This window comes from Arthrobacter tecti (genome assembly GCF_054511355.1).
In genome coordinates, this window is record NZ_JBTNCT010000023.1 from 1 (window position 1) to 53,995 (window position 53,995).

The 53,995-nt window shown below is 63.7% G+C and carries 54 protein-coding genes and 1 pseudogene; 28 read left to right on the forward strand and 27 right to left on the reverse strand.

Features of this window, described 5'->3' with window-relative positions; genetic code table 11:
• The first annotated feature begins 120 nt into the window (after positions 1–120).
• Positions 121–660, forward strand: coding sequence for a MarR family winged helix-turn-helix transcriptional regulator (locus ACX80C_RS17555; RefSeq protein WP_459327749.1), 540 nt, complete (start codon positions 121–123; stop codon positions 658–660).
• Here the strand turns inward: ACX80C_RS17555 and ACX80C_RS17560 are convergent.
• The gene (locus tag ACX80C_RS17560) at positions 638–1,279 is read right to left on the reverse strand and encodes a TrmH family RNA methyltransferase (protein ID WP_459327750.1); all 642 of its coding nucleotides are present in this window, start codon (positions 1,277–1,279) and stop codon (positions 638–640) included. The genes ACX80C_RS17555 and ACX80C_RS17560 overlap by 23 nt on opposite strands.
• A 61-nt stretch (positions 1,280–1,340) precedes the next feature.
• Here ACX80C_RS17560 and ACX80C_RS17565 point away from each other — a divergent pair, with 61 nt between their 5' ends.
• Positions 1,341–2,120 carry an HAD-IIA family hydrolase gene (locus ACX80C_RS17565; RefSeq protein ID WP_459327751.1) on the forward strand — a complete coding sequence of 260 codons (780 nt, stop codon included), beginning with the start codon at positions 1,341–1,343 and terminating at the stop codon, positions 2,118–2,120.
• Positions 2,120–2,836: a tyrosine-protein phosphatase gene (locus ACX80C_RS17570; RefSeq protein ID WP_459327752.1), complete on the forward strand. Its 717-nt coding sequence runs from the start codon at positions 2,120–2,122 to the stop codon at positions 2,834–2,836. The genes ACX80C_RS17565 and ACX80C_RS17570 overlap by 1 nt, the downstream gene beginning before the upstream one ends.
• Here the strand turns inward: ACX80C_RS17570 and ACX80C_RS17575 are convergent.
• From ACX80C_RS17575 to pyrE, 3 genes are read right to left on the reverse strand one after another with little or no spacing between them, the layout of a single operon-like run.
• A complete protein-coding gene (locus ACX80C_RS17575; protein ID WP_459327753.1) occupies positions 2,833–3,477 on the reverse strand; it encodes a UdgX family uracil-DNA binding protein in 645 nt (214 codons plus the stop codon). The two genes, ACX80C_RS17570 and ACX80C_RS17575, sit on opposite strands and share 4 nt — an antisense overlap.
• Positions 3,478–3,507: 30 nt before the next feature.
• Positions 3,508–4,503, reverse strand: a complete 996-nt coding sequence (locus ACX80C_RS17580; protein ID WP_459327754.1) for a thioesterase domain-containing protein — start codon at positions 4,501–4,503, stop codon at positions 3,508–3,510.
• Positions 4,503–5,066: an orotate phosphoribosyltransferase gene (gene pyrE, locus ACX80C_RS17585; RefSeq protein ID WP_459327755.1), complete on the reverse strand. Its 564-nt coding sequence runs from the start codon at positions 5,064–5,066 to the stop codon at positions 4,503–4,505. The genes ACX80C_RS17580 and pyrE overlap by 1 nt, the downstream gene beginning before the upstream one ends.
• A 335-nt stretch (positions 5,067–5,401) precedes the next feature.
• On the opposite strand from pyrE, the gene ACX80C_RS17590 reads away from it, so the two are divergent.
• Positions 5,402–6,229 (forward strand): type IV toxin-antitoxin system AbiEi family antitoxin domain-containing protein, encoded by an 828-nt coding sequence (locus tag ACX80C_RS17590; RefSeq protein WP_459327756.1) that lies wholly within the window; start codon positions 5,402–5,404, stop codon positions 6,227–6,229.
• 152 nt (positions 6,230–6,381) lie between these two features.
• On the opposite strand, the gene ACX80C_RS17595 is transcribed toward ACX80C_RS17590, so the two are convergent.
• Positions 6,382–7,581, reverse strand: a complete 1,200-nt coding sequence (locus ACX80C_RS17595; protein ID WP_459327801.1) for an ROK family transcriptional regulator — start codon at positions 7,579–7,581, stop codon at positions 6,382–6,384.
• A 131-nt stretch (positions 7,582–7,712) separates the two neighbouring features.
• Here ACX80C_RS17595 and ACX80C_RS17600 point away from each other — a divergent pair, with 131 nt between their 5' ends.
• The 9 genes from ACX80C_RS17600 to ACX80C_RS17640 all read left to right on the forward strand — a co-directional run bounded on the left by ACX80C_RS17600 (position 7,713) and on the right by ACX80C_RS17640 (position 17,295).
• Positions 7,713–9,218: a sugar ABC transporter ATP-binding protein gene (locus tag ACX80C_RS17600; RefSeq protein ID WP_459327757.1), complete on the forward strand. Its 1,506-nt coding sequence runs from the start codon at positions 7,713–7,715 to the stop codon at positions 9,216–9,218.
• Positions 9,215–10,228, forward strand: coding sequence for an ABC transporter permease (locus ACX80C_RS17605; protein WP_459327758.1), 1,014 nt, complete (start codon positions 9,215–9,217; stop codon positions 10,226–10,228). Before ACX80C_RS17600 ends, ACX80C_RS17605 begins: the two co-directional genes overlap by 4 nt.
• A complete protein-coding gene (locus ACX80C_RS17610) occupies positions 10,225–11,334 on the forward strand; it encodes an ABC transporter permease (protein WP_459327759.1) in 1,110 nt (369 codons plus the stop codon). The genes ACX80C_RS17605 and ACX80C_RS17610 overlap by 4 nt, the downstream gene beginning before the upstream one ends.
• Complete coding sequence (locus tag ACX80C_RS17615) at positions 11,334–12,563, forward strand: substrate-binding domain-containing protein (protein ID WP_459327802.1); 1,230 nt, start codon at positions 11,334–11,336, stop codon at positions 12,561–12,563. The genes ACX80C_RS17610 and ACX80C_RS17615 overlap by 1 nt, the downstream gene beginning before the upstream one ends.
• A 113-nt stretch (positions 12,564–12,676) precedes the next feature.
• Positions 12,677–13,555, forward strand: a complete 879-nt coding sequence (locus ACX80C_RS17620) for a sugar phosphate isomerase/epimerase family protein (RefSeq protein ID WP_459327760.1) — start codon at positions 12,677–12,679, stop codon at positions 13,553–13,555.
• Positions 13,552–14,721, forward strand: a complete 1,170-nt coding sequence (locus ACX80C_RS17625) for a Gfo/Idh/MocA family protein (protein ID WP_459327761.1) — start codon at positions 13,552–13,554, stop codon at positions 14,719–14,721. Before ACX80C_RS17620 ends, ACX80C_RS17625 begins: the two co-directional genes overlap by 4 nt.
• 48 nt (positions 14,722–14,769) lie before the next feature.
• Positions 14,770–15,768 (forward strand): sugar phosphate isomerase/epimerase family protein, encoded by a 999-nt coding sequence (locus ACX80C_RS17630; RefSeq protein ID WP_459327762.1) that lies wholly within the window; start codon positions 14,770–14,772, stop codon positions 15,766–15,768.
• Between the two features lie 28 nt (positions 15,769–15,796).
• The gene (gene nadE / locus ACX80C_RS17635; RefSeq protein ID WP_459327763.1) at positions 15,797–16,618 is read left to right on the forward strand and encodes an ammonia-dependent NAD(+) synthetase; all 822 of its coding nucleotides are present in this window, start codon (positions 15,797–15,799) and stop codon (positions 16,616–16,618) included.
• Positions 16,609–17,295 carry a GrpB family protein gene (locus ACX80C_RS17640; protein ID WP_459327764.1) on the forward strand — a complete coding sequence of 229 codons (687 nt, stop codon included), beginning with the start codon at positions 16,609–16,611 and terminating at the stop codon, positions 17,293–17,295. Before nadE ends, ACX80C_RS17640 begins: the two co-directional genes overlap by 10 nt.
• Positions 17,296–17,306: 11 nt before the next feature.
• Here ACX80C_RS17640 and ACX80C_RS17645 read toward each other — a convergent pair whose 3' ends face one another.
• On the reverse strand, positions 17,307–18,731 hold the full coding sequence (locus ACX80C_RS17645; RefSeq protein WP_459327765.1) for a sensor histidine kinase: 1,425 nt from the start codon (positions 18,729–18,731) through the stop codon (positions 17,307–17,309).
• Between the two features lie 83 nt (positions 18,732–18,814).
• On the opposite strand from ACX80C_RS17645, the gene ACX80C_RS17650 reads away from it, so the two are divergent.
• The 3 genes from ACX80C_RS17650 to ACX80C_RS17660 are packed head-to-tail and all read left to right on the forward strand — an operon-like array spanning position 18,815 to position 21,755.
• Positions 18,815–19,615: an exodeoxyribonuclease III gene (locus ACX80C_RS17650; protein ID WP_459327766.1), complete on the forward strand. Its 801-nt coding sequence runs from the start codon at positions 18,815–18,817 to the stop codon at positions 19,613–19,615.
• Between the two features lie 3 nt (positions 19,616–19,618).
• The gene (locus ACX80C_RS17655; RefSeq protein WP_459327767.1) at positions 19,619–20,467 is read left to right on the forward strand and encodes a hypothetical protein; all 849 of its coding nucleotides are present in this window, start codon (positions 19,619–19,621) and stop codon (positions 20,465–20,467) included.
• A 4-nt stretch (positions 20,468–20,471) separates the two neighbouring features.
• Positions 20,472–21,755 (forward strand): MFS transporter, encoded by a 1,284-nt coding sequence (locus tag ACX80C_RS17660; protein ID WP_459327768.1) that lies wholly within the window; start codon positions 20,472–20,474, stop codon positions 21,753–21,755.
• A gap of 6 nt (positions 21,756–21,761) precedes the next feature.
• On the opposite strand, the gene ACX80C_RS17665 is transcribed toward ACX80C_RS17660, so the two are convergent.
• From ACX80C_RS17665 to ACX80C_RS17685, 5 genes are all read right to left on the reverse strand, one after another.
• Positions 21,762–22,490: an alanine--tRNA ligase-related protein gene (locus ACX80C_RS17665; RefSeq protein ID WP_459327769.1), complete on the reverse strand. Its 729-nt coding sequence runs from the start codon at positions 22,488–22,490 to the stop codon at positions 21,762–21,764.
• Positions 22,491–22,901: 411 nt separating this feature from the next.
• Positions 22,902–23,945, reverse strand: coding sequence for a LacI family DNA-binding transcriptional regulator (locus ACX80C_RS17670; RefSeq protein WP_459327770.1), 1,044 nt, complete (start codon positions 23,943–23,945; stop codon positions 22,902–22,904).
• Between the two features lie 17 nt (positions 23,946–23,962).
• Positions 23,963–24,916, reverse strand: a complete 954-nt coding sequence (locus ACX80C_RS17675) for a carbohydrate ABC transporter permease (protein ID WP_459327771.1) — start codon at positions 24,914–24,916, stop codon at positions 23,963–23,965.
• Positions 24,913–25,878, reverse strand: a complete 966-nt coding sequence (locus tag ACX80C_RS17680; protein ID WP_459327772.1) for a carbohydrate ABC transporter permease — start codon at positions 25,876–25,878, stop codon at positions 24,913–24,915. The genes ACX80C_RS17675 and ACX80C_RS17680 overlap by 4 nt, the downstream gene beginning before the upstream one ends.
• Before the next feature lie 125 nt (positions 25,879–26,003).
• Positions 26,004–27,347, reverse strand: a complete 1,344-nt coding sequence (locus ACX80C_RS17685) for an ABC transporter substrate-binding protein (protein WP_459327773.1) — start codon at positions 27,345–27,347, stop codon at positions 26,004–26,006.
• A gap of 162 nt (positions 27,348–27,509) precedes the next feature.
• On the opposite strand from ACX80C_RS17685, the gene ACX80C_RS17690 reads away from it, so the two are divergent.
• From ACX80C_RS17690 to ACX80C_RS17700, 3 genes are all read left to right on the forward strand, one after another.
• Entirely contained in the window at positions 27,510–29,252 is a 1,743-nt protein-coding gene (locus ACX80C_RS17690; RefSeq protein WP_459327774.1) for a glycoside hydrolase family 13 protein, read from the forward strand.
• Positions 29,253–29,529: 277 nt separating this feature from the next.
• Entirely contained in the window at positions 29,530–32,706 is a 3,177-nt protein-coding gene (locus ACX80C_RS17695; protein ID WP_459327775.1) for a glycosyl hydrolase family 95 catalytic domain-containing protein, read from the forward strand.
• A 147-nt stretch (positions 32,707–32,853) separates the two neighbouring features.
• On the forward strand, positions 32,854–33,546 hold the full coding sequence (locus tag ACX80C_RS17700) for a FadR/GntR family transcriptional regulator (protein ID WP_459327776.1): 693 nt from the start codon (positions 32,854–32,856) through the stop codon (positions 33,544–33,546).
• A 216-nt stretch (positions 33,547–33,762) separates the two neighbouring features.
• On the opposite strand, the gene ACX80C_RS17705 is transcribed toward ACX80C_RS17700, so the two are convergent.
• From ACX80C_RS17705 to ACX80C_RS17730, 6 genes are read right to left on the reverse strand one after another with little or no spacing between them, the layout of a single operon-like run.
• Complete coding sequence (locus ACX80C_RS17705; RefSeq protein WP_459327777.1) at positions 33,763–34,743, reverse strand: substrate-binding domain-containing protein; 981 nt, start codon at positions 34,741–34,743, stop codon at positions 33,763–33,765.
• Positions 34,744–34,784: 41 nt separating this feature from the next.
• A complete protein-coding gene (locus ACX80C_RS17710) occupies positions 34,785–35,822 on the reverse strand; it encodes an ABC transporter permease (protein WP_459327778.1) in 1,038 nt (345 codons plus the stop codon).
• Positions 35,819–37,378: a sugar ABC transporter ATP-binding protein gene (locus ACX80C_RS17715; protein ID WP_459327779.1), complete on the reverse strand. Its 1,560-nt coding sequence runs from the start codon at positions 37,376–37,378 to the stop codon at positions 35,819–35,821. The genes ACX80C_RS17710 and ACX80C_RS17715 overlap by 4 nt, the downstream gene beginning before the upstream one ends.
• Complete coding sequence (locus tag ACX80C_RS17720) at positions 37,375–38,229, reverse strand: amidohydrolase family protein (protein ID WP_459327780.1); 855 nt, start codon at positions 38,227–38,229, stop codon at positions 37,375–37,377. The genes ACX80C_RS17715 and ACX80C_RS17720 overlap by 4 nt, the downstream gene beginning before the upstream one ends.
• Positions 38,226–39,203, reverse strand: coding sequence for an aldo/keto reductase (locus ACX80C_RS17725; RefSeq protein WP_459327781.1), 978 nt, complete (start codon positions 39,201–39,203; stop codon positions 38,226–38,228). Before ACX80C_RS17725 ends, ACX80C_RS17720 begins: the two co-directional genes overlap by 4 nt.
• Positions 39,204–39,205: 2 nt before the next feature.
• A complete protein-coding gene (locus tag ACX80C_RS17730) occupies positions 39,206–40,525 on the reverse strand; it encodes an L-fuconate dehydratase (protein ID WP_459327782.1) in 1,320 nt (439 codons plus the stop codon).
• Between the two features lie 158 nt (positions 40,526–40,683).
• Here ACX80C_RS17730 and ACX80C_RS17735 point away from each other — a divergent pair, with 158 nt between their 5' ends.
• The 4 genes from ACX80C_RS17735 to ACX80C_RS17750 all read left to right on the forward strand — a co-directional run bounded on the left by ACX80C_RS17735 (position 40,684) and on the right by ACX80C_RS17750 (position 43,378).
• Entirely contained in the window at positions 40,684–41,541 is an 858-nt protein-coding gene (locus tag ACX80C_RS17735) for a fumarylacetoacetate hydrolase family protein (RefSeq protein ID WP_459327783.1), read from the forward strand.
• Positions 41,538–42,290, forward strand: coding sequence for an SDR family NAD(P)-dependent oxidoreductase (locus ACX80C_RS17740; RefSeq protein ID WP_459327784.1), 753 nt, complete (start codon positions 41,538–41,540; stop codon positions 42,288–42,290). Before ACX80C_RS17735 ends, ACX80C_RS17740 begins: the two co-directional genes overlap by 4 nt.
• Before the next feature lie 154 nt (positions 42,291–42,444).
• On the forward strand, positions 42,445–42,684 hold the full coding sequence (locus ACX80C_RS17745; RefSeq protein WP_459327785.1) for a hypothetical protein: 240 nt from the start codon (positions 42,445–42,447) through the stop codon (positions 42,682–42,684).
• 64 nt (positions 42,685–42,748) lie between these two features.
• Complete coding sequence (locus ACX80C_RS17750; protein ID WP_459327786.1) at positions 42,749–43,378, forward strand: polysaccharide deacetylase family protein; 630 nt, start codon at positions 42,749–42,751, stop codon at positions 43,376–43,378.
• A gap of 87 nt (positions 43,379–43,465) precedes the next feature.
• Here the strand turns inward: ACX80C_RS17750 and ACX80C_RS17755 are convergent, their stop codons facing one another.
• From ACX80C_RS17755 to ACX80C_RS17785, 7 genes are all read right to left on the reverse strand, one after another.
• Positions 43,466–44,515, reverse strand: a complete 1,050-nt coding sequence (locus ACX80C_RS17755) for an alpha/beta fold hydrolase (protein WP_459327787.1) — start codon at positions 44,513–44,515, stop codon at positions 43,466–43,468.
• Positions 44,516–44,582: 67 nt separating this feature from the next.
• Complete coding sequence (locus ACX80C_RS17760; protein WP_459327788.1) at positions 44,583–45,191, reverse strand: hypothetical protein; 609 nt, start codon at positions 45,189–45,191, stop codon at positions 44,583–44,585.
• Positions 45,188–45,775 (reverse strand): DUF6286 domain-containing protein, encoded by a 588-nt coding sequence (locus tag ACX80C_RS17765; RefSeq protein ID WP_459327789.1) that lies wholly within the window; start codon positions 45,773–45,775, stop codon positions 45,188–45,190. Before ACX80C_RS17765 ends, ACX80C_RS17760 begins: the two co-directional genes overlap by 4 nt.
• Positions 45,772–46,146 carry a hypothetical protein gene (locus ACX80C_RS17770; protein WP_459327790.1) on the reverse strand — a complete coding sequence of 125 codons (375 nt, stop codon included), beginning with the start codon at positions 46,144–46,146 and terminating at the stop codon, positions 45,772–45,774. Before ACX80C_RS17770 ends, ACX80C_RS17765 begins: the two co-directional genes overlap by 4 nt.
• Entirely contained in the window at positions 46,143–46,334 is a 192-nt protein-coding gene (locus tag ACX80C_RS17775; RefSeq protein WP_459327791.1) for a DUF2273 domain-containing protein, read from the reverse strand. The genes ACX80C_RS17770 and ACX80C_RS17775 overlap by 4 nt, the downstream gene beginning before the upstream one ends.
• 9 nt (positions 46,335–46,343) lie before the next feature.
• The gene (locus tag ACX80C_RS17780; RefSeq protein WP_459327792.1) at positions 46,344–46,847 is read right to left on the reverse strand and encodes an Asp23/Gls24 family envelope stress response protein; all 504 of its coding nucleotides are present in this window, start codon (positions 46,845–46,847) and stop codon (positions 46,344–46,346) included.
• 69 nt (positions 46,848–46,916) lie between these two features.
• Complete coding sequence (locus ACX80C_RS17785) at positions 46,917–47,408, reverse strand: hypothetical protein (RefSeq protein WP_459327793.1); 492 nt, start codon at positions 47,406–47,408, stop codon at positions 46,917–46,919.
• A gap of 193 nt (positions 47,409–47,601) precedes the next feature.
• Here ACX80C_RS17785 and ACX80C_RS17790 point away from each other — a divergent pair, with 193 nt between their 5' ends.
• A complete protein-coding gene (locus tag ACX80C_RS17790; RefSeq protein ID WP_459327794.1) occupies positions 47,602–47,952 on the forward strand; it encodes a DUF4190 domain-containing protein in 351 nt (116 codons plus the stop codon).
• Between the two features lie 460 nt (positions 47,953–48,412).
• Here the strand turns inward: ACX80C_RS17790 and ACX80C_RS17795 are convergent, their stop codons facing one another.
• Positions 48,413–49,213 (reverse strand): EAL domain-containing protein, encoded by an 801-nt coding sequence (locus ACX80C_RS17795; RefSeq protein WP_459327795.1) that lies wholly within the window; start codon positions 49,211–49,213, stop codon positions 48,413–48,415.
• Positions 49,214–49,354: 141 nt separating this feature from the next.
• Here ACX80C_RS17795 and ACX80C_RS17800 point away from each other — a divergent pair, with 141 nt between their 5' ends.
• The gene (locus ACX80C_RS17800) at positions 49,355–49,711 is read left to right on the forward strand and encodes a SpoIIAA family protein (protein ID WP_459327796.1); all 357 of its coding nucleotides are present in this window, start codon (positions 49,355–49,357) and stop codon (positions 49,709–49,711) included.
• A gap of 301 nt (positions 49,712–50,012) precedes the next feature.
• On the opposite strand, the gene ACX80C_RS17805 is transcribed toward ACX80C_RS17800, so the two are convergent.
• Entirely contained in the window at positions 50,013–50,483 is a 471-nt protein-coding gene (locus ACX80C_RS17805; RefSeq protein ID WP_459327797.1) for a hypothetical protein, read from the reverse strand.
• 73 nt (positions 50,484–50,556) lie between these two features.
• On the opposite strand from ACX80C_RS17805, the gene ACX80C_RS17810 reads away from it, so the two are divergent.
• From ACX80C_RS17810 to ACX80C_RS17820, 3 genes are all read left to right on the forward strand, one after another.
• Positions 50,557–51,288 carry a GAF and ANTAR domain-containing protein gene (locus tag ACX80C_RS17810; protein ID WP_459327798.1) on the forward strand — a complete coding sequence of 244 codons (732 nt, stop codon included), beginning with the start codon at positions 50,557–50,559 and terminating at the stop codon, positions 51,286–51,288.
• A 78-nt stretch (positions 51,289–51,366) separates the two neighbouring features.
• Complete coding sequence (locus tag ACX80C_RS17815) at positions 51,367–52,647, forward strand: DUF2254 domain-containing protein (protein ID WP_459327799.1); 1,281 nt, start codon at positions 51,367–51,369, stop codon at positions 52,645–52,647.
• Between the two features lie 69 nt (positions 52,648–52,716).
• Complete coding sequence (locus tag ACX80C_RS17820; protein WP_459327800.1) at positions 52,717–53,496, forward strand: GAF and ANTAR domain-containing protein; 780 nt, start codon at positions 52,717–52,719, stop codon at positions 53,494–53,496.
• Between the two features lie 153 nt (positions 53,497–53,649).
• Here the strand turns inward: ACX80C_RS17820 and ACX80C_RS17825 are convergent.
• Positions 53,650–53,995 (reverse strand): annotated as a pseudogene (locus ACX80C_RS17825) (flavoprotein); the annotation flags it as partial.

A 53,995-nucleotide genomic window follows, 5' to 3' on the forward strand; every position in this document is an offset into this window, starting at 1 on the left:
TGAACACCATCGACCATCACATCCGCGGCTACATCGACAACGCCCGCCTGCCAAAGGCCGCCTGAAAACTCAAGACCAGTCTCAAAGTTTCAACCCCCAAGGAGCGCTAGAGTTGCGCGCATGAGCATCTCGGCGCCCCCGCCTTTGAACCACGCCTCGGGGTACTGGTACGAGGGCGGCGTCGGAGCGGTGGGCGTGCTGAACGCCCTGCGCGACTACCGTGCGGCTGAAGCAGCCATGCGTCGCAGAACCCGCTCTTCCATGGGCATGGGAGAGACTGATCTCTTGGCGTTGCGGTACCTGCTGGAAGCGCAAAAAACCGGTCGCCAGGTAAGCCCCAAGGAGCTCTCCATCCGGTTGGGGATCTCCTCCGCCTCGACCACCACCTTGATTGACCGCCTCGCGAAAACCGGGCATGTGGTCCGAAAGCCGCATCCGAAGGACAGGCGGGCGCTCATTCTGGAGGCAACGCCCAACTCGGACTGTGAGTTGCGCGCAACACTCGGCGAAATGCACAAGCGCATGAAGGATGTCGCGGATTCCCTCTCGGAGGAGGAGGCCGCCGTCGTCGTCGGCTTTCTGTCCAGCATGCGCGAGGCCGTGGACAGGATCGATACCCACCAGCCGGAACAGGACGCTAACGAACCGCCGGTTGGTTGAACACGTGGCGGCGAATCCAGCCGTGCATTGCAATCGCCGCTGCCGCTGACGCGTTGATGGAGCGCGTGGACCCGAACTGGGCGATGGACAGGGTGGCATCGGCCGCTGCATGGACCTCCGGCGTAAGGCCCGGCCCCTCCTGGCCGAAGACGAGTACGCACTTCCGCGGCAGCTCGTAGGTTTCAAGCGGCACGGAATCGGGAAAGTTGTCGATTCCGACGACGGCGAGGCCCTCCCCTTCGGCCCACGCAACGAATTCCTCGACCGTGGCATGGTGCCGCACGTGCTGGTAGCGGTCGGTTACCATCGCGCCCCGCCGGTTCCACCGCCGTCGTCCGATGATGTGGACCTCACGGGCGAGGAAGGCGTTGGCCGTGCGCACTACTGAGCCGATGTTGAGGTCGTGTTGCCAGTTCTCGATGGCCACATGGAATTCATGGCGCTTGGAGTCGAGGTCAGCAACGATGGCCTCGTGCGTCCAGTAGCGGTACTCGTCCACAACGTTGCGGGTGTCACCGTTGGCGAGAAGTTCCGGGTCCCAGTGCAGGCCCGTTGGCCACTCGCCCTTCCACGGGCCCACTCCCACGGTTCCCGGAGCGTTTTCCACCGCTTCTTTCACCCCCCAAGCCTAAGGTGAAAGACTTGCCTTGGATTTCCACCTGATCTTCAGAAAGAAGCGTATGCGCGAGAACGAACACATCGAGTGCTGGTTGACGGATATGGACGGCGTTCTGGTGCACGAGAACCAGGCGATTCCCGGAGCTGCCGAGCTGATCGACCGCTGGGTTGCCACCTCGAGGCGATTCCTCGTGCTCACCAACAACTCCATCTTCACGCCCCGGGACCTCGCCGCGCGTTTGAAGGCATCGGGACTGGAAGTGCCCGAGGAGAACCTGTGGACCTCCGCGCTGGCCACCGCGCAGTTCCTCCGCGACCAGATGCCCGGGGGCCGTGCGTACGTCATCGGCGAGGCCGGACTGACGACGGCGCTCCATGAAGCCGGTTTTGTCCTCACCGACCAGAAGCCCGACTACGTGGTCCTCGGCGAAACCCGCACGTACTCCTTCGAAGCCATCACCAAGGCCATCCGCCTGATCCTGGACGGCGCACGCTTCATCGCCACCAACCCCGATGTGACGGGTCCCTCCAAGGAAGGGCCGCTTCCGGCGACCGGGTCCATCGCGGCGCTCATCACTGCGGCAACCAACCGGGAACCGTACGTGGTGGGCAAGCCGAACCCCATGATGTTCCGTTCCGCGATGAACCAGATTGACGCGCACTCGGAGACCACCGCCATGGTGGGCGACCGCATGGACACCGACATCATCGCCGGCATGGAGGCCGGACTGCACACGGTCCTGGTCCTCACCGGGATCACCCAGCGGGCAGATGTGAATGCCTACCCCTTCCGGCCCGCGCAGATCGTCGATTCGGTCCAAGACCTGATTGAGCAAGTCTGATGGCCGGCATTTTGAACCTGCGGGACATCGCGGAAGTTACCGCCGCCAGCCCTCACGCGCCGGCCCGTGGCAAGGTCTACCGGTCCAGCCAGCCCTTCGGATGGGACGCCGAAGCCACCATGGACTTCCTCGGTCAGCAGGGCATCGAGACGATCGTAGACCTACGGAGCGAACGCGAAGCGGGCATGGTGCCCTGGCAGGTAGCTCACGATGCCGGGATCGACGTGATCGCCGCGCCGCTGGACGATGCCGACCCCGTGGCCACCATGTCGCTTCAGACGGCGGAGGATTTAGGCAACTTCTACCTCAGCTGGCTTTCCGCCCGGTCGGACGCCATTCTCAACGCGCTGCAGCCCATCATCGACGGCCGGACAACCCTCGTGCACTGCGCCGCCGGCAAGGACCGTACCGGGGTGATCACCGCCGTCGTACTGCTTGTGGCCGGCGTCGAGGATGAATTGATCATTGAGGACTACGCCCACACCACCGGCGCCCTGCCGCAGATCCTGCCCGCGCTGGCTGAGCTGTGGGCGGGTCAGCTTCCTGCGCATGACGTGCCGAAGGACCTGCCGGTCATCATGACCGCGCCGGGCGAGGCGATGGCGACGTTCCTGGGCGGCGTGCGGCGGGATTTCGGTTCGATCGAGGACTACCTGCTGGGTGTGGGAATGAGCGAGGAACACCTCTCCGCGCTGCGCTCCGGCTTGCGCACCTAACCCTTCGCGGCGTCGCGCGCTACTTCGAGGTCCGCAACGAGCTGTGCAAACGCCGGCTCGCGGTCGGCTGCGTCGCGAAGCCGCAGCAGCGCCGAGGGATGCGTGGTCAGGAGCACTCCTTTCGCTGCCAGCTCGGCCGGGTCCGGCATGAGCTTCCCGCGTTCGGCGCCCACCCGCACCGGTCGGCCCAGGACAGCCCGCCCTGCCGTCGCGCCCAGGCAGACGACGACGGCGGGACGCACCGCCTGCAACTCAGCCTCCAACCAGGGCCGGCAGGCGGTGATGTGCCCCACGTCGGGTGTCTTGTGGATCCGGGCCTTCCCGCGGCGTTCGAACCGGAAGTGCTTCACGGCGTTGGTGAGGTAGACCGACTTCGTCTCAATGGAGGCGGCGGTCAATGCTTCGGCGAGCAGGCGTCCGGCGGGGCCCACGAAGGGACGGCCGCGCTGGTCCTCCTGGTCGCCGGGCTGCTCGCCAACGAGCATGAGGCGCGCGCTTTTCGGACCGGCGGAGAACACCACCTGGGTTGCATCCGCATAGAGTTCGCATCCGCGGCACTCCGGCGCCGCGTCAGCCAGTGCCGTCAGGGACTTGCTGTCAGGCACCCAACCTTCGGCGCCCGGACGTTCCTCGTCAACCATGCTGAACACTCTAGGCAGCTTCGACCGCCGTTAGAAGTAGCTCTTTCTTGAACCCCCAACGGGAAGGGGCAGGAATTCCCGCTGCAGCTCCCGCACAACCTCCTGGTAAATGCGCGGGTTCCACTGGGGGCTGGCGTGCGGAGGCAGGGCGCCTTCGGTGATCAGGTCCGCGGAGACCATGTTCTCCGGAAAGGCACCGGCCCATCCGGGGCGCGCCATTGAATAGTCGACGGTGCCGTCATTCGGGTTTCCGATGAACGCGAGCTCCGTATTACCGAGATTGAACCGGGCCACGTTGAAGTGGAAGATATAGGATGCCTGCGACTGGATCAGCACGCTCGACGGCGCCAGCGGCGAGAGCTGCGCGAGGGTCTGGTCGACAATTTGGGACCAGGTCCGCTCGTCCTTGTTGACAATGCGCTCTGCGAGTTCATACGTGCCCCGCAGTACCGACGGCACACGGTAACCGGCCTCATAAAGGTAGACAACGCCGTCGAACATGGCCTGGTCCACCACGTCGAAGCGATCGTGAGGACTTGAGTCGAGGAGGACGAACCGCACGTCCACCCCCACTTCGCGCAGCCGGGACGCCACCTCCACAGCCACCATCCCACCGAAGCTGTGGCCATAGAAATACAGTGTGGTGATCTGTTGGGTGCGGATGTACCGGCGTAGCGAGCCAACGATGCTCGCGATGTCGAGGCCCCGGTTCGAATACCCCATTACAGACATTCCGCCGCGCCGGCTCAGCACCGGCCGCAGCGAGTTCATGATCCAGACGCCCTCCTCCCAGCTGGTCTTGTAACCGGGGAAGAGGAACCAGCGGGCGTGAGGGAAGTTGGCGGCGGCGTACTCATCCTCGACCGGGATGATGGTGAATTCCTCGCGGGCTTCCTGGATCTGCCGCGTGACATAGAGATCCGTCGCGAGCGCCAACCCCAGGGCAGAGCCCGTGAGGAACCGCCGGCGCGACATCCCCTTCAGCCCATGCGCGTAGTTGAGCAGCCGCTTCGGATCGTTGGTCATTACTCCAGGCCGAGCTCGTCCTTGCCGAACGCGAACAGGTACGGCACACCCGCTTCGGCCTCGATGCGCTCCTTCGAACCCGTATCGCGATCCACGATCACAGCCACAGCCTGGACGTTGGCACCGGCCTTTCGGACACCCTCCACCGCCGTTAGCGCGGATCCGCCCGTGGTGGAGGTGTCTTCGAGTACGACGACGTTGCGTCCCGCCACCTCCGGGCCCTCCACCTGCCGGCCCATGCCGTAGGTCTTTTGTGCCTTGCGGACCACGAAGGCGTCGATGTTCCTGTTGTCGCGGCCTGCCGCATGCATGACGGCGGTGCCCACCGGATCCGCGCCCATTGTGAGCCCGCCTGCGCTCTGGAAGCTGATGCCGGCGTCGTCGAGCATTGCAAGCATCACCTGGCCCACCAGTGCGGAAGCCTCATGGTGCAGGGTGACGCGCCGGAGGTCGATGTAGTAGTCCGCTTCCTTGCCGCTGGAGAGAGTGACCCTCCCCCGCACCACCGCCAGTTCCAGGATGAGTTCTTTCAGGCGGGCGCGGGCAGCGGCAATGTCGGTCATGCGAACCAGTTTAGTGGTGGCTTGGTTGCGAGGTGTGACGGTCCGGGGCGTGACTGTCCGGACATCCTGGCTCGCGGCGTGCGCGCCCTGTTCCAGATGTCGCGGCTTTGCGTCCCGGATGCCGTGATGTGACGGCATGTCGCCGTCCGACTCGCTCCTGTTGACTCCAAAGCCGCGCGATTGGCATACCCCAACCGGCGGGGAGCGGAATTTGCGGCACAAGCGGAACCCATTTTGCAGCGACTCATCCTCCACAAAGGGTTGATAGTACCCAGTTGTCCACAGATTCCGGACCTACGGCCAAGCGCCGGATGCGAATCGACTGGACTAGGGTGATGGATCCAGTCGCTCTGCTGCGTAGTGCCGGTTCTGTTGCCCGGACAGCCCAACTGCTCGAACGAGGCCTGACCAGGAGGACGCTCGCCGCTGCCGTTCAAACGGGTGAGATACAGCAGGTACAGCGCGGCATCTTCGCGCTACCCGATGCCCCGCCGGAATTCGTCGCCGCGCTCACTACCAATTCGCTGGTCACCTGCGCGTCTGCCGCCCGACACTACGGTCTCTGGCTCCTGCACGAACCCACCGCTCATCACCTCGCCTGTCCGGGCGGCAGATGTGCTCCCCACCTCAACCACCACCGACGGCGGAGTGTTCCGGTGCACTCACGCCTGCCGGTCGTGGGGCTCGTGGATGTTCTGATTCACGCTCTTCACTGCCTACCGCCGGTGGAGGCGGCAGTTGTGGTGGAGAGTTCACTGCGCCGCGGCGACACCGTTCGCGCCTTCCTCCTCGACAGGTTGCAGGGAAACCGGAACGGGCAGGCACGTGCCGCGCTTGAGCTGGTCAGCGGATGCGCAGAATCGGCCATTGAAGTGGTGGCGCGGGTCATGTTCCGAGGTGCGGGCTACTTTGTGGAGACCCAAGTGCGCATCGACGGCGTGGGGCGGGTGGACTTCGTACTGGAGGGTTTCCTTGTGGTTGAGGTGGACGGCGATGAATTCCATTCGACCCGGGAGGCGCGCAACCGGGACCGCCGGAGGAACAACGAACTGATCGCGCGGGGCTACCTGTACCTCCGCTTCGGTTATGGCGACGTCATGTTCCGCCGCGATGACGTCCTGGAGCAGGTGTGGACTGTGCTCTCCGGGCGGGTTGTCCGCTGAACCGAAAGTCCGGGCCGTTCCAACCCTCGCGGGTTTGAGTTGGGGAGCCGCCATTTTCCCGGCGTGTTGGGCTCCGACACCCCTTCCCGCACCGCAAAGCCGCGAACAAAGGAACGACGACGACGAGACGCGCCGCCGCTTGCCGTCCCCGGCTACCCCGTCTGCAGGCTCGCCGCTTCGATCGCCTCGGGCGAGAGCACGTGCGAGATCGCCATCGACGCCGCACCCATTACACCCGCTCGCTCACCGGCAACCGACGGCACAATCCGCAGGTGCTCGGTAGCCAGCGGCAGCGACCGCCGGTACACCACCTCCCGGATGCCGGCCAGCAGATGCTCACCGGCCTGCGCCAGCGAACCCCCGATCACCACGACGGACGGGTTGATGAGGTTCACGCAGGTAGCCAGCACATCTCCGATATCCCTGCCTGCCTGCCGGATGACCTGGATCGCAGTCGCGTCGCCGGAGCGAACCAGCTCGATCACATCGCGGCTTGTCACCAGCGAGCCGCCGGTCAGCTCGTTCAACGCCGCTGCGAGGGCCGGCCCGCCCGCAAGTGCTTCCAGGCAACCGGTGTTCCCGCACCGGCACAATACCTCGCCGCCGCGTGGAACGCGCACGTGCCCAAGGTCGCCCGCCGTGCCCTGCGCACCACGCTGCAGCTTCCCGCCGGAGATGATGCCGGCGCCAATGCCGGTGGCCACTTTGATGAACATGAGGTCAGCAACCTCTGCCCAGCTGCCGGTCTGTTCACCCAGTGCCATGATGTTCACGTCATTGTCGACGAGCACCGGTACTGCGAAGCTGCGTTGCACGAAATGCGGCACGTCGAAGCGGTCCCAGCCGGGCATGATCGGCGGATTGATGGGCATTCCGGTCTCGTGTTCAACCGGACCCGGCAACCCGATGCCGATTGCAGCCAACTCGCCCACGTCCCGCTTGCCCTTTTTCAGGAGCGAGCCGATGGCCTGGCCCAGCCAGCCGAGAACCGCCTCCGGCCCATCGGAGACGTTGATCTCGGCGCGCTCGCTCTCGATTTCCTGCCCTGAGAGATCCGTCAGGACAACGACGGCGTGGGTAGCACCGATGTCGGCACCGATCACCACCCGCGCACCGGGGTTGAGGGCGAACAACGACGGCGGCCGTCCGCCGGTCGACGCAGCACCCCCATAGGGCGCGATGAGCCCCGTCCGCATCAGCCAGTCCACACGCGAGGTAACTGTGGAGCGCGCCAGTCCTGTCAGCAACGCCAGTTCGGCGCGCGTGCGGGGTTGACCGTCGCGCAGAAGCTGAAACACCTCGCTGGCGCCTGGCGCGGGCACTCCGGAGGCCCGCTGGACTATCGATTCCATCACTGATTTGGCCACCCTTTCAGTAAATCACGCAGCACTTCCGTTCGCCATGTGTGTAACTATTTGATATCGAGCAGAATACTTTTGACTGAAGGTCGACAAAAGTTTGCGATCTGTGTCACAGTGAGAGCGTGGATAAAGAAGTCAACCAACCTGTTCTCAGAGTCACCGGGCTCACCAAAGCGTTCTTCGGTGTGCAGGTTCTCAAGGACGCGCATCTGGAATTGCACGCCGGCGAGGTGCACGGTCTGGTCGGGGAGAACGGCGCCGGTAAGTCAACGCTGATGAAACTGCTCGCCGGCGTCTACCAGCGGGACGCCGGAACCATTGAGATCAACGGCGAAGAGGTGGATTTCCACCACCCCACACAGGCGCAGAAGGCCGGTCTTTCAACCGTCTTCCAGGAGTTCAATCTCCTCCCTGACCGCACCGTCGCCGAGAACATCTACCTCGGTCGGGAACCTCGCAGGGGCCCGCTTGTGGATCGCAAGGCAATGCAGTCCAACACCGCACAACTGCTGGCACAGCTGGGAATCACCAGCATTGACCCCTCGGCCGAAGTGCGCTCCCTCTCCGTGGCCCAGCAGCAGATCGTGGAGATCGCGAAGGCGGTCAGCTATGACGCGCGGATCATCTCCATGGATGAGCCGACGGCAGCACTCGCCGGCCCGGAAGTCGATCTGCTGTACGCGATCATCCGCCGCCTGAAAGAGCGCGGTACCGCCATCCTGTATGTCTCGCACCGGTTGAAGGAGATCTTCGATCTGTGTGACACCATCACGGTCCTTAAGGACGGCGAGATTGTGGGTACCCAACCGGCGTCGAGCATGGATGACGCCGCACTGGTGCGCATGATGGTGGGCCGCCCCATCTCGGCGTTCTTCCCGGAGAAGCTGCCGGGCACGGAGCGTGGGAAGGCATTACTCACAATCGACGACGGCGGCAACCACCAGCTTGATTCCATCGACCTTTCGCTTCATGCCGGTGAGATTATCGGCGTTGCGGGACTGCAGGGCTCTGGACGCACTGAACTCGTGGAAGCGATCTTCGGCGCCCAACCCTTCACCCGCGGACGTATGGAGCTGGACGGTTCGCCGTATGAAGTCTCCAGTCCGCGGCAGGCCATCCGCCGCCGCGTCGCTCTCATCACCGAGGACAGGAAATCCCAGGGACTGAGCCTCAACCAGTCGATCCTGGACAACGCGCTCGGGGTAATCCGGTCAGTTTTCCCGGGCCGTACGTCAACCGCTAAATCCGGCGTCCCCGGAGTCTTCTCCTCCCTGGAAGTGGTTGCGCGCGACCTCGACCAGGAAGTCCAGTACCTCTCCGGCGGCAACCAGCAAAAGGTCGTCCTGGCCAAATGGCTCGCGATCGACCCGCAGGTTGTCCTGCTGGATGAGCCAACCCGCGGCATCGACGTCGGCGCCAAGGTAGCCGTCTACAACCTGATGCGTTCCCTCGCAGCGGAAGGAAAGGCCATTCTGATGGTTTCGAGTGAACTTCCCGAGGTGCTCGGGATGTCGGACCGCGTCGTCGTCATGCGCGACGGCCGTGTTGCCGGCGAAGTTTTCCCCCAGAGCAGCGAGGAACAGGTCCTGCAACTCGCAACCGGGGCCCGGACGGAGGCCCTCTCATGAAGCGTCTGACCTCAACGCACGTCGTCTACGCAGTGGTACTCGTGACTATCATCGCCGGCGCCATCCTGGTGGGTGCCGCCGGACGCAGCTTCTTCAGCACCGGCAATATCTCCGCCATTCTCACGGGCACCAGCGTGCTGGGGTTCATCGCCATCGGCCAGACACTGGTGATTCTCGTGGGAAGCCTCGACCTTTCGGTGCCCTATGTGGTCAGCCTGAGCAGCCTGGTCTCCGCAGGGATCATGGCCAACCAGGCGGCAAACATTCTGCCGGGCGTACTCCTGGCGTTGCTCGTCGCGGCGGCTATTGGGCTGGTCAATGGGCTGATTGTTTCCGGGCTGAAGGTGCACGGCTTCATTGCCACGCTCGGTGTGGGACTGATAGTCAGCGGCTACCTCGCAACCAACTACAAGGGCAGCTCCGGACAGGCTCCCATCGAGTTCCGGCTGATCGGTGCCACCGGGATCGGGCCCGTGCCCATCTCCACGCTCATCATGCTGGTGTGCGCCGCCGTCGTGCTGCTCATGCTCACCCGGACCCGACTGGGACACCACATCTACGCTGTTGGCGGCGACATGTCTGTAGCCCGCATGTCCGGTATCCAGACCCGCACCCCGATCATCGCAGCTCACGTCATCTGTTCGGTCATGGCCGGCCTCGCCGGTTTGCTCCTCGCGTCGCGGCTCGGTGTCGGCAGCCCGACCATCGGCAGCCAGGGCGGCTATGATCTGCTCTCCATCGCCGCCGTCGTACTCGGCGGAACCCTGCTCGCCGGCGGCAAGGGATCCCTGGTGGGAACCCTCGGCGGCGTACTGATCTTCGCGATGATCGACAACATTATGAGTGTCATGCAGATCAACCCGTTCCTCAAGGACGTGGTCCGCGGCATCGTGATCGTCGCAGCGGTTGCCATCTACGCCCGCCGGAAATCCTCCAGCAGGACTGACAGATTCCCCAGCACCCCGCGCCCTGAGTCCAAGAGCGCCGCCAGGCAGGAGGTTGCCGCATGAGCACCGCAACCACATCCCGAAACAAGGCCCTTGAGCAGAACCGGTCAACGCGAGGGGAGCGAATTCTCCGTGCGTTGCGGACGCCGAGCGGCGCCGTCTTCGTCCTGCTCGTTGTCCTGCTGATCGCCGTCATCGCGGTCAACCCGTCCTTCGGGGAGCCCGGATCGCTGATCCGCTTCATCGGACGCACCGCCCCGATCGCGATCGCGGCGATCGGACAGTACTTCGTGATTGTCTGCGGCGAATTCGATCTCTCGATGGGCTCGCTGGTGACCGCGCAGGTGATCATCGCCGGCAACCTGATCGGCGAGAATGACAGTCTGGCCATCCCGGTGCTGCTCCTCATGCTGGTCTTCGGCGCATTCGTCGGCCTCGTGAACGGGTTGCTCACCACCCTCCTGAAGGTGCCGAGCTTCATCGTCACGCTCGGCATGATGCTCGCCCTCCTCGGCCTGGTGCTCTATTGGACCGGCGGAGCGGCAACCGGCAACCCTGCCGACAGCTTCCGGCAGATCGGTCGCGGCGGCATCGAGGGCATTCCAGTGCTGGAGGTCCTTCCCTACCCCGTCATCATCCTGGTGGTACTGGGAGCCGGCGCCTTCTGGCTCATGCGCCGCCCGTACGGACGCACCCTCATTGCGGTCGGCGATAACGCCGAAGCGGCCGCGCTGACCGGCGCACCCGTCTGGTGGGTGCGGACACGCGCGTTCATGCTCTCCTCACTCGCAGCGACGGTGGCCGGTGTGATCCTGGTGGGCTACGCCGGTGTTCACCCGTCGGTTGGGCGCGGCTACGAGTTCACGGCGATCACCGCCGTCGTACTGGGCGGCGTATTACTCGGTGGCGGTCGCGGCTGGGTCCTGTCAGCAGCAGCCGGCGCATTTGCCCTGGAAATGCTCTTCACCCTGCTGAACTTCGTCGGCGTCCAGTCAACCTGGCGGGACACGGTGCAGGGCCTGATCATCATTCTCGCCGTAGCCGCGGGAGCGCAGACCTGGCAGCGCCGCAGGCGCGGTCGGAGCAAAACCACCCATGAACCGCAACACCAGCTAGCAGAAACAGATGCACCAAAGCCCGCCGTGGGCACCAATGAGGGAGGAAAATGATGCGTCGAAGCATCCCAATGAAGGTCACCGTGGTGGCAGCAACAGCGCTGCTCGCCCTGACCGCCTGCACCACCGATTCATCCATCGAGAATCCGCCGTCCGCGGACGCCGGTGGAGACGGCGCAGCCACGCCGGCGGGAGAAAGCAGCGACGAGTGGTTCGTCCAGGAGGTCTACGACGAGCAGTTCGAGCAGCGCTCGGCAACCTTCGAGGGCGACGCGGAAACACCGTGGCTGCAGTACATCGATGGCGAGATGACCGATACTTCGGAGTTCGCCGTGGACGGTCCGCAGAAGGTCTGCTTCGCCAACGCCTCCATCTCGAACCCGTGGCGCCAGACCGGCTGGATCACCATGAATGAACAGCTCAAGGTGCTGCAGGAGTCCGGCGTCATCTCCGAAATGGAGACCCGCGACGCGCAAGATGACGACAACACGCAGATCGCTGACATCGACTACTTCATCGCTGAAGGCAACTGCGATGCCTTCGTCATCTCGCCTAACTCGACGGCGGCCATGACTCCCGCGGTTGAGCGTGCGTGTGAAACCGGGAAGCCCGTTGTCGTCTTCGACCGCGGTGTGGACACTGATTGCGCCACCACGTTCATCCACCCGATCGGCGGCTTCGCCTGGGGCATCGACAGCGCGAACTTCCTGGTGGAGAACCTGGAAGAAGGCAACAAGGTTGTAGCCCTGAGAATTCTTCCCGGCGTGGACGTCCTCGAGCAGCGCTGGGCAGCGGCCGAGAAGATCTTCGAGGAGAACGGAATCGAAGCGGTGGATTACTTCACCGGCGCCGACCCCACCGAAATCAAGAAGATCATCTCCGATGAGCTTGCCACCGGCGACGTCCACGGTGTGTGGATGGACGCGGGCGACGGCGCAGTTGCAGCAATCGAGGCGTTCGAGGACGCCGGTGTGGACTACCCGGTCATGACAGGTGAGGACGAGATGAGCTTCCTGCGCAAGTGGGAAGAGACGGGCCTGAACGGACTGGCTCCGGTCTACTCGAACTTCCAGTGGCGCACCCCGCTGCTGGCGCTCGAGAAGATCTTCGCCGGGGAGGAGATTCCGGCTGAGTGGGTCCTGCCGCAGGAGCCGATCACCGAGGACCAGCGTGCTGATTTCCTCGCAGCGAACGAGGGTATGCCCGACGGCCACTACGCCAAGTTCGGCGGCGAAGACCTCCCGGGTTACCCGGACGTCTGGCAGGAACGCATCATCCCGTAACCGATCCAACCGCACACAAGCCATCGAGTCAGTAGAAATAACGCGCATTCGGGCGAAAACCCAGTTATTTCTACTGACTCGATGAGCACGCCTCACTCAAAGGAACAAACAGCATGCATCGCTCGATCGGCGTCAACACCTGGGTCTGGGCATCCCCACTCACGGACGCAAACCTGCCGGACCTGCTCCGGCGGATCGCGGACCTGGGTTTCGACGCCGTCGAGCTGCCCCTGGAGAACATCGGGGACTTTTCAGCGGCAACAGTTCGGGATGTCCTGACCTATACCGGGTTGAAGCCCTATGTGGTCGGGGCCATGGCTCCAGGTCGTGATCTGGTGCGAGCAGACCCTGCGACCATCGCGGAGACGCAGCGTTATCTGAGCGCCTGCATCGAGTTGGCGCACGACGTCGGTGCTCTCGCCGTCTGCGGTCCGTTCTACTCCTCCACCGGCCGGGTGTGGCGGATGAGCGAAACCGAACGGCAGGAAGCCTACGCCGAACTACGCCGCAACCTGGCTCCCCTCGCCGCGGAAGCGCTGGGCGCCGGCGTCGTACTGGGTATTGAACCGCTCAACCGGTACGAGACCTCCCTCATCAACACCACAGCCCAGGCGTTGGAAGCGCTTGAGCCGCTGCTGGGCCACGGCGTAGGGCTGGCCCTGGACACCTACCACCTGGGTATCGAGGAGCGGTCCTCGGCGCTGGCGATTGAAGCGGCCGGCGAGCACCTGGTCCACCTGCAGGTCTGCGGAAACGACCGCGGCGCCCCCGGCGGCGACCAGACCGACTGGGACGGCATCTTCGACGCCCTGGACCGCATCGGGTACACGGGCGCGCTCAATATCGAGAGTTTCACCGCACTCAACGCCAGCATTGCGACAGCCGCTTCGATCTGGCGGCCACTGGCCGAGACGCAGGACCAACTTGCGGAGGACGGCCTGGCCTTCCTCCGCATCATGCAGAACAGCACCATCAAGGAGATGCAGATATGACGACGACGGCGCCGGCCCCCTCTGCCCCGGACGTTGTGCGGGCGGGCCCTCTCGGCGTGGCGGTGCTCGGTTACTCGTTCATGGGCAAGGCCCACTCGAATGCGTGGCGCAACGTCAACGCCTTCCATCCGTCCCCGCAGGTTGCGCAGAAAGTGCTTGTCGGACGCGACGCCGGGCACGTCAAAGAGGCGGCCGAGCAGTACGGCTGGGAGGAAAGCCTCACCGATTGGCGGCAGGTCCTCGATCGGGATGACATCCACATCGTCGACATCTGCACCCCCGGCCACCTTCACGCTGAGATCGCCATTGCAGCACTCGACGCCGGCAAGCACGTGATCGTGGAGAAGCCGCTTGCCAACACCCTTGCTGAGGCCGAACTCATGGTGGCCGCCGCCCAGCGTGCACAGGCGCGTGGCGTCCAGTCGATGGTGGGGTTCAACTACCGCCGGGTGCCTGCCCTCGCACTGGCAAGGAAGCTCATTTCCGACGGTCGACTGGGTGAGGTCCGGCAAGTCCGGGTGAGCTACCTGCAGGACTGGCTCGCCGATGCGGACGCGCCCATGACGTGGCGCCTCCGCCAGCAGACCGCCGGTTCCGGGGCGTTGGGCGACCTCGCATCGCACGCCACCGATCAGATACGGTATCTGTGCGGTTCGCCGATCCGCTCACTCAGCGGAACCGTGAATACCTTCGTGAAGACCCGCACCGGCCCGGACGGCCCGGAAGAAGTAACAGTCGACGACGCCGCCTGGGCCACCCTGCACCTTGCCTCCGGTGCTGTGGCCAGCCTGGAGGTCTCGCGGTTCGCCACCGGGCGCAAGAACTCGCTCGAGATTGAGGTCTACGGATCGGCCGGCAGCCTCTCTTTCAACCTCGAGCGGCTGAACGAGCTGCAGTTCTTCGACGCAACCGAGCACGCCTCAACCCAGGGGTTCCGCACCATTCCGGTCACCGAGCCCGAACACCCCTACCTCAAGGCATGGTGGCCGGCCGGTCACATTCTTGGCTGGGACTCCACCTTCACCAACCAGGCGGCCGACTTCCTCACCGCCATCCGGACCGGAACCGCACCGTCGCCGTCGTTCGAGGACGGCCTGGAGGTCCAGAAGGTCCTCGCCGCGATCGAAACGTCTGCGGCGCGGTCCGGCGCCGCCGTCGTACTCTGAATTCTGAACCGCCGCCGAATCCTGAACCGCCGCCGCAAGGAGACACCCATGGGACGAAACTTCACGCTCTTCACCGGCCAGTGGGCCGACCTGCCGTTCGAGAAGGTGGCCGAGCTCGCCGGTCAGTGGGGCTACGACGGAGTGGAGATCGCGGTATCCGGTGATCATCTGGATGCGTGGCGCTGGGACGACGACGCGCACATCCAGGACCGCCTCGACATCCTGGAACGCAACGGGCTCAAAGTCTGGGCCATCTCCAACCACCTCAAGGGCCAGGCAGTGTGTGATGATCCCGTTGACTTCCGGCACCAGCCGATCGTTGGCCCGAAGGTGTGGGGCGACGGCAACCCTGAGGGCGTCCGGCAACGCGCCGCGGAGGAAATGAAGCACACCGCACGGCTTGCGCAGCGGCTTGGCGTGAAGACCGTCGTCGGGTTCACCGGTTCCTCCATCTGGCAGTACGTGGCGATGTTCCCTCCCGTGGGCCAGGATGTGATCGACGCCGGCTACACCGACTTCGCGGACCGCTGGAACCCGATCCTCGACGTTTTCGACGAGTGCGGCGTCCGGTTCGCGCACGAGGTTCACCCGTCCGAGATCGCCTACGACTACTGGTCCACCCGGCGGGCGCTCGACGCCGTCGGGAACCGGCCCGCGTTCGGCCTGAACTGGGACCCGAGCCACTTTCTGTGGCAGCAGATCGACCCGGTCGCGTTCATCTCCGACTTCGCGGACCGTATCTACCACGTCGACTGCAAGGACACGAAGATGCGAATGGGTGGCGGCAGGAACGGGATCCTCTCCTCGCACCTGCCGTGGGGCGACCCGCGGCGCGGCTGGGACTTCGTCTCGACGGGCCGCGGAGACGTCCCCTGGGAAGACAGCTTCCGTGCCCTGACCGCCATTGGCTACGACGGCCCCATCTCCGTGGAGTGGGAGGACGCCGGGATGGACCGTCTGGAGGGCGCTCCGGAGGCGCTGGCATTCCTGAAGAAATTCGACTTCGCGCCGCCGTCGTCGTCGTTCGATTCGGCGTTCAAGCAGTAGCCTTCCGTGGCGTAGTACCCTAAAGCCCATGCGCGAACTCCAGGCGAAAATCATCGAGGAAATGGGCGTACGCCCCACCATTGACCCGCAGGAGGAGATCCGCCGCCGCGTTGGCTTCCTGAAGGATTACGTTCAGGCGACCGGCACAAGAGGTTTCGTTCTCGGCATCAGCGGCGGGCTCGATTCCACGCTGGCGGGGAAGCTCGCCCAGCTCGCGGTGGACGAGCTGAAGGAAGAGGGTACGGACGCGCGGTTCGTCGCCGTCCGGCTTCCTTACAAGGTCCAGCACGACGAGGACGACGCGCAGGCAGCCCTCGCATTCATCCAGCCCAGCGAGTCCGTCGTATACAACGTCGCGCCCGCCGTCGACGGCTTCGAGAACGAGTTCGCCAGCGCGGCCGGCGTCGAAATGTCCGACTTCAACAAGGGCAACGTCAAAGCCCGCGCCCGCATGATCGCCCAGTACGCCGTGGCCGGTGAGCACAACCTCCTGGTCATCGGCACGGATCACGGCGCCGAGTCAGTGACCGGCTTCTTCACCAAGTACGGCGATGGCGGCGCGGACGTCCTGCCGCTGTTCGGCCTCAACAAGCGCCAGAACCGGCAGGTCCTCAAGGAGCTCGGCGCCGAGGAACGGCTCTACAACAAGATTCCGACGGCGGACCTGCTCGATGAGAATCCGGGCCAGACCGACGAACACGAACTCGGTCTCACCTATGAGCAGATCGACGACTACCTCGAGGGTCGCGACGTGCCCGAGGAAGCGGCGCACGCCATCGAACGCCGGCACACGATGACCCGCCACAAGCGCACCGTCCCGGTCAGCATCCTCGACAACTGGTGGCGTTGAGTAGCCGGTTTCGCGGCATCGTTTTCGGGCAGGTCAGAGGGATCGGTACGGAACACTCTGCTCATGTGAGAACACACCCCTTGTGGCGGCCGTTCGACGGCGACGCCAACGCCCGACGTCAGATCGGCCGCATCGCGCACCGGCAAACCCAACCGGGGCCGTTGGAAGACCACCGGCCATTGTGGACAGCGCAGTTTGCGATGTTGCAAGAGCTGATTCGCAAGACACTCCCCGATCAAGCGTTGCAAGTGCGCCATGTTGGATCCACCGCCGTTCCCGGACTTGTCGCTAAACCCATCATCGACATTGACCTCAACGTCCCCGACCCGACCGCTGAAGCGACTTACGCCCCTCGACTGGAGGCGGTGGGCTTCCGGCTCATCTTCCGGGACGACGTCGCAGGTGACGCGCACCGGCAATTTACCTTCAGTGATCCGAATGCCAACGTTCACGTCTGGGGACCGCACGCGATCGAGCCCCGCCGCCACAACATGTTCTCCGCATGGCTGCAATCCGACCAGCAGGATCGCCAGCGCTACGCCGAGGCGAAACAAGCTGCCGTGAGCGCGGATGGGTCAAGTCGGTACAACGACCGGAAGGCCGCGGCTATCTATGACATCTACGAACGCATTTTCCTCGCCGATCCACTGCACCCCCATCAACCGTGCCCCCGCTGAGAGCCGCACCCTTACCGCCGCAGCGTGATCTGGAAGCAGGCACCCCAGCCCGGCTTCTCCACGAGCGCCGCCGAGCCGTGGTGCGCCTCGGCAATCGCGCTCACGATCGAAAGCCCCAGGCCAGCCCCGCCCCGGTTCGGGTGACTGCCCGGCACATTCACTGTTCCCTTCCGGAACCGCGTGAAGATGTGTTCGGCGTCGACGTCGGCAATTCCCGGCCCGCTGTCCGCAAGCCACAGGCGGATCTGCCCTTTGGCGACGTCGGCACCCAACCGGATGGCGGCGTCGTCGTCGGTATGTTTCACGGCATTGTCCGCGAGCTGCAGCATCGCCTGGGTGAGCCGGTGGCGGTCGCCGGTGAAGCGCGTTGACGGTGGGACCTGCACCTGCCAGTCCCGTTTGCCGAGGGCCGTCATCTTCCTGTGCATGCTCAGCACGAGGTCGCGCAGGTTGATGCTTTCGAGGTGCAGGAAGTCGGGCTGCTCCGCTTTCGCCAGCAGGAAGAGGTCAGAGACAATCTGGTTCATCCGGTCGATCTCATCGGTCACCAAAGCGATTGTCGCAGCACGCTCCTGAGGCGTCTCGTCCAGTTCCAGCAGTTCGATGTGCCCGCGGATCACCGTGAGCGGTGAACGCAGTTCGTGGCTCGTGTCGTCCAGGAACTGGCGCTGCGTGGTGAAAGCCTGGTCGAGGCGTTCGAGCATGTCGTTGAAGGCCTCCGCGATCCGGGATGCCTCATCCCGGCCCCGGATGTCGATCCGCCTGGTGAGGTCCGTTTCCGAGATGCTCAGCGCGGTCTCCGCGAGCGAGCGCAGCGGACGAAGGATCCGCCCCGCGAGCGCCATCCCCAACAGGGTCGCCAGGACGGCTGTTCCCAGTTGGACCACGAGCTGGGTCTGCACCGCACTGTCGATCTCGCTCTGCTCGAAGGCCGGGAAGTTCGCGATCACCATGACGCCGTTGTTCGGCTCACCCATCAGCGGGATGACCACGTATTGTGCCTCCCCCGCCTCTGTATCCCGGCGCCCGCGCTCAACCTCGGTCCGGGAAAGCCAGTAGTCGACGGCGGGAGAGAAGTCCTCGAGGTCCGGCACCGCTGCGGCGCGGCTGGATTCATAGAGTTCGCCGTCGATGTAGGCCATCAGTGTCTCCCCCTCGTCGGCGATCTCCCGCGAGAAGTAAACGTCGAAGATGGCCGTCAGGTCATTCCCGAACGGCTGGCCGGTGCGCGGGTCCAGCCCACCGGCCAGCAACTGGAACTCCTCGGCCTCGCGATCGAGGCTGGTGGCGATCTCTTCCTGGAGCCGTTCGAACAGGACCACGCGCAGCAGCAGCACCGAACCGATTGAGGACAGCGCCAGCAGGCCGGCCACGACGGCGATGATGCGGACCCGGATGCTGGAGGCCCACGCCCTGGCCCCGATGCTGCTCGACATAAGCGCAAGGGTATAGGTGCCGGATGAGAACGCGTGTCTGTGCACATCAGGGAATGTCAGCCAACTTCGGTAACGTAGCGTCTGTGAAGATTGCCACCTGGAACGTGAATTCCCTCCGAGCCCGTGCAGACCGTGTTGAAGCCTGGCTGGGCCGCTCCGACGTCGATGTCCTCGCGATCCAGGAAACCAAGTGCAAGGACGAGAATTTTCCCTGGGAGCTGTTCGAGAAGAGCGGCTACGAGGTTGCGCATTTTGGTGTGAGCCAGTGGAACGGCGTCGCGATCGCCTCCCGGGTGGGGCTTGAGGACGTCGAGCGTACCTTCCCGGACCAGCCGGTCTTCGGCAAGGACGCGGATCCGGTGCAGGAAGCCCGCGCGATCGGCGCTACCTGCGGCGGCGTACGCGTCTGGAGTCTGTACGTGCCTAACGGGCGCGCGCTGGATGATCCGCACATGCCGTACAAGATCGAGTGGCTCGAACTCTTGCGCAAGCACGCCGTCGGGGTCCTCGAAGCCGACCCCACGGCGCAGGTGGCACTCACCGGAGACTGGAACATTGCACCGCGTGAAGAGGATGTCTGGGACAACGAGCTTTTCCTCCGCAACGGGTACACGCACGTCAGCCCGCCGGAACGCGCTGCGTTCGCGGCCTTCGAGGATTCCGGATTCACCGACGTCGTCCGCCCCTACACCCCCGGACCCGGCGTCTACACCTACTGGGACTACAAGCAGCTCAGCTTCCCGAAGAAGATGGGCATGCGCATCGACTTCGTGCTTGCCTCTCCCGCCCTTGCACAGCGGGTCAGCGGCGCCTCGATCGACCGCGAGGAGCGCAAGGGCAAGGGCGCGTCGGACCACGCTCCCGTCGTCGTCGAGCTGGACTGACCGGTGGCGAGCGCACCGGGCTCGGGCCGGAGCTTCCCCTACGTTTCTTTCCTGCGGGTTTATGAGCCGCTTGATGCCTTCAGCGACGCCCAGCAGCTTGCCATCCTGGAGCAGCGGACGCGTGAACGCCACGTCACCGAGGACCTCGACCGCGTCGATGCCCTCCGGCGGATCACCAGGCTCGTCTCGGATCCGTTCCCGCATCACGAGCCGGATCTGGTGCGTGTGCTGCATTATCCGCGCAGTAATGGGACAACGGCCCCGTATTACTGCCCCAATCAGTTGGCGGTTCGAACCTCCCTGGCCGCGGAGTCACTTGAGCAGACCATCCGCGGGCCGCTCATGGACGTGTTGCTTCCCGAAGTTGCACGCGTTGCCCAGCAGGCACGGCTGGATCCGGAAACACTCTCCGAGTCCACCGCGAAGCTGCACACGCGCTCCGCCACGTGGGGGGTGCCTTTTTCCTGGTTCGTCCTGATCCACGAGGACGACCTCACGGACGTAGTGGACGACGACGGCGAAGTCCACACCGTGCGCGTAGCCGTCACCATCAGCGAATGTATCGACCGCGCGCGGCGGGCGGTCGCGAGCCTCGCCATCGCCGCACCGGAGCTCGACCTGTTGGAGGACCTCACCGAGCTCACCGAGTGGCTGGAGCTGTTCCGCCGGGACGCCGTCGTGGAACTGGACTACGGTCCGGTCGCCGATCTGGTCTTCCCGGATGAATCGCCCATGGACGTGCGGATGGGCATCGAATGCCTCGCGGAGGCGGACATGACCGGCGCCGCCGCCGCTTACCGCCGCCTTGCCTCCCGCTGGATTCCCATCCGCCAGCTCGCCCGCGCGTCCTGACACCATGCAGCTGCGCCGGAATCCAGCGTTCGTGCGGTTCTGGGCGGCGTCGTCGGTCTCGGACTTCGGGACCTACCTGACCACCGTTGCGCTCTCGGTGCTCATCCTCGTCACGATGGACGGCACCGCGCTGGATCAGGGGCTGGTCAACGCGGCGCGCTGGCTGCCTTACCTGCTCTTCGGGCTGCTCGCGGGAATCTGGGTGGACCGGTTCCGGCGACGCACCGTCATGATCACCGGGGACCTCGGACGGGCAATCATCCTGGCTGTGCTCTGCCTCCTCGGGGCGACCGGTGTCATCAGCCTTCCCGCGCTTCTGATCCTCATGTTCGTGTTCGGGACGCTGGCGCTGATGAGCGACGCCGCCTACCAGTCCTTCCTGCCGCAACTCGTGCCGCGCTCCCAGCTGGTTCGCGCGAATGCACGCCTCCAGCAGAGCGAGACCGTCGCGCAGACCTCGGGCGGCGCGGTCGCCGGTGGCATCGTGGCGCTGCTCAGTGCGCCGTTCGCGCTCCTGCTCGACGCCGCGAGCTACCTCTTCTCGGGCCTCACCCTCCTCACCGTTCCCGGCGGCGATCGACCTGCACGGAGTACGACGCCGGTACGCACCCGCATCGCCGAGGGCCTGCGCTGGATCTACGGGCACCGGATGCTGCGGCCCCTCGCGCTCAGCTCGCATCTCTGGTTCATCGGCTCCGCGATGCTGGGCGCGGTGTTGCCGGCACTGATCCTCAATGACCTGCGTCTCGGCGCACTGGGCCTCGGGCTGGTCCTCGGCGGCGCGGGAATCGGCGCCGTAATCGGGACTACCCTGTCCCAACGCTGGGGAGAACGCTGGGGTACTGGCCGGGTGGTGGTCGCGGCGCGGTTAGCGCAACCGCCCGCCGTCGTCGTCGTTCTCCTGGCGCCTCTCGCTGCAGGCGGTGCGACGGGGGACGGGAGTATGGGGAGTTGGCCCGCGTCGGTGTGGGCGGCGTTCGCGCTGGCGGTCCTCGGGCAGGTGCTGTACGGGTGTGCGCTCGGGGCTGAGGGCCCGGTAGAGATGGGTTACTGGCAGGCGGTCACACCCGACGCGCTGATCGCCCGGATGAATGCGACGCGGCGATCGGTGAACCGCGGCATGATCGTGGTTGGGGCACCGTTGGGTGGCGTTATTGCGACGGGTTTCGGGAGCGTTGCCGCGCTCGGTGTGGCCGCGGCGATGATGTTGATCTCGGCCCTGGTGTTGGCGCTTTCACCGTTCCGCGCGGCCTCGGACGCGGACTTCCCCGTCGAAGCATCCCACTGAGTTGCGCTAGTTCAGGCCTTCCACGGCGTAGGACACCTTGGTGACACCTTTCTTGGACTTGATCTTGGTGATCGTGAGGGTCCCGACGTCGGCAACGTCCCGCACGTGGGTTCCGCCGCACGGCACGCCGAACGTCTCGTTGTAGAGCACAATCCGCGCGGGCTTGTTAGTGGGGATGTTCTCCGGCACGTGCCGACAGTAGGCGTCCATCTCCGAAACCGGCATGAAGCGGATCTCGTTGCGGCTCCCCTGGGCGATGACCGTTGCCACCTCGCGCTCGATGCGTTGCCGCGTTTCCTCGATGTCCCCGTGCACCTCGCCGGTGTACTCGACGAACGACATGTGCGGGTAATGCGCACCCTTGCCCGGTACCCACGGCAGGTCGAGCCGCTCCACCGCGAGGTCCACAATGTGGCCCGCCGAGTGCAGTCTTGTGTTCATCGAGCGCCGCCCGCCGTCCACTTCGAGTACGACGCCGGCGCCCTCCGACACCGCACCGGCACCCAGGTGGTGGACAACGCCGTTCTCATCAAGCCGGACCTCATCGACGGTGAACACATCCGCGTCCAATCGGATGACGCCGGTGTCCCAGTCCTGGCCGCCGCCACGCGGGTAGAAGCAGGTGCGGTCGAGTTCGACGTCGAGCCTGCCGTCGTCGAACTCGCTGACCTTCGTGACGGTCGCTGGAGCGGTGAGGACATCGAAGTCGTCGAGGTAGAGGAGTTCGGTAGCCATAGGACCCAAGCCTATCGGCCGGGGTACTGTGACGCGCGTCGGTGAGGGTCCGCTAGGGTCCGCTAGGGTCCGCTAGGGTCCGCTAGGGTCCGCTCACAAGAGTAGTTATCACAACGAGCATTTGAATGAGTACGAAGCCCCAGACTGCAGAAAGAACACCCCACCAAGGATGCCTGCCGGCCAAGGCGAAACCCGCCCCAACTAAACCGAGCACCACAGGCAAGGCGAACAACCAGATCGGGCGGGCCGCACCGGTGTCGGCCCAGTCCGGCAGAAGCAGTACCACGACCACAGCGGCGGCCATCAAAGCCCAGGTAACTCGCAGCTTGCCGGTGCGTCGTCTTTCATGACCGTCAGCGGAGGTCCGCTCATCGAGCGGGCGCGTATGACGGCGAAATCGCGAAAAGATGGTCATAAGCGCCCGCTCGATGGGGAAGTGGGGCACGACGACGGCGCCGGGCCGGTCGACGCCCGCTGAACCAGGGTGTGCGGCTGAGTAGGCGGGCATTGCACGGGCGGATTGCCTTCCAGCTCGCCCAACAGGAGGTCCGCAGCGAAGGCCCCCTGCTCCTCCGGCATCTGGCGGACGGTCGTGAGCCCCATCGGCTCCGCAAATTCGTGGTCGTCAATGCCGATGACGGACAGCTCCTCAGGCACCCGGATCCCGAGCTCGGAGGCGGCCGTGAGTGCGCCGAAGGCCATCTCATCCGAGGAGCAGAACAGCGCCGTCGGCCGTTCCGCGACAGTGGAGAGCATCTGCGTCACCGCATGCTTGGACTCGTTGAACCGGAAATCGCCGAACACAGACCATTCGGAGCGGACCGGAAGCCCGCGCGATGCCATCGTCTCCAGGAAGGACTCCTCGCGGATACGCGGCACCTCGAAGTAGAGCCCGTCGGATCCGCTTCCGCGCACGTGGCCGATCTTCGTGTGCCCGAGGGAGATCAGATGCTCGACGGCGTCGCGCACGGCCACCCGATCATCGATGCCGACATGCCGCACCCCCTGGACGGAACCGCCCACCACCACGGTGGGCGATTCCAATTCGCGCAGCGACCTGTGCTCATCCTCGGTGAGCTCCATACACATGACCAGGAGTGCATCGATCCGCTTCCGGAGGATCGAGCGATGGAACACCCGTTCACGGTTGGCGCCCCTGCCGCCCAGACTGAAGACGATCAGGTCATAGCCGGCCGCGCGCAGCTGCCGGTCCACTCCCTCGAGGACCGCCGAGAAGTACCAGCGTTCGATAGACGGCAGCAGCACTCCCATTGCCACGGTGCGTCCGGAGGCGAGTCCGGACGCGGCCGACGACGGCACGTACCCCAGTTCCTGCGCAGCGCTGAGCACCCTGGCACGCGTGCCCTCCGAAACCCCCGCGAGCCCGCGAAGGGCCCGCGACACCGTCGCTGTCGAGACCCCGGTGGCTACCGCAACATCCTCGATGCTAGTCACTCTTAATCATCCGCGCATCAGCCCTTGAGGCCACCAGCCAGCAAACCGCGGACAAAGTACCGCTGCAGTCCGAAGAAGACCAGAAGCGGGACGATCATTGATACGAAGGCGCCTGCCGTGAGCCGGTGCCACTCGCCACCACGGGTTCCCGTGAGCTCCGCCAGGCGCTGGGTGATCGGAGCGACGTCGGCGGTTCCGCCCGAGAAGACGAGAGCCACGAGCAAGTCATTCCAGACCCAGAGGAACTGGAAGATTCCGTAGGACGCGAGTGCTGGAACGGAGAGCGGAATGATGATGCGCCAGAAGATGGTGGCGTGGCCGGCGCCGTCCACCCTCGCCGCCTCGATAACCTCCCCGGGAATCTCGGCGATGAAGTTGTGCAGCAGGAAGATGGCCAGCGGCAGCGCGAAGATGGTGTGCGCAATCCACAGTTGGGCGTAGGAGCCCGGCGGAATCAGCTGGAATTCACCGATCTGCAGGTTGACGAACAGGCTCAGCAGCGGAATGAGCGCCATCTGCAAGGGCACAATCTGCAGGGCGAAGATGAAGACAAACAGGGTGTCCTTACCGCGGAACCGTCCCCAGGCGAAGATGTACGCTGCCATCGCCGCCACCACCAGTGGAATCAGGGTGGCCGGGATGACGATCGCCAGGGAGTTGACGAAGTACTGGCCGAGGTTGGATGACGAACTACCCTCGTCGCCGATCACATCCACGTAGTTCTGCAGCGTGAAGTTGAATTGGGTGAAGCTGGTCCACCAACCGGTGTCGTTGATGACCTCCTCGGAACGGAAGGAGGAGATGAACAGCCCGAAGGTGGGAATGGTCCAGAGCACCGCGATGATGATCGCGGCGATCGTCGCCCCGCGCGAGGTGAGCTTGTTCTTCACCCGCCGGGTGATGGGCGCCTCCCGGGTGGTATCCGGAGTGGTATCCGTGCCCATTGCCGGCACGGCTGGGGTCGAGGTCATCGGATCTCCTTCTGCTTCTTCAGCTGCCGTGCGTTGTAGAGCACTACGGGCAGCACCATCAGGAACAGCACCAGCGCCAGTGCCGCGCCGCGTCCCGGTTCGTTTGCCCGGAATGCCTGCGTGTACATCTCGTTGGCGACGACGGAGGTGTCGTAATTGCCCGCCGTCATGGTGCGCACGATGTCGAAGACCTTCAGTGTGATGATCGTGATGGTCGTGACCACCACGATCAGGGCCCCACGGATTGAGGGGATGGTAACGGACCAGAACTGTTGCCACGCCGTCGCGCCGTCAAGCCTGGACGCCTCGACGATATCCGCGGGAATTCCCTTGATCGCCGCGGAGAGGACCACCATCGCGAAGCCCACCTGAATCCACACCATCACCACGATCAGGAAGAAGGTGTTCCCTGGCGCGTCGAGGAGGAACTGCTGTGGTTCGCCGCCGAACCACACCAGGATCTGGTTCACCAGCCCGATCTGGTCCTGTTCGGTGCCGCGGTAGGCGTACATGAAGTTCCAGATGATGCCCGCACCCACCATTGAGATGGCCATGGGCATGAAGACGAGCGCCTTCAGCACGCGTTCCCCGTGGGCCTTGTCGATGAAGACCGCGTACACCAGGCCCACGATCGTGGAGATTGTGGGAACCAGGATTACCCACAGGACTGTGTTCCGGAGGGTCACCAGGGCTGTGGGCTCAGTGAACATCCAGATGAAATTGTCCAGGCCGTTGACGTTGCCGTCCCGGTCCGTGAACGCAAGGAACGTGGTCTGCACCGCGGGCCAGACCATCCCTACCGTAAGCAGGATGCCTGCAGGCGCCAGGAACCCGATGATCGTTGCCTTATCGCGGAAAGACTTTGGCGCCCGGTCGACCAGCAGCATGATGAGCCCGATGATGGCCGCAAAGATGGCCAGGGCGATCACCACCTGCAGGAACTTCTCGCCGACATCCTCCATAGCGGAGCCTCCTAAAGTGTGAAGTTTCCCTCGAGTGAGAGTTTCCTCCGGGCAGGACGTTGCCGGAGAAAGTCAGGTAAGGCCCGGCGCGTCACTCAAGTGACACGCCGGGCCTAACGAAGGAACTACTCGGGCCAGCTGCTCTCGATGGTGTCGACCACTTCCTCGGTCGGCGTGCCATTGATCCACTCCACGATGCCACTCCAGAAGGAGTTGGCGCCTACGGCCCCGGGCATGAGGTCGGAGGCGTCGAAACGGAACACCGTCTCTTCGCTCTGCAGCAGTTCAATGGACTGGCGGTCGAGGTCGCTGGAGGCCAGCGAGGCGTCCAGTCCCTGGTTGGCGCTGATCGCACCACCCTGCTCCACACGGTTGTTCGCGAACTCAGCTGAAGCCATATAGGACAGGAAGGCAGTGATCGCATCGCTCTGGTTGTAGGAGGCGACGAACTCGCCGCCGCCGGTGATTGCGGAGGATCCGGCTTCCTCACCTGGAGTGATGAAGGCCCAGATGTCGCCGTTCTCCGAGATGTCAGTGCCTTCTTCCCAGTTCGCGGCCTGGAAGGTTGCCTGGTGGTACATGGCGCACTCGCCGTCCGCCACCGGGTCACCGGCCACGTCCACGTTCGTGGAGATGATGGACCGGACGTCGCCGAACCCGCCGTTGACGTACTCCTCGTTCTTGAGGATGTCACCCACCGTGTTCCAGGCTTCGGTGATCTGTGGATCATTGAAGGGGATTTCGTGTGCAACCCACTGGTCATAGACCTCCGGTCCGGCCTGGCGAAGCACTACGTCCTCGATCCAGTCGGTGCCCGGCCAGCCGGTTGCTTCACCGGACTCGAACCCTGCACACCACGGCTTGACACCGCTGTCCGCGATGGTTTGGGAGAGTTCCATCATCTCGTCCCAGGTAGTGGGGACTTCCCAGCCGTTTTCCTCGAAGGTGGTGGGCGAGTACCAGACGTAACCCTTGACGCTGGCGAGCATGGGCGCGGCGTAGAAGGTGTCATCCACGGTGCCGTAGCTCTTCCAGTCCTCGGACCAGTTCTCGTCGACCAGCGCCTCAACTTCCGGCGGTGCGGGCTGGAGGTATCCCTCACGTGCCTGCGCTGCCAGGAGGCCAGGCTGCGGGAAGATCGCGACGTCCGGCGGGTTGCCTGCCTGTGCCCGCACTAGGACCTGGGTCTCGAACTCGTTGGAGCCTTCGTAGGCCACTTCGATGCCGGTGCAGTCCGCGAAGTCCGCCCACGAGTTCTCCAGCAGATCCTGTTCACTGTCGGTGATGGTTGAGTAGACGCTCACCTCTTCGCCCTCGAACGTTCCGTACTCTTCGTAGGCTGAGCAGTCGGCTGCGGGCTCCTCGCCGCCCCCGTCACCCTCGCTCCCGCCGCAGGCGGAGAGGGTGAGCGCTAGTACGCTGAGTGCTGCAAGCGGCAGCACCGCTTTCTTGCTGCGAATGATCGCCATGGAATTGACTCCTTTGTCTGGCAGCAGGCACCCACAAGGAATCCGCCGCCTCGCCTCTTGATACCCTGAATGTAAGCGCTTACGTTGTGACAAGCAACACAATTGGGGCAGCCCAACCGCCGTCGATATCGAATCGTGACACCACCATTGCTGAGGAGTTCCGTGACTGCTTTCAAACCCTCCGATTCGCTCATTTCCGATCAAACGGCCCGTTCAGCCGCTTGGTGGAAAGGCGCCGTTATTTACCAGATCTATCCCCGCTCCTTCGCGGACGGGAACGGGGATGGAATGGGCGATCTCCCGGGCATCGCCACGAAGGTGCCCTACCTTGCGGACCTGGGAGTCGACGCCGTCTGGCTTTCCCCCTTCTATGTGTCGCCACAGGCTGACGCCGGTTACGACGTCGCCGACTACCGGGACGTCGATCCGCGCTTCGGAACGCTGGCAGATTTCGACCTCATGCTTGCCGAGGCACATGAGCGCGACCTCAGGGTGATCGTTGACCTGGTTCCGAACCACACTTCGGATGAGCACGAGTGGTTCAAGGCTGCCCTCACCTCGCCCAAGGGTTCCCCGGAGCGCGCGCGCTACATGTTCCGCGAAGGTCGCGGTGAGAACGGCGAATTGCCGCCCAACAACTGGCAGTCCGTCTTCGGCGGCAGCGCCTGGACGCGCGTGGAGGACGGCCAGTGGTACCTCCACCTGTTCGACACCAGGCAGCCCGACCTCAACTGGGAGAACCCCGAGGTCCGCGAGGAGATGATCTCCGTCCTCCGCTTCTGGTTGGACCGCGGAGTGGACGGCTTCCGGATCGACGTTGCACACGGGCTCGTCAAGGCCGAAGGCCTTCCCGACTGGTCCGGACGCGAAAGCATGGTGGGCGAGGTGAAGACGCCGCACGCCGCGGAGGAAGCCGAGGCCACGGAACCCACCCCGCCCTATTTCGACCAGCCGGGCGTGCACGCGATCTACCGCGAGTGGAACCAAGTGCTTGCCGAGTACCCTGGGGACCGCATGCTGGTTGCCGAGGCCTGGGTTGAACCGGCCGAGCGGCTCTTCCGTTACGTACGCCCGGACGAGATGCAGCAGGCGTTCAACTTCGACTTCCTGCGCGCAGGCTGGGATGCGCGGCGTCTGACCGCGAGCATCACCGAGTCCCTTGAGCAGGCGGGCAATGTTGGCGCACCGAGCACCTGGGTGCTCTCGAACCACGACACGGTCCGCCACACCACCCGCTTCGGACTCCCGGATCCCACCACCCTGCCCAAGGGTGTGGGAGCGCAGGATGAGCAGCCGGATGAAGCGCTGGGGCTCCGGCGGGGCCGCGCGGCGCTCCTCACAATGCTCGCCCTTCCCGGCTCGGCCTATCTCTACCAGGGCGACGAGCTCGGTCTGCCCGAGCACACTCTGCTCGACGACAATCTCCGCCAGGACCCCTCGTTCTTCCGCACCAATGGCGCAGAGCGGGGCCGTGACGGATGCCGCGTCCCCCTTCCCTGGAAGGCCCAGGCGCCCGGCTTCGGTTTCAGCCACCAGAACGACGACGACGGCGCACCCTCCACGGGCGCCGATCCCTGGCTGCCGCACCCCCCGGCATTCGCGCAGTACGCCGCGGATGCGCAGGTGGGCCAGCCGGACTCGGTGCACAGTCTCGTGAAGGCCACCCTGAGGGAACGTGCGGCCCGGCGACTCGGCCACGGCTCCCTTGAGTGGCCCTCCTCTCACCAGCCCGACGACGGCGTGGTTGCCTTCGTGAACGGGGATGTCACGGTGATTGCCAACATGGGTGGGCAGCCGACGGAACTGCCTGCCGGCGTCGTCGTCGTACTTGCGAGTGCTCCCGACGCGGTGCAGGGCTCTTTGCTGCTGCCGGATAACGCCGTGTGGCTGGTCCGGGCGAAGTAGCGCCACAGCACCGGGATTCCCGCGCCGAGCGCCCCACTGAATCGGCCCTTTCACTGGGAATGTCTAGACATGCCCTGTGAAACGGGTGATTCGCTGGGTGTGTTTGATCCGACGGGCACGAGCGCACCGCCAGCCGCCAAAGATCCGACGTTGAAGTAGCGTAACTCACAAGATGCTATAGACATCGGATGAATTAACCTGAAATACTCGATCTGGCATCCCAAGAACGACCCACTTCGTTCGAAACACCCGATCAATGTAGCTCAGGAGGTTGTCCATGGCTGCTTACCAGCCGAACCGGCGCCAGGTACTTCAACTCGGAGGAGCACTCGCTCTCACACCGCTCATGACCCAATTCATCTCGCAGAGCGCAATCGCCGCTCCAGGCGCGGCCCGCCCCGCAACTGTCCTGAAGGCGCATCCCGCCCTGTCGAACCACACGCTGTGGTTCCAGCGCCCGGGGGTTGTCTGGGAGTCCGGCGCCCTGCCGATCGGCAACGCCCGCCTGGGCGCAATGCTCTTCAGCGACCCGGCACGCGACCGCATCCAGTTCAACGAGCACAGCCTCTGGGGCGGCATGAACAACTGGGATGGAGAATACGACACCGGCATCACCGGATTCGGCTCCTACCGGAACTTCGGTGATGTCTTCGTGACCTTCGCCGAGCAGCCGACGGTGACCTCTCCCGGCGGCCCCTACAACACATCGTCGAGCGAAACCGTCGCTGCGACCATCGACGGCAACTCGCGCACGAAGTGGTGCGTGATCGATCCTCCCGCAAAGGTGAGTTGGCAGGTGGAACTTCCCACCGCCGTCGTTGTTTCGAAGTACAGCATCACCAGCGCAAACGACGTCCCGGCACGCGATCCGCAAAGCTGGGTGCTGAATGGTTCGCAGGACGGCACAACCTGGACCGCGGTAGACACCCAGAACCTGCCCGCTCCGTTCGAGAGCCGCTTTCAAACCAAGGAATTCCAGTCCGCTAGCACCACTGCTTACAAGTTCTACAGGTTCGACTTCGCGCCCAAGCCGGGAGTCAGCCACTTCCAGCTGTCGGAGATTTCACTGGCCGGTGTGAACCTCGGTGCCAACTCCACCGTTTACCTGTCCTCCCCTACCGGACAGTCCGACGGCGAGGGCAGCGACACGGACATCATCCGTTCCGTGGACGGCTCGCCCTCGACCGCCTGGATCGCGCCGAAGGCGAAGGACGGTGTCATCTGGCAGGCGGATATCGGTACGGCAACGGCGCTGAGCTCATACTCCGTGACCTCCGCGGCTGACAAGCCCGCCGAAGACCCCACCGAATGGGTTCTGGAAGGTTCCAGTAACGGCTTTCAATGGACCGTTGTGGACAGCCAGAAGCCGGGCGCGTTCGGTGCACGGGGTGAAACCCGTACCTTTAACCTCAACGCTGCGAAGTCCTACGACACGTACCGTCTCACTCTGCGCGGCGTTGGAGCCAAACTCCGTGTCGGCGAGATTTCCCTCGTCGGCAACAACTTCGACACCCGCCGCGCCACAGCGGTGGCGGAGTACAAGCGCGCGCTGGATCCCGACGTCGGCATCCACGTCAGCCAGCACGGCACCACGGGCTCGCGCATCATGCGGGAGGCCTTCGCAAGCCGGTCCGCTGACGTCGTCGTTCTCCGCTATGAAACGGAGAACCCGGCAGGGCTCACCGGTTCCATCTCCCTGGTGTCAGCACAGGAAGGCGCCCCGACAACCGCGGATACCGCCGGACGAAAACTCAGCTTCTCGGGTGAGATGGCGAACAAGCTCAAGCACGCGGCCACCCTCCAAGTTGCAGAAACCGACGGTACGCTAACGGCCGCCGGAAGCGCGCTGCGGATTCAGGGGGCACAGAAGCTCACGCTCATTCTCGACGCACGCACCAATTACAAGATGGACGCCCTCGCCGGATGGCGCGGCGTGGACCCGGGCCCCGGAATCGTCAAGGCCATCGGCGCTGCCGCGACGCGCACCTATGAGGATCTGCGCGAAGAGCACACGGCGGACGTACAGAGCCTGATGGGTCGAGTGTCGGTGGACTGGGGGCGCACCGAGGAGAGTGTCGCCGGATTGCCAACCAACGTACGGCTTGCCGCCTACGGTGCGGGAGGGGAGGATCCGGAACTCGAACAGACGCTGTTCACGTTCGGCCGCTACCTGCTCATCGGATCCTCCCGTCCGGGTGGGCTGCCGGCCAACCTGCAGGGCGTATGGAACAACCTCAACCAGCCGCCGTGGGCCTCTGACTACCACACGAACATCAACGTGCAAATGAATTACTGGGGTGCCGAGACCACCAACCTGGCCGAGTGTCACACTCCGCTCGTCGACTTCATCAAGCAGGTGGCGATCCCCAGCCGGGAGGCAACCCGCAAGCACTTCGGGGAGGACATCCGCGGCTGGACCGCGCGCACCAGCCAAAGTATCTTCGGCGGCAACGGATGGGAGTGGAACACCATTTCAAGCGCCTGGTATGCGCTGCACATCTACGAGCACTGGGCGTTCACCCAGGACAAGAAATACCTGGTTGAGACGGCCGTCCCCCTGGTCAAGGAGATCTGCAACTTCTGGGAAGACGAGCTGAAGGAAGACGAGAACGGCCTGCTTGTGGCACCGGACGGGTGGTCCCCCGAGCATGGGCCGCGCGAAGACGGCGTCATGCATGACCAGCAGATCATCTGGGACCTCTTCCAGAACTACCTCGAGATGGAAGATGTTGCGCAGCTTGACCGGGACCACAGGGCAAAGATTGCAGACATGCAGTCGCGTCTCGCCCCGAACAAGATCGGCCGTTGGGGTCAACTGCAGGAGTGGCAGACGGACCGCGACGATCCGAACGACATCCACCGCCACACCTCGCACCTCTTCGCGGTCTACCCGGGCCGTCAGATCTCGGAAGCGCAGACACCGGAATTCGCGGCGGCGGCCCTGGTCTCGCTGAAGGCCCGGTGTGGTGAGAAGGAAGGTGTCCCGTTCACTGAGGCCACCGTTTCCGGCGACAGCCGACGGTCCTGGACGTGGCCGTGGCGAGCGGCGCTCTTCGCACGCCTGGGCGTCCCGGAGAGGGCACGCTTCATGCTCCGCGGTCTCCTGCGGTTCAGCACGCTGCAGAACCTGTTCACCACGCACCCGCCGTTCCAGATCGACGGGAACCTCGGCGTAACAGGCGCCATCTCCGAGATGCTCCTGCAGAGCCACGCCGGCATCATCCACCTGCTTCCAGCCATCCCGAGCACCTGGAAGGACGGCTCCTTCACGGGCCTCCGGGCACGCGGCGGCTACGAGGTGAGCTGCACCTGGAAGGACGGAAAAGTCACTGAGGTGTGGGTTGTTGCCGACGGTGCCCCGAATATGGGGATCATCCCCATCCGGATCAATGGCAAGGATCGCAAGATCAAGCCCACCAAGCCCGGCCGCAAGTCCAAGCCGCTCAACCCGTAACGGTCAGGTCCAGGTAGACGGCCCGCGCCCGACGACGGCGCCCCCTCACGCCTGAATCGCACGCTTCCGGCCGGCCCACCAGGGCCGGCCGGAAGTGCTTAACCGGATAGCGCACCATTTAAAACATCTGACCAATAGAATGGGACCATGGCTGTAACAGACGAAGCGATCGTCCGCATCAAGGAGATGCTCCTTTCCGGAGAACTCAAGGCCGGGGATCGCCTGCCCCCTGAGAAGGAACTCAGTGAGAGGCTCGGCCTTTCCCGCAGTTCGCTCCGTGAAGCCGTGAAAGCACTGGACCTCATACGCGTCCTTGATGTCCGCCGCGGGGACGGAACGTACGTAACCAGTCTCGAACCACAGCTGCTGACCGAAGCGATTGCCTTCGTTGTTGACCTGCACCAGGACAATTCCGTGCTGGAGTTGTTCGAGGTGCGTCGGATCCTGGAGCCGGCGTCGGCGGCCATGGCAGCGTCCCGCATCAGCGAAGAGCAGGTGGAGGTCCTCCGGAAGTCCATTGCCTCGGCGCAGAGCGACACCTCCGTTGAGGACCTGGTGGCACACGACCTCGAGTTTCACGGCATGATCGCCTCCGCCGCGGGAAACAACTACCTGTGCAGCCTGCTCGACGGGCTTTCCAGCAGCACCGTGCGCGCCCGCGTCTGGCGCGGCATCACCCAGGACAAGGCAGTGGCCCGCACGTTGTCTGAGCACCAGGCGATCGTGGATGCGCTCGCCCGCGCAGACGCCGAACTGGCGCGAGCGCTGACCACCGTCCACATCAGCGGGGTTGAGCAGTGGCTGCGGCAGGCAACTGCGACGGCCGCCAACGCCAGCTAAGCGTACGACGACGCACGCCGCCGCGGCTCGCCGCCCCAATGCCAAAAGCGCCGAGACTCGCCGAACCCGATGCCAAACGCGCCGGTGATGCGCAGGAACGTGGGGACCTTCCGCTGATCGTGCCCATAATCGGCGCGTTTGCGTTCAGCCACACGCAGAAAAGCCCGGGGCGGATACCGAAACCGGTACCCGCCCCGAGCTTTGTTCGTGTGAGGCTTACTCGTAGATGTTCGCCTGGATCTCTTCCGAGTCGATGTTCTCGGCGTCGTACCAGTAGAAGCCGGTGTCGATGACGTCTTCGAGTTCCTCGCCGTTGATCGCTGCGACGGCGGCCTTGACGGTCTCGTAGCCGATGCCGACCGGGTTCTGGGTGACTGCGCCGGCCATGACGCCGTCACGCACCGCGTCCAGCTGAGCCTTGCCCGAGTCGAAACCGATGACGGTCAACTCGCCGGCGATGCCCAGTTCGTTGACAGCGTTCACAACACCGATGGCCGAGCCCTCATTGGTCCCGTACATTCCGTCGAGATCGGGGTGGGCGGCGATGATGGCCTTGGCAGCGTCCGTCGAGGCGAGCTGGTCGCCTCCTGCGTACTGGATGTCAACAATCTCCAGGTCCGGTGCGTTCTCCTCGATGTACTCGACGAAGCCGTCACGCCGGTCGGTTGCGGACAACGACGTCTGGTCGTGTGCAACGATCGCTATCTTGCCGGAATCTCCGACGAGCTCAACCATGTGCTTGGCCGCCTCAGCAGCGGCTGCCTTGTTGTCCGTGGACGCGGTGGTGACCGGAATATCACTCTCAACACCGGAGTCGAAGGCAACTACCGGAACTCCGGCCTCCTGAGCCTGCTCCAGCAGCGGACCCGCGGCCTGGCTGTCGAGTGCGGCCAGCGCGATGGCATCCGGGCTGGCGCCGAGCGCGGTGTTCAGCATCTGGATCTGCTGGTCGACGTCGGATTCGGTGTCTGGGCCTTCGAAGGTGATGCGGACGTCGAATTCCTCAGCGGCCTGCTCGGCGCCTTCCTTCACGGACTGCCAGAACTGGTGCTGGAAACCTTTCGAGACGATCGCGACGTAGGTCTCGCCGTCGTCGTTCCCGCCGCTGGTGCTTGAGGTGGCCGCGGTGTCGCAGGCCGCGACTGAAGCGGTGAGCAGTGCTGCCCCTGCGAGGGCGAGCATTTTCTTGCGGATCATTGGATAACTCCCTTGTTATTGGTGCGAACGTTGAATGAGGTTTATTTGGAGGTTTTGTCCTTGCGGCGCAGCATGTCGAGGTAGACGGCGATGAGAATCACGGCACCGATCGCCACGTCCTGCCATTCCTGCGGAACGGAGATCACGCGCAGCCCGTTGGTCAGCACCGACATGATCAGCGCACCGATCACGGTGCCCACGATCGAACCTTTTCCGCCCTGGAGGGATGTACCACCGATAACGACGGCGGCAATCGCCTGAAGCTCATAGCCCATGCCCTGTCCCGGCTGGGCCGAGCTGAGGCGGGAGGCGATAACGACGCCGGCAAGTCCGGTGAATGCGCCGGCCGCCATGTATACCCACATCTTCCACTTGCGGACGTTGATGCCGGAGAGCGCGGTTGCTTCCTCGTTGCTGCCGATCGAGTAGGTGTAGCGGCCCAGGAGCGTTTTGCTCATCACGAGTCCGGCGATGATCGCCGCTGCGAAGAAGATGAAGACCGCGTTAGGGATGATCAGCCCGGAGATGGACTTCCCGAGGGCGAGGTCGCTGAATCCGGGGGTGCTGTTGAAGTAGATCGGACTGGTTCCGGAGATCACCAGGGCGAGTCCGCCGGCCACCAGCATCATCGCGAGGGTGGCGATGAAGGACGGAATCCTGAGGTAGGAGATCAGGAACCCGTTGACGGCTCCTATCAGCACACCGGTCAGGATTGCCCCGATCACGCCGACGATCAGGGGCAATCCCAGATAGGTCAGGAAGACGCCGGCCATCACCGAGCACAGCGCCATGCCGGTGCCCACGGAGAGGTCAATCCCGCCGGTGATGATCACGAACGTGGCTCCGAGTGCGAGCAGGCCGATCACCACGGTGGACAGCAGGATGTCGGAAAGGTTGCCCGGCGTCAGGAAGCGGGGATTCATGATGCCGAAGGCGATCACCAGCGCGATCAGGCTCCCGAAAGCCAGGAGCTGCTGGAGCGAAGCCTTCATCCGAACTTGCCAGTCGAGGTTGTTCTTCGGCGATCCAGCGTCCGGCCGCATGCGGTTCTGCGGCGGTTCAGTCTTGACGGTGCTCATGGGATTGAAACCTCATTGTTTGTGGACGGCGGTGTAGATTGCAGTGAACTTTCATGGTGGGTTGCGAGTTCCATGATGTTCTCCTGGGTGGCGTCGGCGTTGCTCAGTATTCCGGTGAGCCGGCCTTCGCTCATGACGGCGATCCGGTGCGACATCCGGAGGACTTCGGGCAGTTCGGAGGAGATCATGATGATCGACTTCCCTTCCGCCGCGAGATTGTTCAGCAGGCTGTAAATCTCGTCCTTCGCACCGACGTCGATGCCTCGCGTTGGTTCGTCGAAGATCAGGATGTCGCAGTCCTTTGCGAGCCATTTGGCGATGACAATCTTCTGCTGGTTTCCACCGGAGAGGTTCTTGGCTTCCTGATGGATGGATGGAGTCTTGATCCGCAGCTTCTCGACCATTACCCGCGAAGACTGCTGCAGTGCGCGGTCCTTCAGGAGGCCGCCACGGGTGCGTCCTCCGAGGGTGGTGATCGCTATGTTGTCGTTGACGGTGCGGTTCAACATCAGACCGAGGTGCTTGCGGTCCTCGGAGAGGTACCCGATTCCCAGCTTCGCGGCGTCGGCGGGGTTCCCGATCGAAACCGCCCGCCCGTGCACCTCGACCTCACCGGTTGAAGCGTCCGCTCCGACAATGGCCCGTGCCACTTCCGTGCGGCCCGCTCCCATCAGCCCGGCGAACCCGAGGATCTCCCCGCGCTTGAGCTCGAAGGACACATCCTTCAGCAGCTCCCTGGTACTGAGATTACGGACGGTGAGTACGGGTTCGGCATCGACCGGCGCTCCCTCCGGACGCACATCGGTGGTCACGTGCCGGCCGACCATCAGCGAGATGACCTCGCGCATCGTGGTCTCCCGCGTATCGACGGTGTCCACATACTCACCGTCGCGGATTACGGTGATCCGCTGCGAGATCTGCTTCAGTTCGTCCATCCGGTGCGAGATGTAGATGACGCCGGTATCAGGGGTAATGAATCCCCGGATGAGCTCGTGCAGCGTCTGCACCTCGGCGTCGTTGAGCGCGGCGGTTGGCTCATCCATGATGAGCACGCGGGAGTTCATGGACAGCGCCTTGGCGATCTCCACCATCTGCTGCTTCGCAACAGTGAGGTCCCCGACTATCTGGGCGGGATTCAGGTCGATGTTGATCCGGTCGAACAGCTCGGCTGCCTTCCGGTTGAGGGCGCGCTCGCTCAGGAACGGCCCCTTCTTCGGTTCCCGGCCGATGAAGATGTTCTGTGCGACGGTCAGGTGCGGCATCAGGTTGAACTCCTGATGAATGATGCTGATGCCCAGATCCTGTGCGTGCTTCGGGCCGCCGATGACCACCTGCTCACCGTCGAGTTCGAAAGCGCCTTCATCCGGCATGTGGATGCCGGAAAGGAGCTTCATCAGGGTCGACTTACCGGCCCCGTTCTCACCCACCAGCGCCAGAACCTCGCCGTGGCGCAGGTCAAGGTGCACGTTCGAGAGCGCCTTCACGCCGGGGAAGCTCTTGCTCACCCCGGTCATTCGCAGCAGGTGCGTTGCGTGTTCGTCCTTGTGAACCGTCATTGGTTCCTCCGTCCGTTATTCAGGTAGACAGCCGTCGCTGTTCCTGCCATGACAGCTGTGCGCTCATCGGGCGAGAGCTGTGTGGCCAGTTGCCCGATGATCCCGCAGGTCTCCTCGTAGGTGCCCCCGAGAATCGACACCGGCCAGTCACCGCCGTACATCAGCCGTTCCGGCCCGAACACATCGAGTGCTAGGTCCCAGACGGACTGGAGTGCCTCGACGGTGAGCGGTTGTCCTGGCGCCGCGAGTCCGGAGACCTTCGCTGTCACGTTGGGCAGCTGAGCGAACTGCCTGAGTTGGTTCTTCCACAGCTCTATCGCTTCCGCGTCGCCTCTCGGCGGTTTGCCGAGGTGATCGAGGACCACGTTCAGTTCCGGAAGGTCGTGGGCCAGCTCAACCGTGGCCTGCAGGTGCCGAGGGAAGGCGTTCGGGACGTCGAACGGCAGACCGGCTGCTGACAGGGTCTTGAGGGACGTACGCACTTCGGGCAGCGAGAGGAAATCGTCCCGGGGATCATCGTGTACCAGATGCCGCACGCCAACGAACGCGGGGTTGGCTGCGTAACCAGCCAACGCGTTTTCAGTCAAAGAGGGGTCATCAAGCGGAACCCAGCCGACGACGCCGACAATCCAGCTGTGTGCCTTAGCCTGCCCGAGCATGAATTCGGTGTCGGCGGCGGTGTCGTCTGCCTGCACCATAATGGCGCTCCCGACCCCCGCAGCGTCGAGTTCCGCCCGGGCCTGCTCAGCCGTATATGTACGGTACAGCTCGCCGGCGGCGGGGGTGAGCCACGAGTACCCGCCGGAGGACAGGTCCCAGAGGTGCAGATGTGAGTCGAGAATTCGGGTCATGCCGGCATCAGGCCCTCGCGGGCTAGAGCAGCCCATAGCTCGTGCGGGACCGGAGCGTTCATGGACTCCATGTTCTGCTGAATCTGCACGGCCGTACGTGCGCCGACTACAACGGTTTCCACGGCCGGGTGATGCAGGCTGAACTGGATCGCGGCGGCCGGCAGTTCGACGTCGTACTCACGGCACAGCGCTGAAAGGCGGCGTGCGTGATTCAGGACGGACTCAGGCGCCGGCAGGTAGTTGTAGTGTGCATCGTCTCGGATGGTCGATGACGCAAGCAGGCCGGAGTTGAACACCCCGACGTTCACCACACCAACGCCACGCTCAAGGCAGGCGGGCAGCAGATCGGCAAGGGCAGGCTGCTCCAGCAGGGTGTAGCGGCCCGCGAGCATGATGAGGTCAAGGTCCGCGCGTTCCACGCAGGCGAGAAGGGCCTCGGAAGAGTTGGCGCCAACACCGATTGCCTTCACGAGCCCTTCCGACCGCAGCTTCTCAAGGGCGGGCAGCGCCCGGCTGATGCCTTCCTCGACGTTGTAGACGTCCGGGTCGTGCAGGTAGAGGATGTCAATGCTGTCCAGGCCCAGCCGTTCGAGGGATTCCTCCAGACTGGCGCGGATGCCTGCCTCGTCCGGTGCCCATTTGCGCTTGAGCTTCGCGGGCACTGCGAAACCTTCGTCGTCGGACTGACCCGCATATTCCGGATTCGGCCTCAGAAGCTTGCCCACCTTGGTGGAGATCAGAAACTCTTCGCGCGGCTTGGTCCGGAGGAATTCGCCGACGCGGCGTTCGGAAAGACCCAGACCATAGTGGGGCGCTGTGTCAAAGTAGCGGATTCCGCCGTCCCAGGCCGCTTCGAGGGTGGCGCGCGCGTCGTCGTCGGACACGTTTCGGTACAGGTTCCCGATTCCTGCGGCACCAAAGCCCAGGCGCCCGAACGGGAGCTCGAGGCTCTTTGAGGATTCCTCAGCGGCCATGGCTAGCCTGCGATCGCTACGGTTTCGGGCATCCATGCCGGGCCGCCGGGGTAAGAGTATTCCTGCAGCGAGGCCATGTGCATCTCAGCGCCGGCACCCGGAGCGAGTGGTGGCCAGTAATGACCCTGGCGGACATCGATCGGCGTGATGAAGTGCTCATGTAGGTGATCGACGAACTCGATCATGCGGCCCTCACGGGTCCCGGACACGGCAACGAAGTCGAACATCGAGAGGTGCTGCACCGCTTCGCAGAGGCCCACGCCGCCGGCGTGCGGGCAGACCGGAACGTTGAATTTTGCAGCGAGGAGGAGAATCGCAATGTTTTCGTTGACCCCTGCCACGCGTGCGGCATCGATCTGCAGCACCTGGAGCGCATCCGCCTGAAGCATTTGCTTGAAGATGACCCGGTTCTGCACGTGCTCGCCGGTTGCCACGGGAATGGGCGCTACGCCGCGGGCGATGGCCGCGTGGCCGAGGACATCGTCGGGGCTGGTGGGCTCTTCGATCCAGGCGACGTCGAACTCTGCAAGCTCCTTCATCCAGCTGATCGCCTCGGCCACGTCCCAGCGCTGGTTCGCGTCGACGGCGATTCGGATATCCGGTCCCACTGTTTCGCGGGCAATCTTGAGACGACGGCGGTCATCCTCAAGGTCACCGCCCACCTTGAGTTTGACCTGCTGGAAACCGTCCTTCACCGCTTCGCGGCAAAGCCTGGCCAGCTTCTCGTCCGAGTAGCCAAGCCAGCCGGGCGTGGTGGTATAGGCGGGGTAGCCGCCGGCGAGCAGCTCTTCCTCACGCTGCCTGCGTCCGGGCTCCGCCTTACGAAGTATTTCGAGGGCTTCCTCCGGCGTGAGCGCATCGGTGAGGTAGCGGAAGTCCACGAGGTTCACGAGCTCCTCGGGAGTCATCCGGCTGAGCAGCTGCCACAGCGGAAGGCCGGCGCGCTTGGCCTTCAGGTCCCAGAGAGCGTTGAGGACAGCGCCGATCGCCATGTGCATGACGCCCTTCTCGGGGCCGAGCCAGCGCAGCTGCGAATCGTGGACGAACAGGCGCCAGGTTGCGCCCATGTCATCGAGCAGCTCTTCGGTATTACGCCCGATGACATGATCCTTGAGCGCGTGGATCGCAGCAGTTTCCACGTCATTTCCACGGCCGATGGTGAAGACGAATCCGTGACCCTCATGACCGTCACCGGCGTCGGTGATAATCCTGAGGTAGGCCGCCGAGTAGTCCGGGTCCGCGTTCATGGCATCGGAGCCGTCAAGGTGCTTAGAGGTGGGAAAGCGGACGTCGAACGTCTCGATTGCCGTGATGATGCTCAAGGCCGTGGCTCCTGGTTCTTTCGCGATCGCTACGACCGCATTCGGAAAGGTCTGACTTCTTCGAGAATAAACATCTGATGTCTGAGTGTCAATGGTCGTTTTCTGCGCTATCCTTCTTCACAACACGCTTCATAGTTCAGATGTTAGAGAGGCACTTTATGTATTTCCTGCGATTGGGTGAGCGTGGCGCCGAGATGCCCGCAGTCGTTCGGGACGGCTCCACGTATGATCTTCGCGGCCTGACCGGAGACATCGACGGCGCGTTCCTCGCCGGGAATGGCATAGCACGGGTCCGCGAGGCACTGGACGCGGGTGAACTTCCGGTTCTGCCCCACGCTGACGCACTCCGCGTCGGAGCGCCCGTTGCCCGTCCCGCCGCCGTCGTCTGCGTCGGAATGAACTACGCCGCGCACGCCGCGGAATCAGGCGCCGCGCCGCCTACCCGCCCGGTGGTCTTCTTCAAGCCGTCCAACACCATTGCCGGCCCTTACGATGCCGCCCCTATCCCGCCCGCCTCTGAGAAGTACGACTGGGAGGTGGAGCTCGGCATCGTCATCGGACGTGAGGCGAGCTACCTGTCCAGCGTCGAGGATGGTGCCGCGGCGATCGCGGGCTTCGTGCTGGCCAACGATCTTTCGGAGCGCGAGTACCAGATCCCCGGCGACGCCGGCCAGTGGACCAAGGGCAAATCCCTTCCCGCCTCCACTCCCCTGGGCCCATGGCTGGTTCCGGCTGACGGGATCGACGCCGGCAACCTGCGCCTGCAGAGTTGGGTGAACGGCGAGATCCGCCAGGACTCAAAGACATCGGATTTGATCTTCGACTGCGCAACCGTCGTCCACCACATCAGCCAGTACATGGTGCTTGAGCCAGGGGACGTCATCCTCACGGGTACACCTGAGGGCGTGGCGCTGTCGGGACGCTTCCCATATATCCAGCCGGGTGACGTCGTCGAGCTTGAAATTGACGGTCTTGGCAGGCAGCGCCAGGAATACTTCCGGAAGGAATTCCCATGAGCCACGAGCTGAAGGACAGTGTCGCCATAGTTACCGGCGGAGCCTCCGGGATCGGCGCCGCTATTGCCGAAAAGCTCCACGCCGCAGGGGCGTCGGTGGTCGCCTTCGACTTGCAGCCGGAAGCGGCGCCCGAGGGCGTTGAAGGTGTGCGGTGCGACGTTTCCGATGACGCCTCGGTACGCGCCGCCGTCGAGCACGTTGTCTCCACTTACGGGCGGCTCGACATCGTAGTGAACAATGCGGGGATCGGCGCGCAGGGCACGGTGGAAACGAACGACGACGACGAGTGGCACCGCGTGTGGGACATCAACGTTGTGGGTATGGTCCGGGTCAGCCGTGCGGCTCTTCCCCACCTGCGCAAGTCCCCTGCCGCTGCGATTGTAAACACATCGTCCATCGCGGCTACTGCCGGGCTCCCCCAGCGTGCGCTGTACACGGCCACCAAGGGCGCGGTGCTGTCGCTCACCCGGGCTATGGCCGCTGACCATCTGCGCGAGGGTATCCGCGTGAACGCGGTCAATCCGGGCACTGCTGACACTCCATGGGTCGGCCGCCTGCTCGATTCAGCTCCGGACCCGGCCGCGGAACGTGCGGCCCTTGAGGCGCGGCAGCCGCACGGCCGGCTCGTCTCCGCCGAGGAAGTGGCGGGGGCCGTCGTGTACCTGGCGTCGCCGTCGTCGGGCTCCACCGCCGGTACGGCCATAGCGGTTGACGGCGGCATGCAGGAGCTGCGGCTGCGACCGGCCTGATTTGCACCCCCAACCAGCATCGACTCTCCAAAAGATGACGCTTGAAACGTTTTTAAAGGTCACCTTTTGGAGAGTTGATGCGTCCGTGCAGGGCAGGCTGCCTTCCGGCGACCGTGGGGCGTCGAGCCGATGACCGCCGCAACGGCGGCTACCCTTGAGCCACCGATCCTTTAGGGGGCAGAGTGACCGCCGATCCGCAGCGCAGAACTGTGCTCCTCAGCGCCCTCGGCCTCGCGCTCAGCGGCTGTACGGCGCCCGGGCCTTCGATTTCGGCGCCCAGCGCACCCCCGGGAACAACGACGCCGGCCCCCTCCCCTTCGGCTCCTCCGTCACCTTCGACGGCGCCACCCAGCGCGCCGGCTCCCACCGCTGCACCAGCCTTTCCCACGCGTGAAGAGATCATTCAGGGTTACGCCGGGAGGTCTCCAAGCCAGTGGGGACTCGCCGTACCCGGAGTGATGAGCGCGCTACCACCGGCTGCCCGCGGCGCGGCCCTCACGCTCGACTACTGTGGCGGTCCTGGAGGCTCGGGATTCGACCGGTCGATACTCGAAACGCTGCGCAAGCACGGCCTGCCCTCAACCCTGTTCCTCAACGCGCGGTGGATCGACGCTAATCCCGGACTGGCCAGGGAGCTGGCGGCGGACCCGCTCTTCGAGCTCGCCAACCATAGAACCCGGCACCTGCCGCTCAGCGTCGCCGGTCAGCACGCCTACGGGATCCCCGGCACGGCAGGAGTGTCTGATGTTTACGACGAGATCATGGTCAACGCCGAGAAGCTCGAAGAGCTCACCAGCATCCGTCCCCGTTTCTTCCGGTCCGGAACAGCCCATCTCGATGAAGTTGCGGCGTCGATCTGCCTCGACCTCGGGATGATCCCGGCGGGCTTCACCATCAATGGTGACGCGGGCGCAACTTACCCTGCCGACGTCGTCGTGCAGGAGGTCGTGCGGGCGAGGGCCGGGGACATCATCATCGCCCACGGGAACCAGCCGGGCTCCGGGACGGGTGCGGGCCTCGCCGAGGCGCTGCCCAGGCTGCAGGACAACGGCGTGCAGCTTCTGACGCTGAGCCAGGCGACAAGCTAGCGGCTTGGCTGGCGCAGTGCGAAGGTTCACCGTGCCCGCGGCTGTCTTCCGTATTCGCCGATCACTTGTCGCTAGTAGCGCGGCGAATCAGTTCCCACCCGGCCCGGGTGCGCAAGGGTCCGCGGCGTTGAGGTGGCTGGTGATCGCCCTCACCACTTTGTGCATGTCTGGGTAAGGGAACGGGTGACCGGCGTCTTCCAGCCAGAGACCGCGGGCGGAAGGGATGGCTGCGGCGAGTCGGTGGCCGTGCTCGATCGGCAAGAATGCATCGGCGTTGCCGTGTATCACGAGAGTGGGTGCCGTGACCGTGTCTAGAAGCGGGTATCGGGAGCGGGTCACGGCAACAGCTACCTGGTGCTGCCGCAGTGCACCCAAGTGAAGTCCGTTTCGTTCGCGCAGGTCGTAAAGAACAATTCTGATCCACTCTTCCAGATCGAGAGATTCGCCCTTATCATGCGCAAGGATCCCCGCGAGGAATCCCTTCACGATGTTGGTTTCCCCGCCGAGCAAGCGGTACCGAAGTAAGGGAAGGCTCGCCATGGCGGATCGGACCAGCGTCCAGGTTTTGGGCCCGGGCGTGTCGGTTGGGTCCGCCGATGTTGACATGAGGGTGAGGGATAGGACGCGCTCGGGGCATGCGATCGCAACCTCCTGGGCGATGAAACCTCCGAGGGAAAGGCCGAGTACGTGAGCGCGGTCGATGCGAAGTTCGTCGAGGACGGCGATCGCGTCACTCGCCATCTCGACCAGCGAGTAGGGATGCTTTCGGTTCCAGCCCGTGACCCAACTCGACGCGCCGGTTCCCCGATGGTCGTACCTGATCACTCGGTATCCCTCCGCCGACATGGCGCGAAGGAACGCGGGCGGCCAGAACAACGAGCCAACACCGAGAGAGGAATTGAGCAACACAACACCCTTCTCCGCCCTGATAGGAGGGATGGACTCGTACCAGATCCGCACACCGCCCGACTGGGCGTACCCCGATTTTCCGGTGATCACTCCTGTCACCGGGCCGGCGCGGATTCGAGCGATGGTCTTCGCGGTGCCGGGCGGCAGACGAGGCGCTCGCCAAGTCAGAAGCGCCGCGAGTCCGGCGAGTGTCAATCCCGCAGTGGCCAGCACCATCCGCTTCTTCATCGGCTCAGCATAAATGACGTCCGCGGTTCATGTACGCACCCCGGAGATGAGAATTGCGCCTACTAGGCTAGCGAACCCGTTCCGCCCGCGTGAAGCGGGTGCGTGCTCCCGAATCGATGCTGATCAGCACCGGAGTCTGGGTGCCGAGTGCGGCGTCCAGCGCATCGACGAGCGCCGTCACGTCCTGAGCAACTACGTACGGCGCCACACCCTGACGCGGGAAAACGCGCACCTTCAATGCCGGGCGCCCGCGGAACTCGTAGGTTGCCACGGACGAGTTCACCAGGTCAACACGCTCGGCCAGCGCGGCCTTAAGCGCCTGCTCGGCGACCGCGCCGTTGATGGTGACGCTGCCCGGGACGGGCGACTCGCCGTCGTCGTACGCCAATACGCCCGAGCGGCCCTTACCCTGGTTCGCCACCCACGTGATCATCAGGATCACCAGCAGCACCATCAGCAGGGCCAGGACAATCCACAGCCAGCTGTCACGTTGGCCCGCCAGCGTGGTCGCCGCGAGGAGTTCCTGCAGGGCCTCACCGATTTCTACTGCCGTTGCCTGCCACCAGCGCGCGACGGCGGGAAGGCTCAGCGCCGCCGCAAGCGCGCCGATCACCATGAGAACCAGCCCAAAAATGGCAAGCAGTACACGGTTCACTGTGCGGGGTGTCTGGTTCACTGCCCGATCACCCCCGAGGGCGCAACGGCAACACGCACGTCGGGCACGGGTTCAACGGCGGTGCGGCGGAGTTCGTCTTCGACCGCGGCCTGAACGGCTTGCTCCTCCACTGGGATTCCCGACGTCGGCCGTACCTGTACCTCGACCACGCGTCGCCCGATGGTCACCAGCACCTGCTCCGGTGTTACCCCGGCAGCCACGCGTGCCCGGCGCGCAAGCGAGGAGGCGAGGACTTCGGCTTCAATGACGACGGCGGCGCGCTCGTTCGGGATGCTGAGCTTGGCCCTGCGGCCCGGCAGGACGGCGCTGAGGAAGAAGATCAGACCCATCAGGAAAACGAGTGCCCCGGCGGCGCCAAGGAGTGACGGAGCAACCCCACCGGGCAGGGAACCCACCCAGGCGGCTGTCTGTTCCGGGCTGATCAGCCAGGGATCCTGGCCGAGTGCCTTCAACGCTGCCTCGAGCATCACGTAGAGACAGAGCAGGATGAGGAGGGCGGCGACAATAATCGAGGGCACCGCACGCGATGAGTGCATCTCGCGGCGGATGATGTGGGAGGTCAGGCGGGTCGTTTCGTCGTTCATTGTGCCCTGCCGCTTGTCGAGACACGGGCTCCGGTCACCCGGATATCCACCCTGCTGAGGCGGGATCCGCTCAGCTCCATCACCCGCTGGAGAATGGTGCCCTTGGCGCGGTGGAGCCGCTCATCTACTGAGCCGCCGAAAGCAGCTACCGCACCCGGATCGGCAACCACGCGGTGAAGCGGCGGAATGCCGATCGGGAGCGCCAGGCGCAGTGCCAGCATGCCGTCGTCGTCGGACCAGCTCGCGCGGATCTCGCGGGCGGGCACGTGCAGCACCTCCGCCGCGACGGCACGGGCGGTGCTGGTCAGGGCCTGGGTGCTGATCCGATTGTGGCCGGCCAGGCGCGCGGGCGACGTGGACGTGGCGGTCACGAGGATGAACGGCGGCCGGCAAGGGCATCACGAACGCTGCGCAGATCCAGCTTGCCCTCCGCGACACGGCCCGCGAACGCGCCGATAGCCATGAAAAGCGCAACCAGGAGGAACCCCCAGAAACCGAAAATGAGTGCAGCGAACGCGAGGACAGTACCAATGAATATTCCGACGACGGTGAGGTTCATGGTGTCTCCTTAGCTCGCCGCCGGGCGCGGCTTCTCGGTGCTCTTCGGGTCATTGAGCCCCGGCACGTGGACGTCATTGATCTCGACGTTGACTTCGATGACCTGCAGACCCACCAGCTCACCTACAGAGCTGAAGACGGCGGCGCGCACCTGATCCGCAACGTTGGTGAGAGGATGACCGTATTCCGCCACCAGGTTCACGTCCACTGCCACCTGGATCTCGCCGACCTCAACGTGGACGCCCTGGGCAAGGTCGCTGGCGCCGACGACGTCGCGAAGCGCTCCCAGGGCCCGTCCCGTTCCGCTGCCCAGAGCGTAGACACCCGGTACGTTGCGTGCGGCGATGGCCGCAACCTTTGCGACGGCGGTTTCCGCGATGGTGGTCTTTCCCTGCGCGGTTGGGGGCAGGGGATCCACTGCTGTGGTGTTTTGGGCGGTTGCTGTTCGGGGGGCCGTCACTGGCTGGGAAGTGGACGGAGCTGCTGCCGACTGTGTTGGGTTGTCATTATCCATCTGCTGAGCACCCTTTCTCTTGTGCCCAGCCTAACCCTTCCGCACACGCCTTTGGCACCGGCGTGTCGGCTACTCCGCTGGCTCGTTGCAGTGCTTCTGAAGCCACTGTTGGACGGGCTCCAGCGCTGTTCGGAAGGCACTTTCATCAAACTGACCGGATCCGGGCGGGCCGCTTTCCGCCGCGTCAGCCACCTTCGCGAAATCGGCTTTAAGTTCGGCCGGAACCTTCGCTTCAAGGTGCTGTAGCTGGTCCTCCAGCCTGGCCATGGTTTCCGCGTCTTCATCACCGATGAAGCTGAGCGGCGCCAACAGTACCGACGAGATGCCGGCAGCGACCACCACGCAATCCTCTATGGCCGGCGCCTCGGCCATGGGTGTCGACGGCGTCCCCTCGCCGAACTTCAGGTTCGTCGTCGGCGGTCCGGCTTCGGTGGTGGGAGGTGGCTCGGGCAGGGCGGCCGGCGCGTTCAGCGTGTTTGCGGAGTCCTGTCCGTTCCCTGCGCAAGCGGAGAGGACGAGCGCCAGGCCACATGTGGTCGCCACAGTGAGCACGGATTTCACGCTTGACGGTCCTCCCTGTCGCTTGAGATGGGCTTGCTCGGGTATCGCACTCCGCTTCGAGGTGGAGACGGCCCACAGTTGTTAACGGATCACGGCGCCAGTCTTCTCCCGTCGTCGTGGTCTGTGTGAATTTCCTTGCGCTGCGCCCCGTGTTGCGGTGAGCTAAGACTCTGTCTCGCGGAAAGAAGGAACCATGACCGACCAGCACCCTGCACCAACTGGCGATCCGGGTATGCGGTACCCGTCGGCCCCGCAACCCGCTCCAGACCCAGGACGATCCCTGGGGATAGCCGGGTTCGTCCTCTCGTTGCTCATACCGGTCAGCGCGATCGGCCTCATTTTGAGCATCATTGCGTTGGTGCAGTCCCGCAAAGCGGGACGGAAGAACAAGCTCGCGCTCGCTGGTGTGATCATTGGCGCTACGGTCACCGTATTGGTTATCGCCTTCATCGTTTTCGGGTTCGTGTCCCTGTTCCAGGTGTGCTCAGAGCTGGGAAACGGGGTCCACCAACGTAACGGCATCACATACACGTGCAACTTATAGGTCCGCAGTGAAGTTTCGTCGACGCCCTTTCAGTTGACCGGCGGCGGAGTTCTAGACTGCATGGATGCACGCGTTCGAACTACCCGTCTGGTTATGATATTTTCTGGCCCTGCCCAGCGCCCGGCCGGCCAGGTCTAGCAGGAGGCCTGAACAGCATCTCTTGATAGGCGATCACTTCGAGTAGCAAACTTGGCCCTGCCGAGCCGTTTCCCGAAGACCTAACCCGACTGGATCTTCCCGAAGTTGAAGTCCTCAACAGCAAGGTCCACCGTGAACTGGAATTCGAGTACATTCGCGACGGCGCGCCGGCGATGAAAACGGAGTTCCGGAAGGAAGAGCTCGATGAGGAGCTGGACAGGCGTGACGCCGCCCCTGTCAGTGACGAGGCCACCGGGTAGTCAGCCGCCGTACATCGTGGAGGCCTGCGTCGGGAACGCATTTCACCCTGGTGATTGACTGCTCAAGCAAAGGTTTGTGTGTCAGTGGCAGTCATTAAGCGGATCTTCGGAAGTTCCTCAAATGCTGGCTTTGCCAACCAATATCCCTGGAACAAGCGGATGCCTAGTGCCTTCAGAGACAAGAACTCGGCTTCGGTCTCGACGCCTTCTGCCAGCACTGTTATGCCGAGCTCCCGAGCGATCCCTACAACGCCGGTGACGACGGCATGGCGAGCCGGGCTGGTGTCAATTCCTCGGACGAGCTTCATGTCAATCTTGATCAGGTCGGGCTGGAACTCAACCAGAAGCCCCAATCCCGCATGTCCAGCACCGAAGTCGTCGATGGCCGTTGTGAAACCGTGCTTGCGATACTCGGTGATGATGTTCGTGAGGTGAGCGGCGTCAGCAACTTCCTCGTTTTCCGTGAACTCGAACATGATCGACGACGTCGGGAAGCTACATCGTCCGGCTGCAAGCAACGTGGCACGTAGGCATGCAGCCGGTTCGTAGACTGCCTTCGGCATGAAGTTGATCGACAGCTTCAAGTCTTCGCCTTCAGGGAACAGTCGCGATGCGAGCTCAATCGCCTTAACTCGACAATCTTGGTCAAACCGGTACTTCTGCCCTGGAGTGATTTTTGACAGGACATCGAACGCGCCCTCGCCGGACAAACCCCTGACCAGCGCCTCATAGCCCCAGACACGGTGCTGAACGGCGTCATAAATTGGTTGGAAGGCCATGCTGAATTCGAAGTCGAGTTTTGAAGACGTCGCACAGCCGCTGCATGTCATATGGAATGCCCCTTCACTAGTTTCGTAAACCATAAGACACACGCTGCAAGACACATCCCCTGCCACGCAGTCGAAGAAAGACACCAAGCCTTAACTTGCTCTTCTACGAACCAAAAACGGTTTAGGTGGCTGAACCGATCGTTCAGCCCACTTTTTTGGGGGAGATCAGCGTCAATGCACACCACTACGAGGTTTCAGGTTCTGCCGCGCGCAGACAAGATCGTGCACATCCGGTGGGATGCTGGGTGCGCCCTGGATAAGCGTGACGCTCACAGTTTGATCCAAACCCTTACCGCGTTGGGCGGGGAGTCAGGACGTGTCGACCGACTCCTGATCGACATGGGCGCGCCTGCTTCCATCGCTTACGAAGCACGGATGATGTTCTGGGCTGCGACCTGCATGAACCGGCTGGCGATTCTTGGACAAAGCTCCATGGACCGCGTGCTCGTTGCTTTTGCACTCGCGTCGCCAGTTCCAACGCGATTCTTCCTCGACGAGGATGCCGCACTTGCCTGGCTACACAGTGATTAATACAGGCGACCACCACTCGGCGAGCCAACTTTTCCCGAATCGTCTGCGCGCCGCCGATCCAATTCCTCGGTGAGCAACCAATAGTTCTCCCTGACCGTGTGTTTCGGAGAAACGGTGTCAAGTTCCTCGAATGTCTGATCGCAAAGCCGAAGGAGTTCTGGGGTGCTTAGGGCACTGAGATCGGCTGGGAGGAAAAAAGATTCCTCGGAGTCGAGACCCACGGGATCGAACTCGTTCAGGTCGAGGGCGACACTACCGGGTTGCGCCAGGGCTTCCTCAATCACTGGACCTTGCGGTGCCTTCATGCGGCCACTTCCTGTTGCTGTTGGGTCCGTGCTCGTGCCGGGCAAACAGGAAGGTCTGGCCGAGTTGCGATCGAAATGCTTTTCGCCTCGTCCTCAGCTAACTGCATTTCCGTCAAGGCGTGCCGGAGAAGCGCAGGTGAATTGTCGTCAACGTGCTTGGCCCCGGTGAGGTCCACAGTTACGGCTAGCCCGTTTATCAAAGCGTTAGCGCGGCGAACGATCGGCAGTAGGGCCAGATAGTTGATTTCGGTCAAGCAACCGGTGACGGCTACGACGGCGGCGGTGCAATCGATATCGAGGCGGACGAGCACGCGCAGTTTGTGATTCATGACAGACTCCACAAGACGAAGATCCTGCGGCCCACTGCTGAACCTGGAATGACTGCGGCTCACTGCTAAACCAAGAAAAGTGTAAATAAGGATCAGCTCGTTAGGCAAGCTAGTAATCAGTAGAACATCCTTACCCACCGGCGGACTGTAAAGTAGTGGGACGGTCAAGCAGGCGGCCGTCCCTCAAACCCCAGTAGATAACGAGGCTGCCGTGCGCACCGAAACTTCCAACCGCGACGTACAAGCCGTTCTGCAAGACGCGGTTCTGGACTCCACCGACGTCACGGAGTTTCTGGATGAGCTTTGCCGCCAAGCCGCCACCGCGCTGGAAGACGGCGGGGAGGTGCTCTGCGGGATCACGTTGCTACGGGAGCGGAAAGCCGCGACGGTGGCCAGCAGCAGTGAACACGCGCGGAGGATGGACGAAGTTCAATACAACTTTGATCAGGGGCCGTGCCTCACAGCGGCCAGGGAACAACAGATAGTGCATGTACCCGATGTGGGCCGGGAAGAACGGTGGCCCGAGTACATCGCCGCGATCACCGGACACGGCACGCACTCCATTGTCGCGGTGCCCTTTGATCTTGCCGGCGACGCCCGAGCCGCACTGAATCTATATTCGGCAACGCCTGGAGCGTTCGATGTTGAGACAACAACCAGGGCGACGGACTACGCGAACCAGGCGGCCCGTTCCCTCCGCCTTGCGGTGCGGATAGCCGAACATAGCGAAATGGCCACAAACCTGAAGGCGGCGATGGAATCACGCACCGTCATCGACGTGGCCACGGGAATGATCATGTGCCAAAACCGGTGCACCCACGATGAAGCCGTCACGTTCCTGAAGAAGGCTTCCTCGCATCGCAACGTCAAGCTCCGTGAGCTGGCGACCAGGATCGTCGCCAACGCCGGGACTTCACATCCACCAACCCATTTCGAGCACTAATACAGGGATTGCAGTGGTGCGGCACTCGCACAGTATTCCATCGCTGCTGGTCGTTCCAAGGAAGTACAGTGTCGGTCCATGCAACGCTTTGAATTGAAGCATTGGCTCAAAACGAGCATGTGGGTTATCCCCGTACTGTTCGTCCTGGGCGGTGCGGCTCTATCTGCCCTCCTCATCGCGATAGATCCTGAGGGAGGCCTGGTACCGCAGAACATTAGCGGTGACCCAACGGCCGCACTGCAGATCCTCTATCTCATTTCGTTTGCCATGCTCACCCTTACCGGGCTGGTGCTCTCGTTGTTGGTCCTTGTTGTGCAGTTGGCGATGGGCAGCTTCTCGCCCCGGATTGTCCGCCAGATACTGCAGGACCGTCCATCACAGGCAGCCATCGGATTATTTGCGGGAACCTTCACCTTCTCGCTGCTGACCATGCGCGTGGTTCGCAGCTCCCCCGAAGGCGGCACGGTGCCCGGCCTGGCCGTGATAGCGAGCGTGCTGCTGGTTATAACCTGCATCGTGACTTTGGTCTGGTACCTCAACCATGTCGGCCAGTCCTTGCGGGTGGCGGCCCTGGTGGGATGGGTTGCTGATGACACCCTCACGGCTTTGAACAAGGTCTTTCCTGACGAAGGAGAGAAACAAAAACTGGACGAAAGTCTCATTCCGGCTGAGCGCAGCGGCGTTCTGTTCGAGATCGATCATGGCCGGCTGGTCAATCTAGCCCACAAAGTGGACTGTTCCTTCGAAGTCTTGTGGTCCGTGGGCGATTTCGTTCCCATCGGTGCCCCGCTGGTCCGCATCCACGGTACGCCCGAGCACCTCAACATCACCGAGCTTGTCCGATGTGTAGTCCTCGGTCCAGAACGCACACTGAACCAGGACGTTGCTTACGGCATCAGGATGCTCGTCGATATCGCCATGGGCGCCGTGTCCTCCGGACCGTTCGATGACCCGACAACGTCAGTACAAGCAATTGACCGGCTACATGACATCCTGCGCCACATCGTTCGCCGACCACTGCACACAGGCGAGTTCCACGACTCCGAAGGCGAGCTACGCCTATCTGTTCCCGCACTCACCTGGGACGGATTCGTTGAACTCGCCTTCAATGAGATCCGACGCACCGGCGCAGCATCACCGCAGATCACACGCCGACTGATGTCCGCCTTGAATGACCTACTCAGCATCGCTCCACAGGAACGGTGCCCCGCACTGGAACATCAGCGCACACTCCTGCAGGAGGCCACTCTCGCGGCCGTTCGACAGCCGGAGGATCAACAACACGCCCTGATTCAGGACCCCAGTGGAATCGGATCTGCTCCCGACCTCTCCCGATCCCCCCAGCGCCCCGACCTCTGAGCGGCGCCGTCAAGCTCTGAGGTGTCGGCGGTATGGGCAACCGGTGTAACCGAGCACCATACTGGGTGGATGACGGCTGACAACGCAGAACCAAACGGTGACGACGCCCGTGATCCGGGTGAAAGCTCAAACGAGATCCCGGAACAGAGTGATAATTCTGGGAGACTGGCTGAGCAGATGAGCCAACTGGCGCGATCCCTGCAGGCGGAGAAGGATCCCCAGGAAATCCTGATCCACCTGGTACGTGCCGCAATCGATCTTGTGCCGGGAGCCGATGAAGGTTCGATCAGCGTGGTGGAAGGCCGGCGGCGGGTCAACTCGCAGGTCCCCTCGAGTGACTTGCCAAGGGACGTCGATGCCGTCCAGTCGGAAGTAGGGCAGGGACCCTGCCTTGATGCTGTGTATGAGCATGAGACGGTGATGGTTCCTGACATGGCAACCGAGCAGCGGTGGCCGGAATTCAGTCACCGGGCCGCCGCTTTGGGTGCAGCGAGCATGCTGTCATTTCAGCTCTACGTCGAGGGTGACAACCTGGGCGCCCTCAACCTCTATGGAAGGGCGCCGCATACTTTCACCGATGAGTCCGAACAAGTTGGGAAGTTGATCGCCTCCCACGCCGCCATTGCATTCGCAGACGCGCGAAAACTCGGACAAATGCGCGACGCAAGCCACTCCCGCGACATCATTGGACAGGCTAAAGGCATCCTCATGGAGCGCTACAACATCACCGCTCAGCATGCCTTCGTAATCCTCACCCAGTACAGCTCCCACACCAATACGAAACTCTTTGACATAGCCGATTACCTGGCCACCACCGGAGCCTTGCCCTCCCAGAGCAATCGTTCCTGACAAATGGGCCCATTCACTTTTGTTCCAAGGGCTATGCAGCCAAACCTGGACACGGCGCCTCAGCTCCTCCGGCGCCGATCGCACCTCTTCCAGCGACAGCTCTGCAGGGTCGCTGATATGCCAGTCCTCGTGTCATTCGTGAGGGGTCAAACTTCAGTAGTCCGGGTCGCTGGATCGCCCGTGGGCGGTTCCCGTCAGAACACCGAGGCTCACCAGTTCCGGCGCAGCACAGCAGCCCGATTCTTGCTCTGCAGGCGCCTGGGCGCCGTTCGACCCACCACAGCTTGACGCGGGCTCTGTCTCGGGAGCGTCGCATGAGCCGCCGAGGTCGGTGTTGCACACTCCCGTTTCGGGGAGTTCGAGCTGCACGCTCGTTGCGCTTACCTGATCACCGGCGATGGCCGCGACTACTGACCGGACCTGCTCATAACCGGTAGCGAGCAGGAATGTGGGCGCCCGGCCGTAGCTTTTCATTCCCACGAGGTAGAAGTCTTTCTCC

Coding starts and splice junctions, on each gene's coding strand:
- ACX80C_RS17555 (WP_459327749.1), top strand. CDS start 121: ATGAGCATCTCGGCGCCCCCGCCTTTGAACCACGCCTCGGGGTACTGG.
- ACX80C_RS17565 (WP_459327751.1), top strand. CDS start 1,341: ATGCGCGAGAACGAACACATCGAGTGCTGGTTGACGGATATGGACGGC.
- ACX80C_RS17570 (WP_459327752.1), top strand. CDS start 2,120: ATGGCCGGCATTTTGAACCTGCGGGACATCGCGGAAGTTACCGCCGCC.
- ACX80C_RS17575 (WP_459327753.1), bottom strand. CDS start 3,477: ATGGTTGACGAGGAACGTCCGGGCGCCGAAGGTTGGGTGCCTGACAGC.
- ACX80C_RS17580 (WP_459327754.1), bottom strand. CDS start 4,503: ATGACCAACGATCCGAAGCGGCTGCTCAACTACGCGCATGGGCTGAAG.
- pyrE (WP_459327755.1), bottom strand. CDS start 5,066: ATGACCGACATTGCCGCTGCCCGCGCCCGCCTGAAAGAACTCATCCTG.
- ACX80C_RS17590 (WP_459327756.1), top strand. CDS start 5,402: ATGGATCCAGTCGCTCTGCTGCGTAGTGCCGGTTCTGTTGCCCGGACA.
- ACX80C_RS17595 (WP_459327801.1), bottom strand. CDS start 7,581: ATGGAATCGATAGTCCAGCGGGCCTCCGGAGTGCCCGCGCCAGGCGCC.
- ACX80C_RS17605 (WP_459327758.1), top strand. CDS start 9,215: ATGAAGCGTCTGACCTCAACGCACGTCGTCTACGCAGTGGTACTCGTG.
- ACX80C_RS17610 (WP_459327759.1), top strand. CDS start 10,225: ATGAGCACCGCAACCACATCCCGAAACAAGGCCCTTGAGCAGAACCGG.
- ACX80C_RS17615 (WP_459327802.1), top strand. CDS start 11,334: ATGCGTCGAAGCATCCCAATGAAGGTCACCGTGGTGGCAGCAACAGCG.
- ACX80C_RS17620 (WP_459327760.1), top strand. CDS start 12,677: ATGCATCGCTCGATCGGCGTCAACACCTGGGTCTGGGCATCCCCACTC.
- ACX80C_RS17625 (WP_459327761.1), top strand. CDS start 13,552: ATGACGACGACGGCGCCGGCCCCCTCTGCCCCGGACGTTGTGCGGGCG.
- ACX80C_RS17630 (WP_459327762.1), top strand. CDS start 14,770: ATGGGACGAAACTTCACGCTCTTCACCGGCCAGTGGGCCGACCTGCCG.
- nadE (WP_459327763.1), top strand. CDS start 15,797: ATGCGCGAACTCCAGGCGAAAATCATCGAGGAAATGGGCGTACGCCCC.
- ACX80C_RS17645 (WP_459327765.1), bottom strand. CDS start 18,731: ATGTCGAGCAGCATCGGGGCCAGGGCGTGGGCCTCCAGCATCCGGGTC.
- ACX80C_RS17660 (WP_459327768.1), top strand. CDS start 20,472: ATGCAGCTGCGCCGGAATCCAGCGTTCGTGCGGTTCTGGGCGGCGTCG.
- ACX80C_RS17665 (WP_459327769.1), bottom strand. CDS start 22,490: ATGGCTACCGAACTCCTCTACCTCGACGACTTCGATGTCCTCACCGCT.
- ACX80C_RS17675 (WP_459327771.1), bottom strand. CDS start 24,916: ATGACCTCGACCCCAGCCGTGCCGGCAATGGGCACGGATACCACTCCG.
- ACX80C_RS17680 (WP_459327772.1), bottom strand. CDS start 25,878: ATGGAGGATGTCGGCGAGAAGTTCCTGCAGGTGGTGATCGCCCTGGCC.
- ACX80C_RS17685 (WP_459327773.1), bottom strand. CDS start 27,347: ATGGCGATCATTCGCAGCAAGAAAGCGGTGCTGCCGCTTGCAGCACTC.
- ACX80C_RS17695 (WP_459327775.1), top strand. CDS start 29,530: ATGGCTGCTTACCAGCCGAACCGGCGCCAGGTACTTCAACTCGGAGGA.
- ACX80C_RS17700 (WP_459327776.1), top strand. CDS start 32,854: ATGGCTGTAACAGACGAAGCGATCGTCCGCATCAAGGAGATGCTCCTT.
- ACX80C_RS17705 (WP_459327777.1), bottom strand. CDS start 34,743: ATGATCCGCAAGAAAATGCTCGCCCTCGCAGGGGCAGCACTGCTCACC.
- ACX80C_RS17710 (WP_459327778.1), bottom strand. CDS start 35,822: ATGAGCACCGTCAAGACTGAACCGCCGCAGAACCGCATGCGGCCGGAC.
- ACX80C_RS17715 (WP_459327779.1), bottom strand. CDS start 37,378: ATGACGGTTCACAAGGACGAACACGCAACGCACCTGCTGCGAATGACC.
- ACX80C_RS17720 (WP_459327780.1), bottom strand. CDS start 38,229: ATGACCCGAATTCTCGACTCACATCTGCACCTCTGGGACCTGTCCTCC.
- ACX80C_RS17725 (WP_459327781.1), bottom strand. CDS start 39,203: ATGGCCGCTGAGGAATCCTCAAAGAGCCTCGAGCTCCCGTTCGGGCGC.
- ACX80C_RS17735 (WP_459327783.1), top strand. CDS start 40,684: ATGTATTTCCTGCGATTGGGTGAGCGTGGCGCCGAGATGCCCGCAGTC.
- ACX80C_RS17740 (WP_459327784.1), top strand. CDS start 41,538: ATGAGCCACGAGCTGAAGGACAGTGTCGCCATAGTTACCGGCGGAGCC.
- ACX80C_RS17750 (WP_459327786.1), top strand. CDS start 42,749: ATGAGCGCGCTACCACCGGCTGCCCGCGGCGCGGCCCTCACGCTCGAC.
- ACX80C_RS17755 (WP_459327787.1), bottom strand. CDS start 44,515: ATGAAGAAGCGGATGGTGCTGGCCACTGCGGGATTGACACTCGCCGGA.
- ACX80C_RS17765 (WP_459327789.1), bottom strand. CDS start 45,775: ATGAACGACGAAACGACCCGCCTGACCTCCCACATCATCCGCCGCGAG.
- ACX80C_RS17775 (WP_459327791.1), bottom strand. CDS start 46,334: ATGAACCTCACCGTCGTCGGAATATTCATTGGTACTGTCCTCGCGTTC.
- ACX80C_RS17780 (WP_459327792.1), bottom strand. CDS start 46,847: ATGGATAATGACAACCCAACACAGTCGGCAGCAGCTCCGTCCACTTCC.
- ACX80C_RS17790 (WP_459327794.1), top strand. CDS start 47,602: ATGACCGACCAGCACCCTGCACCAACTGGCGATCCGGGTATGCGGTAC.
- ACX80C_RS17795 (WP_459327795.1), bottom strand. CDS start 49,213: ATGGTTTACGAAACTAGTGAAGGGGCATTCCATATGACATGCAGCGGC.
- ACX80C_RS17800 (WP_459327796.1), top strand. CDS start 49,355: ATGCACACCACTACGAGGTTTCAGGTTCTGCCGCGCGCAGACAAGATC.
- ACX80C_RS17815 (WP_459327799.1), top strand. CDS start 51,367: ATGCAACGCTTTGAATTGAAGCATTGGCTCAAAACGAGCATGTGGGTT.
- ACX80C_RS17820 (WP_459327800.1), top strand. CDS start 52,717: ATGACGGCTGACAACGCAGAACCAAACGGTGACGACGCCCGTGATCCG.